49 protein-coding genes and 1 tRNA gene (2 of these 50 running past the window's edge) are annotated in these 57,671 nt (G+C 59.1%); 29 read left to right on the top strand and 21 right to left on the bottom strand.

Annotated features, from left to right (window positions below):
* The 6 genes from AB5Z09_RS09700 to tyrA all read left to right on the top strand — a co-directional run.
* Window positions 1-165, top strand: the final stretch of a protein-coding gene (locus tag AB5Z09_RS09700; protein WP_216961935.1) for a hypothetical protein. It extends 270 nt beyond the left edge of the window; only the last 165 of its 435 coding nucleotides appear in the window; the start codon falls outside the window, past its left edge; the stop codon is at window positions 163-165.
* 158 nt (window positions 166-323) lie between these two features.
* A complete protein-coding gene (gene secD / locus AB5Z09_RS09695) occupies window positions 324-2,126 on the top strand; it encodes a protein translocase subunit SecD (protein WP_368195165.1) in 1,803 nt (600 codons plus the stop codon).
* A 151-nt stretch (window positions 2,127-2,277) separates the two neighbouring features.
* The gene (secF, locus tag AB5Z09_RS09690) at window positions 2,278-3,195 is read left to right on the top strand and encodes a protein translocase subunit SecF (RefSeq protein WP_368195162.1); all 918 of its coding nucleotides are present in this window, start codon (window positions 2,278-2,280) and stop codon (window positions 3,193-3,195) included.
* Between the two features lie 288 nt (window positions 3,196-3,483).
* Window positions 3,484-4,785: a glucose-1-phosphate adenylyltransferase gene (glgC, locus tag AB5Z09_RS09685; RefSeq protein WP_368195160.1), complete on the top strand. Its 1,302-nt coding sequence runs from the start codon at window positions 3,484-3,486 to the stop codon at window positions 4,783-4,785.
* A 408-nt stretch (window positions 4,786-5,193) separates the two neighbouring features.
* Window positions 5,194-6,267, top strand: coding sequence for a 3-deoxy-7-phosphoheptulonate synthase (locus AB5Z09_RS09680; RefSeq protein WP_368195159.1), 1,074 nt, complete (start codon window positions 5,194-5,196; stop codon window positions 6,265-6,267).
* A gap of 135 nt (window positions 6,268-6,402) precedes the next feature.
* Window positions 6,403-7,530 carry a bifunctional chorismate mutase/prephenate dehydrogenase gene (gene tyrA, locus AB5Z09_RS09675; protein WP_368195157.1) on the top strand — a complete coding sequence of 376 codons (1,128 nt, stop codon included), beginning with the start codon at window positions 6,403-6,405 and terminating at the stop codon, window positions 7,528-7,530.
* Window positions 7,531-8,058: 528 nt separating this feature from the next.
* Here tyrA and AB5Z09_RS09670 read toward each other — a convergent pair.
* A complete protein-coding gene (locus tag AB5Z09_RS09670; RefSeq protein WP_115521031.1) occupies window positions 8,059-9,183 on the bottom strand; it encodes a porin in 1,125 nt (374 codons plus the stop codon).
* A gap of 395 nt (window positions 9,184-9,578) precedes the next feature.
* Here AB5Z09_RS09670 and dinG point away from each other — a divergent pair, with 395 nt between their 5' ends.
* From dinG to AB5Z09_RS09655, 3 genes are all read left to right on the top strand, one after another.
* A complete protein-coding gene (dinG, locus tag AB5Z09_RS09665) occupies window positions 9,579-11,651 on the top strand; it encodes an ATP-dependent DNA helicase DinG (RefSeq protein ID WP_139411342.1) in 2,073 nt (690 codons plus the stop codon).
* A gap of 142 nt (window positions 11,652-11,793) precedes the next feature.
* Window positions 11,794-12,453, top strand: coding sequence for a DUF2057 domain-containing protein (locus AB5Z09_RS09660; RefSeq protein ID WP_042053213.1), 660 nt, complete (start codon window positions 11,794-11,796; stop codon window positions 12,451-12,453).
* A gap of 181 nt (window positions 12,454-12,634) precedes the next feature.
* Window positions 12,635-13,531 (top strand): histone deacetylase, encoded by an 897-nt coding sequence (locus tag AB5Z09_RS09655; protein ID WP_368195155.1) that lies wholly within the window; start codon window positions 12,635-12,637, stop codon window positions 13,529-13,531.
* Between the two features lie 157 nt (window positions 13,532-13,688).
* Here the strand turns inward: AB5Z09_RS09655 and ylqF are convergent, their stop codons facing one another.
* Window positions 13,689-14,639: a ribosome biogenesis GTPase YlqF gene (gene ylqF, locus AB5Z09_RS09650; RefSeq protein ID WP_236282252.1), complete on the bottom strand. Its 951-nt coding sequence runs from the start codon at window positions 14,637-14,639 to the stop codon at window positions 13,689-13,691.
* Window positions 14,640-14,962: 323 nt separating this feature from the next.
* On the opposite strand from ylqF, the gene AB5Z09_RS09645 reads away from it, so the two are divergent.
* The 8 genes from AB5Z09_RS09645 (at window position 14,963) to AB5Z09_RS09610 (ending at window position 23,639) form a co-directional block, all read left to right on the top strand.
* Entirely contained in the window at window positions 14,963-16,360 is a 1,398-nt protein-coding gene (locus AB5Z09_RS09645) for an alkaline phosphatase (RefSeq protein WP_069555304.1), read from the top strand.
* A gap of 11 nt (window positions 16,361-16,371) precedes the next feature.
* Window positions 16,372-17,763: an alkaline phosphatase gene (locus tag AB5Z09_RS09640; RefSeq protein ID WP_236293972.1), complete on the top strand. Its 1,392-nt coding sequence runs from the start codon at window positions 16,372-16,374 to the stop codon at window positions 17,761-17,763.
* A 72-nt stretch (window positions 17,764-17,835) separates the two neighbouring features.
* Complete coding sequence (locus AB5Z09_RS09635) at window positions 17,836-18,522, top strand: hypothetical protein (RefSeq protein ID WP_201906334.1); 687 nt, start codon at window positions 17,836-17,838, stop codon at window positions 18,520-18,522.
* Window positions 18,523-18,604: 82 nt separating this feature from the next.
* Window positions 18,605-19,342 (top strand): ABC transporter substrate-binding protein, encoded by a 738-nt coding sequence (locus AB5Z09_RS09630; RefSeq protein ID WP_219264039.1) that lies wholly within the window; start codon window positions 18,605-18,607, stop codon window positions 19,340-19,342.
* 245 nt (window positions 19,343-19,587) lie between these two features.
* On the top strand, window positions 19,588-19,983 hold the full coding sequence (gene rnk, locus AB5Z09_RS09625; RefSeq protein WP_005334070.1) for a nucleoside diphosphate kinase regulator: 396 nt from the start codon (window positions 19,588-19,590) through the stop codon (window positions 19,981-19,983).
* A 192-nt stretch (window positions 19,984-20,175) separates the two neighbouring features.
* Window positions 20,176-20,766 carry a transcriptional regulator UhpA gene (uhpA, locus tag AB5Z09_RS09620; protein ID WP_005334071.1) on the top strand — a complete coding sequence of 197 codons (591 nt, stop codon included), beginning with the start codon at window positions 20,176-20,178 and terminating at the stop codon, window positions 20,764-20,766.
* On the top strand, window positions 20,763-22,283 hold the full coding sequence (gene uhpB, locus AB5Z09_RS09615; RefSeq protein WP_005334072.1) for a signal transduction histidine-protein kinase/phosphatase UhpB: 1,521 nt from the start codon (window positions 20,763-20,765) through the stop codon (window positions 22,281-22,283). The genes uhpA and uhpB overlap by 4 nt, the downstream gene beginning before the upstream one ends.
* A gap of 21 nt (window positions 22,284-22,304) precedes the next feature.
* Entirely contained in the window at window positions 22,305-23,639 is a 1,335-nt protein-coding gene (locus AB5Z09_RS09610) for an MFS transporter (protein ID WP_368195152.1), read from the top strand.
* Between the two features lie 86 nt (window positions 23,640-23,725).
* Here the strand turns inward: AB5Z09_RS09610 and AB5Z09_RS09605 are convergent, their stop codons facing one another.
* Window positions 23,726-24,859, bottom strand: a complete 1,134-nt coding sequence (locus AB5Z09_RS09605) for a GGDEF domain-containing protein (RefSeq protein WP_368195151.1) — start codon at window positions 24,857-24,859, stop codon at window positions 23,726-23,728.
* Window positions 24,860-25,379: 520 nt separating this feature from the next.
* Here AB5Z09_RS09605 and AB5Z09_RS09600 point away from each other — a divergent pair.
* The 3 genes from AB5Z09_RS09600 (at window position 25,380) to AB5Z09_RS09590 (ending at window position 27,966) form a co-directional block, all read left to right on the top strand.
* On the top strand, window positions 25,380-26,180 hold the full coding sequence (locus AB5Z09_RS09600; RefSeq protein ID WP_005334079.1) for a transporter substrate-binding domain-containing protein: 801 nt from the start codon (window positions 25,380-25,382) through the stop codon (window positions 26,178-26,180).
* 99 nt (window positions 26,181-26,279) lie between these two features.
* Complete coding sequence (locus tag AB5Z09_RS09595; protein WP_108539660.1) at window positions 26,280-27,239, top strand: amino acid ABC transporter permease; 960 nt, start codon at window positions 26,280-26,282, stop codon at window positions 27,237-27,239.
* Window positions 27,223-27,966, top strand: coding sequence for an amino acid ABC transporter ATP-binding protein (locus tag AB5Z09_RS09590; protein ID WP_368195149.1), 744 nt, complete (start codon window positions 27,223-27,225; stop codon window positions 27,964-27,966). Before AB5Z09_RS09595 ends, AB5Z09_RS09590 begins: the two co-directional genes overlap by 17 nt.
* A gap of 107 nt (window positions 27,967-28,073) precedes the next feature.
* On the opposite strand, the gene AB5Z09_RS09585 is transcribed toward AB5Z09_RS09590, so the two are convergent.
* Window positions 28,074-28,865 (bottom strand): substrate-binding periplasmic protein, encoded by a 792-nt coding sequence (locus tag AB5Z09_RS09585; protein WP_368195148.1) that lies wholly within the window; start codon window positions 28,863-28,865, stop codon window positions 28,074-28,076.
* A 168-nt stretch (window positions 28,866-29,033) separates the two neighbouring features.
* On the opposite strand from AB5Z09_RS09585, the gene AB5Z09_RS09580 reads away from it, so the two are divergent.
* A complete protein-coding gene (locus AB5Z09_RS09580; RefSeq protein ID WP_019445264.1) occupies window positions 29,034-29,873 on the top strand; it encodes a sterol desaturase family protein in 840 nt (279 codons plus the stop codon).
* Between the two features lie 126 nt (window positions 29,874-29,999).
* Here the strand turns inward: AB5Z09_RS09580 and AB5Z09_RS09575 are convergent, their stop codons facing one another.
* From AB5Z09_RS09575 to tadA, 9 genes are all read right to left on the bottom strand, one after another.
* Entirely contained in the window at window positions 30,000-31,415 is a 1,416-nt protein-coding gene (locus tag AB5Z09_RS09575) for a basic amino acid/polyamine antiporter (protein ID WP_368195146.1), read from the bottom strand.
* A 9-nt stretch (window positions 31,416-31,424) separates the two neighbouring features.
* Window positions 31,425-32,327 carry a homocysteine S-methyltransferase family protein gene (locus AB5Z09_RS09570; RefSeq protein WP_368195145.1) on the bottom strand — a complete coding sequence of 301 codons (903 nt, stop codon included), beginning with the start codon at window positions 32,325-32,327 and terminating at the stop codon, window positions 31,425-31,427.
* Window positions 32,328-32,620: 293 nt separating this feature from the next.
* Window positions 32,621-33,163 carry a hypothetical protein gene (locus AB5Z09_RS09565; RefSeq protein WP_240533589.1) on the bottom strand — a complete coding sequence of 181 codons (543 nt, stop codon included), beginning with the start codon at window positions 33,161-33,163 and terminating at the stop codon, window positions 32,621-32,623.
* Window positions 33,164-33,182: 19 nt separating this feature from the next.
* Window positions 33,183-34,502, bottom strand: a complete 1,320-nt coding sequence (locus AB5Z09_RS09560) for a hemolysin family protein (RefSeq protein WP_005334094.1) — start codon at window positions 34,500-34,502, stop codon at window positions 33,183-33,185.
* Between the two features lie 190 nt (window positions 34,503-34,692).
* Window positions 34,693-35,403 carry a phosphate signaling complex protein PhoU gene (gene phoU / locus AB5Z09_RS09555; protein WP_005334097.1) on the bottom strand — a complete coding sequence of 237 codons (711 nt, stop codon included), beginning with the start codon at window positions 35,401-35,403 and terminating at the stop codon, window positions 34,693-34,695.
* Window positions 35,404-35,488: 85 nt separating this feature from the next.
* Window positions 35,489-36,307, bottom strand: coding sequence for a phosphate ABC transporter ATP-binding protein PstB (gene pstB, locus AB5Z09_RS09550; RefSeq protein WP_005334102.1), 819 nt, complete (start codon window positions 36,305-36,307; stop codon window positions 35,489-35,491).
* A 133-nt stretch (window positions 36,308-36,440) separates the two neighbouring features.
* On the bottom strand, window positions 36,441-38,090 hold the full coding sequence (pstA, locus tag AB5Z09_RS09545; protein ID WP_019446688.1) for a phosphate ABC transporter permease PstA: 1,650 nt from the start codon (window positions 38,088-38,090) through the stop codon (window positions 36,441-36,443).
* A 32-nt stretch (window positions 38,091-38,122) separates the two neighbouring features.
* A complete protein-coding gene (locus AB5Z09_RS09540) occupies window positions 38,123-40,360 on the bottom strand; it encodes a phosphate ABC transporter permease (RefSeq protein WP_368195144.1) in 2,238 nt (745 codons plus the stop codon).
* Window positions 40,361-40,563: 203 nt separating this feature from the next.
* On the bottom strand, window positions 40,564-41,046 hold the full coding sequence (gene tadA / locus AB5Z09_RS09535) for a tRNA adenosine(34) deaminase TadA (protein ID WP_042060399.1): 483 nt from the start codon (window positions 41,044-41,046) through the stop codon (window positions 40,564-40,566).
* Between the two features lie 313 nt (window positions 41,047-41,359).
* Here tadA and AB5Z09_RS09530 point away from each other — a divergent pair.
* The 4 genes from AB5Z09_RS09530 to aceA all read left to right on the top strand — a co-directional run bounded on the left by AB5Z09_RS09530 (window position 41,360) and on the right by aceA (window position 45,483).
* Window positions 41,360-41,436: transfer RNA gene (locus AB5Z09_RS09530), tRNA-Pro, on the top strand.
* A gap of 223 nt (window positions 41,437-41,659) precedes the next feature.
* Window positions 41,660-41,800, top strand: a complete 141-nt coding sequence (locus tag AB5Z09_RS09525) for a hypothetical protein (protein ID WP_005334106.1) — start codon at window positions 41,660-41,662, stop codon at window positions 41,798-41,800.
* Window positions 41,801-42,488: 688 nt separating this feature from the next.
* Window positions 42,489-44,096, top strand: a complete 1,608-nt coding sequence (gene aceB, locus AB5Z09_RS09520; protein WP_118853620.1) for a malate synthase A — start codon at window positions 42,489-42,491, stop codon at window positions 44,094-44,096.
* Between the two features lie 73 nt (window positions 44,097-44,169).
* On the top strand, window positions 44,170-45,483 hold the full coding sequence (gene aceA / locus AB5Z09_RS09515) for an isocitrate lyase (RefSeq protein WP_005334111.1): 1,314 nt from the start codon (window positions 44,170-44,172) through the stop codon (window positions 45,481-45,483).
* 106 nt (window positions 45,484-45,589) lie between these two features.
* Here the strand turns inward: aceA and hda are convergent, their stop codons facing one another.
* The 3 genes from hda to upp all read right to left on the bottom strand — a co-directional run bounded on the left by hda (window position 45,590) and on the right by upp (window position 48,190).
* A complete protein-coding gene (gene hda, locus AB5Z09_RS09510; RefSeq protein ID WP_021231044.1) occupies window positions 45,590-46,291 on the bottom strand; it encodes a DnaA inactivator Hda in 702 nt (233 codons plus the stop codon).
* Between the two features lie 102 nt (window positions 46,292-46,393).
* Window positions 46,394-47,413 (bottom strand): DUF2066 domain-containing protein, encoded by a 1,020-nt coding sequence (locus tag AB5Z09_RS09505; protein ID WP_368195142.1) that lies wholly within the window; start codon window positions 47,411-47,413, stop codon window positions 46,394-46,396.
* 150 nt (window positions 47,414-47,563) lie between these two features.
* Window positions 47,564-48,190 (bottom strand): uracil phosphoribosyltransferase, encoded by a 627-nt coding sequence (upp, locus tag AB5Z09_RS09500; protein ID WP_005334115.1) that lies wholly within the window; start codon window positions 48,188-48,190, stop codon window positions 47,564-47,566.
* A 176-nt stretch (window positions 48,191-48,366) separates the two neighbouring features.
* Here upp and purM point away from each other — a divergent pair, with 176 nt between their 5' ends.
* Window positions 48,367-49,404, top strand: a complete 1,038-nt coding sequence (purM, locus tag AB5Z09_RS09495; protein ID WP_108614386.1) for a phosphoribosylformylglycinamidine cyclo-ligase — start codon at window positions 48,367-48,369, stop codon at window positions 49,402-49,404.
* Window positions 49,401-50,039, top strand: coding sequence for a phosphoribosylglycinamide formyltransferase (purN, locus tag AB5Z09_RS09490; RefSeq protein ID WP_368195141.1), 639 nt, complete (start codon window positions 49,401-49,403; stop codon window positions 50,037-50,039). Before purM ends, purN begins: the two co-directional genes overlap by 4 nt.
* Window positions 50,040-50,278: 239 nt before the next feature.
* On the opposite strand, the gene AB5Z09_RS09485 is transcribed toward purN, so the two are convergent.
* The 5 genes from AB5Z09_RS09485 to AB5Z09_RS09465 all read right to left on the bottom strand — a co-directional run bounded on the left by AB5Z09_RS09485 (window position 50,279) and on the right by AB5Z09_RS09465 (window position 56,231).
* The gene (locus AB5Z09_RS09485; protein WP_021231048.1) at window positions 50,279-51,040 is read right to left on the bottom strand and encodes a Nif3-like dinuclear metal center hexameric protein; all 762 of its coding nucleotides are present in this window, start codon (window positions 51,038-51,040) and stop codon (window positions 50,279-50,281) included.
* Between the two features lie 141 nt (window positions 51,041-51,181).
* Window positions 51,182-52,525, bottom strand: coding sequence for a sigma-54 dependent transcriptional regulator (locus AB5Z09_RS09480; protein WP_124929736.1), 1,344 nt, complete (start codon window positions 52,523-52,525; stop codon window positions 51,182-51,184).
* On the bottom strand, window positions 52,522-53,556 hold the full coding sequence (locus AB5Z09_RS09475) for a PAS domain-containing sensor histidine kinase (protein WP_005334126.1): 1,035 nt from the start codon (window positions 53,554-53,556) through the stop codon (window positions 52,522-52,524). Before AB5Z09_RS09475 ends, AB5Z09_RS09480 begins: the two co-directional genes overlap by 4 nt.
* 106 nt (window positions 53,557-53,662) lie before the next feature.
* A complete protein-coding gene (locus AB5Z09_RS09470) occupies window positions 53,663-55,084 on the bottom strand; it encodes a sigma-54 dependent transcriptional regulator (protein ID WP_201955768.1) in 1,422 nt (473 codons plus the stop codon).
* Between the two features lie 268 nt (window positions 55,085-55,352).
* Window positions 55,353-56,231 carry a DUF2726 domain-containing protein gene (locus tag AB5Z09_RS09465; RefSeq protein ID WP_368195139.1) on the bottom strand — a complete coding sequence of 293 codons (879 nt, stop codon included), beginning with the start codon at window positions 56,229-56,231 and terminating at the stop codon, window positions 55,353-55,355.
* 196 nt (window positions 56,232-56,427) lie between these two features.
* Between AB5Z09_RS09465 and AB5Z09_RS09460 the strand changes: the two genes are divergently transcribed.
* Window positions 56,428-56,943: a glycine cleavage system protein R gene (locus AB5Z09_RS09460; RefSeq protein ID WP_368195137.1), complete on the top strand. Its 516-nt coding sequence runs from the start codon at window positions 56,428-56,430 to the stop codon at window positions 56,941-56,943.
* 74 nt (window positions 56,944-57,017) lie between these two features.
* Window positions 57,018-57,671, top strand: partial view of a polyphosphate kinase 1 gene (gene ppk1, locus AB5Z09_RS09455; RefSeq protein WP_368195135.1) — the start only. Its footprint extends 1,416 nt past the window's final position; 654 of the gene's 2,070 nt are visible here — the first part of the coding sequence; it begins with the start codon at window positions 57,018-57,020; its stop codon lies off the right edge, out of view.

Here is a 57,671-nt window from a genome sequence, read left to right as displayed (position 1 = left end):
TGGTCGGCCCAGGCCATCCTGCTGTTGCTGCTCGGCTGGCTGATGCTGACCCCCGAGCTCTATCACAAACAGAGTTTTCGCGATCGCTTTGGCGCGATCCACCGGCGCCATCTACAGCGCCAACATCTGCAATACCGCTTCACCCAGAGCTATCTGAGCGCCTGACCCCGGAGGGGCTGGCACATCCACTGTTTGCTCATCTCCTCTTCCTGACGGATCCGGCAACTGCCTGATCCGCATCTGATGCATCCCATTTTTTGCGCCTTGCCGAGCCTTGTTGCTATCGGCCCGGGCACCATTCTCCTGACAGAGGCTTGTTTGCCATGAGAAAGAGCAATCGCACCGTTCTCAACCGCATGAGCAAGTGGCAGTACGCACTGCTGCTGTTGATGCTGTTGACCTTTACCTTTTACTCCCTGCCCACCTTTTTTGGTGAGCAGCCCTCCCTCGGCCTGCACGGACAGCAGCGCCTGACCGCTCAGCAGCAGATGTTGCTGAGCGACAAACACCTGACCCCGCTCAAGGTCCTTGAGCAACCTGAGCGGGTCGAGCTGGTCTTTGCCAGCCAGGGCGAACAGCAGCGCGCCAAGCAGTTGCTGGAGCAGCAAGGGGTCGACAGTGCCGCTCTCACCCTGGAGTTTCACTCCAACGCGCCGGCCTGGATCACCCGACTCGGCGCCGACCCCATCAAGCTGGGACTCGATCTGCGTGGCGGCTCCCAGCTGCTGATCGGGGTGGACGTGGACTTTGTCATCGACAATCAGACCAAGAATCTGGTGGATACCCTGCGCACCCGCTTCCGTGAAGCCAATCTGCGCGGCGCCAGCGTCACGCGCAGCGCACAGGGCGCCGTAGCCGTCACCCTGCCGGAGGTCGCCGAACAGGAGAGCTGGCTCGCCATCATCAAGGAGAGTGCCGGTACCCGTCAGGATCAGTGGAAGCTGACCCGCTCCGGCAATGACCTGAAACTGGTGCTGAGCGAGGCGGAGCGTACCCTGCTGGTCAACAACGCCGTGACCCAGAACCTGTCGATCCTGAAAAAACGGATCAACGAACTCGGCATCGTCGAGGCCTCAGTGGTGCGTCAGGGGCAGGATGGCATCCGTATCGAACTGCCCGGGGTGCACAACCCCAAGCAGGCGAAAGAGGTGATCGGGGCCACCGCCTCGCTGGCCTTCTACGAGGCCAAAGCCGACAGCCACTTCTATATCGCCGATCGCAACGGTCAGGCCGTCGGCATGGCACGCAAGCCGGTACTGACCGGCGAGCACATCGTCGATGCCCGCGCCAACATGGGCGAGATGGGCCAGCCCCAGGTTAATATCGTGCTCGACACCCTGGGTGGCAGCAAGATGAACCAGTTCAGCCGCCAGCATGTGGGCAAGCCGATGGCGACCGTCTTCACCGAGTACAAGACCAACGCTCAGGGCAAACTGCGCGCCCAGAGCGAGGTGATCAACGTCGCCACCATCCAGACCGCCCTTGGCAACCAGTTCCGCATCACCGGCATTGGCAGTCTGCCGGAAGCGCAAGAGCTGGCCATGCTGCTGCGTGCCGGCGCCCTCACCGCCCCGCTCAAGATCCTGGAAGAACGCAGTATTGGCCCGACGCTGGGGATGCAGAATATTGAGGCGGGCTTCACCGCACTGGCCTTCGGCATGGCGGGCATGATGCTGTTCATGATGGCTTGGTACCGCAAATTCGGCTGGGTTGCCATCACGGCGCTGGTCGCCAACCTGTTGATGCAGGTCGGCATGCTGGCAGTGCTGCCGGGCGCCGTGCTGACCCTGCCGGGGATCGCCGGTCTGGTGCTGACGGTGGGCATGGCGGTGGATACCCATGTGCTGATCTTCGAGCGGATCAGGGACCGGCTGCGAGAAGGGGGCTCACTGGCCAACGCCATCGACTTTGGCTATCGCTCCGCCTTCCACACCATTTTCGATGCCAACATCACTACGCTCATCTGCGCTGTAGTGCTCTACTCCATCGGCTCCGGTCCGCTGCAGGGCTTCTCCATCACCCTCATCCTGGGTCTGCTCTCCAGCATGATCACCGGGATCTGGGGGACGCGCGCCATCATCAACCCCCTCTGGGGACGCAGCAGCGAGCGCACGCTGAAGGTGTAACGGGATAGCAGTCCCTCTGATGAGCGGCTTTGGCTGCGCCATCGGCCATGGATATGGCCGGAGCGGCCAAAGCAGAACACTATTTTCCCGGCGTGTCACGGCACGTCGTGATGGGCCAACAGCCAGATGCTGGCTGGCCAAGGAGAGAATTATGTTGAAAATGATCGTTGCCATGGGGCTGACCCGTTGGCGTTATATTGGCCTGTGGGCTTCCATCCTGCTGACCGTGGCCAGCGTCGCCATCTTGCTGGTGAACGGCCTGACACTGGGGCTCGATTTTACCGGCGGGATCCTGCTGGAGTTTCATATCCAGACCCTGAAAGAAGCCCATGAGCTCAATGCCATGCTGGTCTCCCCGCTGGCGGGAGCCGTTGAGCTGAGCTCGGCCGGTATTCCCGGCGAGTGGCTGATCAAGCTGCCCCCCCACGAACTGCCCTGGCCTGCGGCAGATCTCGCCACCATGCTGACCCAACAGCTGGGGATGCCGGTCGAGTTGCTGCGCACCACCATCGTCGGCCCTCAGGTGGGTGCCGAACTGTTCCAGCAGGGTATGCTGGCGGTGCTGGTCGCTTCGCTGGCGATGTCAGCCTATCTGGCGTTTCGCTTCGAGTGGCGTCAGGCCATCGGCATCCTGCTCTCGGTGGTCCATGATGCCATCGTGGCGCTGGGGCTGCTGTCACTCTTTCAGATCGAATTCGATCTGAACATCATCGCCGGTTTGATGGCGGTGATCGGCTACTCCCTCAACGACAGCATCGTCATCTCGGACAGGTTGCGGGATCTGCTGAGCTCGCGTACCCAGATGGGCATCCACGAATGCTCCGATGTGGCCATCAAGGCGACCTTCAGTCGCACCATGATCACCTCGGGCACCACCCTGTTTACCGTGGGCGCTCTGTTGCTGTTTGGCGGTGACGCCCTCTACGGCTTCTCCTTCACCCTGTTTGCCGGGATCCTGGTGGGCACCGTCTCCTCCATTACCGTCGCCTCGACCGTGCAGGAGCTGCTTGGGCTCACCCCGCAGGCCTACCAGAAGAAGAACGAGGAGCCACTGGCCAACGCAGCCTGAACCTTGTTAATCAGACCCGGCTCACCGGGTCTCAACAAACCGGGCCCCTGCCAACCATTGGCAGGGGCTTTTTCATCCCTCCTCTCGGTCTCTCGCCGCCCCTTTTGGTACTCGGCTCGCTTCAATTGACAACTGACCATATTGAAAGCAATGACGGATCAACCCGTCATTTTTAATAACAAAAAGGTCATTTTATTACGTCAGAAACCATAAAATGTGACTGAAAGCACTTTCTTTAGGGCTCAAAGGAGGCAACATTGTAGTGATTTATCTACAAAGGGATATGAGATGTTGTTACAACCTGCCAATACAGCAAAATCCAGACAGTTGCTGAACGAGACCATGGCTTTGGTACTCGCAGGAGGGCGGGGTAGTCGCCTCAAACAGTTAACCGACAACCGTGCAAAACCTGCCGTTCATTTCGGCGGCAAATTCCGCATCATCGATTTCGTGCTCTCCAACTGCATCAACTCCGGCATCCGTCGGGTCGGTGTCGTGACCCAGTACAAATCCCACAGCCTGTTGCGCCATCTCCAATCGGGCTGGTCTTTCCTGCGCTACCAGATGAACGAGTTTATCGATCTGCTCCCTGCCCAGCAGCGGGTGGATGAGGTGAACTGGTATCGGGGTACCGCCGATGCGGTCTACCAGAATCTGGATATCATCCGCGATCACGCCCCCAAATATGTGGTGGTGCTGGCAGGCGATCACATCTACAAGATGGATTACGCCGCCATGCTGCTCGACCACGTCAATATGGGCGCCAAAGTGACCGTTGCCTGCATCGAGGTGCCACGCAGTGAAGCAAGCTCCTTCGGGGTAATGGCGGTGGATGATGATCGCAAGATCAATGCCTTCGTCGAAAAGCCTGCCAACCCGCCCGCCATGCCGGGCAAGGCCGACACCGCGCTGGCCTCAATGGGCGTCTATATCTTCGATGCGGAGTATCTCTATCAGCTGCTGGAAGAGGACATTGCCAACGAGCAGTCCCATCACGATTTCGGCATGGACGTGATCCCCCGCGTGGTGAAAGAGGGCACCGCATTCGCTCACCCGTTTGGCATGTCCTGTGTCGGCTGCTGTCCGGATCGCCGCCCCTACTGGCGCGATGTGGGCACCGTGGACTCCTTCTGGGAGGCCAATATGGATCTCGCTTCCGTCACGCCGGAGCTCGATATCTACGATCAGGACTGGCCCATCTGGACCAGTCAGAACATGACTCCTCCCGCCAAGTTCGTGCAGGACCGAAACGGTCAGCACGGCATGACCATCAACTCCATGTTTGCCGGGGGGACCATCGTCAGTGGCTCTTTCATCCTGAGTTCGGTGCTCTTTACCAATGTGCGGGTCGACTCCTTCTGCACTCTGGATCAGGCCGTTATCTTCCCGGGTGTGGAGATTGGTGCCGGTTGCCGACTGCGCCGGGTGGTGATCGACAAGGGGTGCAAACTGCCGGAAGGCACGGTGATCGGTGAAAACGCCGATGAAGATGCACGTCGCTTCCACCGCTCCGAGCAGGGCATAGTGCTGGTCACCCAGGGGATGCTCACTCGCCTGAACAAAGAGCTGCAGGGAAAACAGAAGCGCTGACCCGCAACCAGACGGGATCCCCCTTCCTACCGCAAAGGGAGCCATGATGGCTCCCTCTTTCTATGGCTGACCAGATAGCCACCTCACACCATCATTGCCATCGCGTTGCAGTCTCCCAGAGATACCATTTACTGTGGTTAAACAGCTGGGCAACGAAGCCTTACGCCCTCAAGTCGTAAACTTTAAATTACACAAAAGCCATTAACCCTCCGAAAAACCCTCTGTATTATTCCTGTTCGCGCTATATAGCAGCTCCTTTATCTGACTTTTTAGCGGTAAACCCACTAGTTTCACTTGATTGTTTGTTTTTCCTTGGTAAGGTGATGGCGGTTGCGTAACAAAGCAGGTACCAGTGTAAATATATAGGTACAACCGCTTTTGGCTTAATACAGTAGAGAGAATGAAATCATGCAAAGAGACCCCCTGAACAACATCCATATCCAGTCCGAACAAGTGATGATCACGCCTGCCCAGCTCAAGGAGAAGTTACCCATCTCCGACAAGGCGCTGGCATTCGTGCAAGGGGCCCGTAATACCATCGCCGATATCATTCACCGCCGCGATCACCGGCTGCTGGTGATCTGTGGTCCCTGCTCCATCCACGACATGGACGCCGCCAAAGAGTACGCAACCAGACTCAAAGCGCTGCATGATGCCTATCAGGACGCTCTCTACATTGTCATGCGGGTCTACTTTGAGAAACCGCGCACCACAGTCGGCTGGAAAGGCTTTATCAACGACCCCAATCTGGATGGCACCTTCGATGTGGAGCTGGGGCTGCACCGTGCCCGCGAGCTGCTCTGCTGGTTGGCGGAGCTGGAGTTGCCGCTGGCCACCGAAGCGCTCGACCCCATCAGCCCGCAATACCTGGCCGAGCTCTTCTCCTGGTCAGCTATTGGCGCCCGCACCACCGAATCCCAGACCCACAGGGAGATGGCGTCCGGCCTCTCCATGCCGGTCGGCTTCAAGAACGGCACAGACGGCAACTTGGGGACTGCCATTAATGCGTTGCAGGCGGCCTCCTCCCCTCACGCCTTTATGGGGATCAACCAGCAGGGCCAGGTTGCGCTGCTGCAGACCCAGGGCAACCCGGATGGCCACGTCATCCTGCGCGGCGGCAAACATCCCAACTACGACTCGGTCAACGTGTCGCTGGCGGAAGAGGCGCTGGAGAAAGCGGGCCTGCTGCCGAGCCTTGTGGTGGATTGCAGCCACGGCAACTCCAGCAAGGATCACCGTTTGCAGCCCAAGGTGGCCGACAACGTCATCCACCAGATCCAGGAGGGCAACCGCTCCATCATCGGGGTGATGCTCGAATCCAACCTGTTCGAGGGAAACCAGTCCAGCGAGCAGCCCAAGGAGCAGATGCGCTACGGGGTCTCCATCACAGATGCCTGCATCGACTGGGACACCACCGCTACCCTGCTGGACCGCTGCCACAACCAGCTGGCTGACCCCCTCAAGGGCAGAACTGCACGGTAAGCCGTGGTATCTTGTCGTAACCTATTGAACAATCGAGGTATCACTAGTGGTGGCATCAAACCGCTCACGCCGTGATACCTTGTTGCATCTTGATTTTCAGGGCGCCGCCGCTCGCGGCGCCAGCAGGGACTGGATATGGCTGAAGAGTTGAACGTACTCAGGGACAAGATAGATGCGGTGGACAAGCAGCTGATCGATCTGCTGGCCGCCCGTCTGGCCCTGGTGGGAGAAGTGGGTGAGGTAAAGAGCCGCCACGGCCTGCCCATCTATGCACCGGATCGGGAAGCGAGCATGCTGGCCCGCCGCCGCGCCGAGGCTGAGCAGTTGGGGGTGCCCGGCGATCTCATCGAAGACGTGCTGCGCCGGGTGATGCGTGAATCTTATGCCAGCGAGAAAGATACAGGCTTCAAATGCATAAAGCCGGATCTTGACAAGGTGGTCATCATCGGTGGTCATGGCCAGCTTGGTCGGCTGTTCGGTCATATGTTCAGCCTCTCAGGCTATCGGGTCGAGACGCTGGAACAAGCCGACTGGTCGCGCGCTGACGAGATCCTCGCCGGAGCCGGTCTGGTGATGGTGGCGGTGCCCATCGATATCACCTGCCAGATCATCGACCGCCTCGGCAACCTGCCCGCCCACTGCCTGCTGGTCGATGTCACCAGCGTGAAAGCGGCGCCGCTCGAACATATGCTGGCGGTGCACCAAGGGCCGGTACTGGGACTGCACCCCATGTTCGGGCCGGATGTGGCGAGTCTCGCCAAGCAGGTGATCGTCTGCTGCCAGGGTCGTGACCCCGCCGCCAGCCAATGGCTGCTGGATCAGATGACCATCTGGGGCGCCCGCTTGCAACAGGTGGAAGCCAAGGCCCACGATGAGGCGATGACCCTCATTCAAGCGCTGCGTCACTTCGCCACCTTTGCCTATGGCTGGCACCTCTCCCGGGAGCAGGCCAATCTGGATCGTCTGCTGAGTTTGAGCTCCCCCATCTACCGGCTGGAGCTGGCCATGGTAGGGCGGCTGTTTGCCCAAGATCCCCACCTCTATGCCGACATCATTTTGTCGTCACCGCAGAATCTGGCGATGATCCGCCGCTACTACCAAAACTTCGGCGAAGCGCTGGGGCTGCTGGAGCGGGGGGACAGGGACGGTTTCATAGAGGCCTTCTCGCAAGTCTCCGGTTTCTTCGGCGAACACGCCGACCAGTTCCTGCGTGAAAGCCGCATGCTACTGGCCCAGGCCAACGACCGCCGCCAACACGGCTGATCCTGCAAAAGCAGTCACCGCTCATATCACCAAAAAGGGAAGATACTCAGGCATCTTCCCTTTTTTGTTTATTACCGATTTCAACGCTAACTCAGTCGCGAGCGGCGACACATCAAGTACCTACCGCTGATTGGCCTCACAATCTCCCCCTACTGTACTGCATCACATCCCAAGTATGCCCCCTCAATATCCGCACAATCCACGCAAATAGCACCGCCCCTTGCAAGGGCAGCCAGATACTCACGGTCAAACCAAGCTGCTGCGAGCAATGACTGTATGACGTAAAGGAGAGCAGTGCCCTCCCCATCAAAGAGATAAGCAGGAAGCAGGAAGCAGGAAGCAGGAAGCAGGAAGCAGGAGAGATTAATCGAGACTGATGGTTTGCCAAATATCACTTAACACAGCAATCCGGCGATTCATCATGACGCCAGTACGTAGTCGCCAAAAAAGAAAATGGCCGAGATATTATCTCGGCCATTCGTTGCTTGGTCAAAGACTCAAGCCAGGATATTACTCATGTGCAACTTATTAGAAGTTGTACTGCAGAGCAACAGTCCACTCGTCGTCCAGCTTCTCGATGCTCTGGATTTTGTACTCGGTGTAAGCTTTCAGCTTCGGAGTGAAAGCGTACTGGACACCCAACAGAGTTTCATCAACCAAATCTTTGTACTGTGCACCAGCGGCATTAGAAGCGACTTTGCTTTCTTTGAAGTTGTAGCCAGCCAAGAAGGTCCACGCGTCTACATTGTAGGAAGCTGCCAGCTCGTAGCCACGGCCCTTGTCTTTGTCACCACCGGTGGTGGTGTCATAGCTCAGGTCGCCTTGGGTATAAACACCAGCGAAGTAGAAGCCGTTGATGGCGTAATGTGCACCCAGAGCCCACTCTTTCTTGTCGCCAGTGGTGCTGGTTACAGAATTTTCCAGATCGGAGTAGGCGTAACCTGCGTTGAAGCCCAAGCCGAAGTCGAAGTCGTAGCTGGCAGCAGCAGCATAACCATAGTTACGCTTAACGTTGTCACCATATACGGCTTTCTCTTTGATACCTTGACCTACGTCAGTAACTACAACAGCTTTTTCATCGTTGGTCTGATAAGACAGTTTGCCTTTGAAGCCACCAAAGCTGTTGGAGTAAATGATTTGGCCTTCCTGACGACCGTCGTAGAAGTTACCTGCATCGCCCCATTCGTTGAAGATATCGGTCGGCTCGAGTACGTCGTAGAAAGCGGTATCGGTCTGACCGAAGATGATCTTACCGTACTGAGTGCCGTCGAAACCGACATAGACGTGGCGAGAGTTGAACTTGTTGTCAGAGTTCTCAGCAGAGACTTGCCACTCGGTCTTGGCGATACCAGACCAAGTGTTGTTCAGGGCGATTTTGCCAGACCAACCCAGGCGGGAAGAACCAACCAGTTCACCATCTACGTCTTGGTAGCTAGCAGCGCTGCCCGGCACGAAAACAGTGTTACCAGTTTTAGTATCGAACTTATAGGCGTCATCAGTGGCGCCAACAGCCTTGTTGTGATCTCCGTAGTAGTTAGCCTGTACACGGCCGTATACGTCGAAGGTCACACCGTCTTTGTCATAAACAACGGCAGCGTTGGCTGCGGATGCAAACAGAGCCGGAATAGCAATAGCCAGAATTGTCTTTTTCATAGTTTCCAATGCCTACTGTAATTAAACACTAAGTTGTTGTTATTCCCTGTGTTAGCGATGTTCTTTGCATCACTATGCCGCCGAGACTAGCACCGGATTTTTTGAACCGCAATGAAAAAACTTGGAACTTTTTACGGAAACCATAGTCATGGAGGCAAAAATGTGAGCCAAGTCTCACCTGACTGCAAGGCAAAAGGAAAACGTTTACAATGAATCCTGCTGATTATTTGGACTCAAATAGTCTATTTTGCATGCAAATAACGCCAACTACCTGATAAACAACCAAAGTGGTCTGATCAGCGTAAAACTGCCGTGATAATGGCTGCTGCCTCGACCTCACCAAGGGGTTGCGGGTATCCTTGTCCTTCGATTAACCCTTAACTGGCCTTCTCTTCATGCTCTCTACTCGCCTTAAAGCCACCATTCGTCAAACCTATCGTCAGATTTCGGATGGATTACCCGGTTTTGTGCCGCGCAAAGAGCAGAACTTTCTGGTGGCAGAGATAGCCAAAACCCTGACCGGCGAGTACGACAAACAGCGCCGGATCCTGGTTGCCGAAGCAGGAACCGGTATAGGCAAATCTCTTTCTTATGCGCAAGGTGCCATCCCGGTGGCGCGGCTCACCCAGAAGAAGCTGGTGATCTCTACCGCCACCGTGGCCCTGCAAGAGCAGCTGATCCACAAAGACCTCCCTTTTTACCACCGCCATAGCGAGCTGCCGTTTCGCTTTATGTTGGTCAAGGGGCGTCAGCGCTACTGCTGCGAGCATCTGCTGGAGCAGGCAGCCAGTGGTGCCGAGATGGCTAACTTCGAGCTCGACTTTGGCAGTCTGAGCAAATCCAAACCATCTGACAGCGACAAGGATCGCTACCAGGCCCTGTGGCAGGCCTACACCAATGGCAAATGGGACGGGGATCGGGACAACTGGCCGGAGCCCATTCCCGACACTTGCTGGGATCGCATCGCCGCCGACCGCCACACCTGCAACAAGGCGCTGAGCCATCACCAGCACTGCCCTTTTCATCGCGCCCGCAACGACATGGAGAGCGCCGATGTGCTGGTGGTGAACCATGCGCTGCTGCTCTCCGATCTCACCATGGGCGGCGGCATCATTCTGCCGCCCCCTGATGAGTGCATCTATGTGCTGGATGAGGCCCATCACCTGCCCACTATCGCCCGGGATCACGGCGCTGCGTCGGCCAGCGTCAAAGGCTCCCGCCGCTGGCTGGAGAAGCTGGTACAAAGTGCAGGCAAGCTGGCGCGAACTCTTAATAAGGAGAGCCTGCTCGACCCCCAACTCAAACTGCAGGATGCACTGGCCTCCATCCAGCCCGATCTGAAGGCTGTCGAGCAGTGGCTCAGCGCCAACGATCGGCTGTTTGGCAGTGAACCCCACTACCGCTTCGCCGAAGGGGTATTGCCGGATCCCCTGCCCATGCTGGCGGAGAATCTCAAGGAGTCGAGCAAGAAGGCGCTGCGGGCGCTGGATCGGATGCAAGGGGCCATAGGTGAAGCGCTGAAAGATGGTGAGATCCGCCGCAAGGAGGCCGAACCTCTGCTGGCAGAGAGCGGTTTTCATCTGCAACGGCTGGAGAGTTTCTGCGCCCTCTGGGAGATGCTGGGGCGCCATGTCCCGACCGGTAAAACCCCGCTCGCCCGCTGGATGGCCAAGAGCGATGACGGCGATATCTGGCTGCACGCCTCACCGATTGAAGTGGGGTATCTGCTGGAGGAGTGGCTCTGGTCGAAATGTCTGGGGGCCGTGCTGGTCTCCGCGACCCTCACCGCCCTCTCTTCCTTTAGCTATTTTCGCCATCAGGTGGGGCTCAAGGAGCACGACGGTACCCGCTATCTGCGCCTGCGCTCCCCCTTTGACTATCAGAAAGCCGAGCTCTATCTGCCCAAGATGGAGCACGAACCCAACTCGCCAGCCTTTACCAACGAGCTCATCAGCGTACTGCCACGTATTCTGGCCGGCAAAGAGGCGAGTCTGGTGCTCTTCTCCTCCTACCGCCAGATGAATGAGGTGGCCGTTGGCTTGCGAGCCAAGGGACTGTCACTGCTGGTGCAGGGGGAAGCCTCCCGCAATGCCCTGCTCACCCTGCACAAACAAAAATGCGATGGCGGTCAGGCCAGCATCCTGTTTGGTACCGGCAGCTTCTCGGAGGGGCTGGATCTGCCGGGTCACTACCTTACCAATCTGGTCATCACCAAGCTCCCCTTTGCGGTACCCAACTCACCGGTCGAGGAAGCTACCGCCGAGTGGGTGGAGCAGCGAGGCGGCAACCCGTTTCTGCAACTGACAGTGCCGGAGGCATCGCGCAAACTTATCCAGGCCTGTGGCCGCCTCATCCGCAAAGAGGCTGATCGGGGACGGGTCACCATTCTCGACCGCCGCCTGCTGACCAAACGTTATGGCAAGGGGTTGCTTGATGCCCTCCCCCCGTTTACACGGCGGATCGAATAAATAATCCGGTTATTATTGATAGAAAAACTGACAGCGGAGCGAACGTTGACCACCAGAAAGAGCCATTGCCGCAGTAGACTAAACCTGTAAAAATAAGCCCCTGTTTTCAGTGGGCAATCGCCTGACTGTTCAAGGAGATGAAATGAAACTGACTGTTCTGGTACCGGCACTGGCTGGTCTGTTGTGGGCCGGTAGCGCCCTGGCTGATGCTCAACTGGAAGTGACCAACCCCTATGTCGTCCAGCTGATCGATGGTCAATCCATCAACCCCAAGCTGCTCGACAAAACCAGTATCTTCCCCCTCTCTGCCGGCAAACACCAGTTGGTCGTCGCTTTTGAAGGCAACTACTCCAGCCGCAGCGATATCAAGCTGGTCACCGCCGAGCCGCTGGTGCTGAACTTCACCGCCGCCGACAATCAGCAGCTGGTGCTGGACTATAAAAAGCCCCGCAACGAAGCCGAAGCCAAGCAGTTTGTCAAAGAGCAGAAAGTAGCGCTGAAAGACAAGGTCACAGGCCAGCAAGTGAGCAGCGAACAGTTCGTGATGCCGAAAGTAGAAGGCTTCCAGCTGACCCGTGACTATCAGCAAGAGCTGATCAACATGGGCAAAGCCTTCAACCAGCCCAAAACCGTTGCCGTCTCTACTGCTGCCGTGATGGCTGCCGCTAGCGCACCGGTTCAGGTTGCCCCTAGCAAGGCTCAAAGCAATCCGGAAGCGCTGACCCAGTTGCAAAACTGGTACAACAAGGCCGATGCGGAAACCCGCAAAGCCTTCCAGATCTGGGTTATCCAGCAGCAATAAACCGAGCTGGGATATTGACTGAAAGGGGAGCCAAGCTCCCCTTTTCCATATCCTGCGGTCTCACTCACGACGCGTCTTGATTTATGCGCTGCCACTTCCCCTTTATATAGGGAGTACATATATGGATTCATCTGCTGATTTCATATATAGAAAGCGCCACCTTGCCAGGGAGAATGGCACCATGTCGTTGCGCATTTTCTATCACCCTCTCTACTCCTCCCTGACGCTACCCGAGCGTCATCGCTTCCCGCTGGCAAAGTATCAGGGGTTGTTTGAGCGCCTGCAGGTGCAGGGTTACCCCCTTGGCGAAGCGCCGGCCGCAACCTGGGAGCAAATCTGTCGCATTCACGATGCCGATTATGTCGCGGCGGCCCTGAGCGGCCAGCTTGAAGAGCGCGCCATCCGCAAGATCGGTTTTCCTTGGTCACCCATGCTGATGGAGCGCACCTTGCGTTCGGTTGGTGCCACCGTTGCCGCCAGCCGCCATGCACTTGAGCAGGGCTGCGGCTTGCAGATCTCAGGTGGCTATCACCACGCCCATCGCGATCACGGCAGCGGTTTTTGCCTGTTCAACGATCTGGTGATTGCGGCGCAGGCTTGCCTCGACGAGGGGCACTGTGAACAGGTGCTGATCGTCGATCTCGATGTGCATCAGGGAGATGGCAGTGCGACCCTGTGCGCCGAACGGCGCGATATCATCACCCTCTCCCTCCATGGGGAACACAACTTTCCCCATCACAAAGCCGCCTCTCACCTCGACTTTCCGCTGCCAAGCGGCATGACGGACGATGCCTATCTCACCACACTGCAACAGGCACTCTCGCTGGCACTGCGGCTCTATTCGCCGGATCTCATCCTCTATCAGGCGGGCGTCGATGTGCATCATGCTGACGAGCTTGGCTATCTCTCCCTGAGCGATGAAGGGGTTCGCCTGCGCGATGCCATGGTATTTGACTGTGCAATCCAGCATGGGTTGCCTGTCGCCGCTGTGCCCGGTGGCGGCTATCGCCGCGACTGGCAACAGCTGATCCCGCTTCATATGTCGCTGTTTGAAATAGCGCGCCACCGTTTTAGCTGATGGCATGGCTTGATAGCGCGGACACCCCATCAGAAGTGGGCGGGCACTTCACCAGATAAAACAGAAGAGGCGACCCTGGGGTCGCCTCTTCGTGTTTCGTCATCTGGGTCACACAAGCTCGCTCGTTGTCAGGCAAACTCGGGACGCCTGAGGATAACTATTTCTGACGCTTGCGGGCGTACTTGCGACGGGCGCGGGCCTGACGCTCCTCTTCCCGATCGGCCTTCTCTTTGGCTTTTTGCTCGGCTTCTGCGGCGGCTTCGACAATCTCGACGCTCACCATCTCCGGCGTCTCCAGCGAGATGCGGCCAAGCAAGCCGGAGCGGAACTCGTTAATCAGGATCTCGGACGCCTTGTGCAAGTCGGCCAGCCCCCCTTTGCGCATAAACGCCCGCTGGCGGGCGATCATCTCCAACAGCTCGATCTCGGTCTCGGGCAACTCGTCAATCTGGTAGCGCGCCTTGATCCGCTCCGGATAGGCCTTGATGAAGTAGTCAGCGGCGAACATGGCGATATCGGCATAGTCGAACACAGTGTCTTTAATGGCCGCGGTGATGGCCAGACGATAACCACAGGAGGGCGGGTTGAGCTTGGGCCAGAGGAAACCCGGGGTATCGGTCAGGATAACGTTGTTATCCAGCTTGATCCGCTGCTGGGACTTGGTCACCCCCGCCTCGTTGCCGGTGCGGGCGATGATGCGCCCCGCCAGGGTATTGATCAGAGTGGACTTGCCCACGTTGGGGATCCCCATGATCATCGCCCGCACGCCGCGCAGCTCAAAGTTGCGCTCCGGCAGCATCTCGTGGCAGAGAGTCAGCAGTTGCTTGATCTTCTCCGGCTCTTGTTGCGTCAGCGGCAGCGCCTTGATCCCCTTCTCTTTTTCCATGTGTGCCACCCACAGATCGGTGATCGCCGGATCGGCCAGGTCCGCCTTGTTCAGCACCTTGATCACCGGGGTATCACCACGCAGCTCGGGCACCAGCGGGTTTTCGCTGGAGAAGGGGATGCGGGCATCGAGCATCTCGATGATCACATCGACCTGGGGCATGACCTCGGCAATCTCTTTGCGGGCCTTGTGCATGTGACCGGGGAACCAGTTGATGGACATATCCGTTACTCTCTGTGGGGGCTGCGGGCGCGCGCATGGAACAACAGGCGCTCTGCCGCGGGCATCGAACGAAGGGGGCGCATTTTACCTGCTGCGGGCACATTTTGACAGGTCATTCTAGCCATCACTTCATCAAATCAGCAAACCGCCGAGGCGGAGCAACCTTGCCGGAAGCGACCGGGCCAACTGACTCAATTGACAGATAACACATTGATATAGTGTAACATTTTCATCACTTTTTCACACAACCGTCACCGATAGTCAGTAAAAGTGTCATCTGCCCCCTCTAGGCTGCGCTCAGGTTTTACAAGGAGCGAACCCCAATGAGAAAAATGGCAGGACTTGCAGTGATGATCGGCGCCGCCCTGGCTGCCGGCTGCAAATCAGACAATGACACGGTGGCGACCAAGCCCGCAGCCCAACCCACCAACGTCATCTTCTTCCTCGGTGACGGCATGGGCCTCAACACCCTGACGGCGGCCCGCATCTACGGTGTCGGCGAAGAGGGTGATCTCACCATCGATACCCTGCCAGAGACGGCCTTCATCAAGACCTTCTCCCACGATGCCCAGGTCACTGACTCGGCCCCCTCCATGGCGGCCTACATGACCGGGGTCAAGAGCAACAACGGCGTCATCAGCATGGACGGCGATGCCACCTATGAGAGCGACTGCAGCAAGAGTGCCGGCAAGCCGGTGACTACCCTGCTGGAGCTGGCCAAAGCCGATGGCCGCGGTACCGGTGTGGTAACCAGTACCCGGGTGACCCACGCCACCCCGGCGGCTACCTATGCCCATATCTGCAACCGGGATCTGGAGGCCGATATCGCCGCCCAGCTGGTACCGGGCGGCAAAGGCTACAACAGCGCCCTCAAGGAGGGGCTGGATGTGGTGCTCGGTGGCGGCAGCAGTTTCTTCCTGCCCAAAGCCGACAAGGGCAAGCGGGAGGATGGCCGCAACCTCATCAGCGAAATGCAGGCCAAGGGCTACCAGTTTGCCAGCAATCTGGATGAGCTGAACAAGGCCGATGCGGGCAAGCCGCTGCTGGGACTGTTTGGTTCCAGTCACATGAAATATGACCTGGACCGCCCTGCCAGCGAGCCGTCACTGGCCCAGATGACCCTGGCTGCCATCAAGCAGCTCAAGGGCAAGGAGAAGGGTTACTTCCTGATGGTGGAAGGGGGTCGCATCGACCACGCCCTACACGACACCAACGCCAAGCGGGCGCTGCAGGACACCATCGCCTTCGACAACGCCATCAAGGCCGCCATCGACGAGGTGAAAAAGAGCGACCCCGAGCTGAAAAACACCCTGATCGTGGTCACCGCCGACCACGACCATACGCTCGTGCTCAACGGCTATGCCAAGCGCACCGGCAAGACCACCGCCGACAATCCCGGCGTACTCGGGCTAGTGAAGAACTACGAGACTGGCGAGCCAAGCAAGGATAGCGAGGGCATGCCCTACACCATCATAGGTTTTGGCAACGGCTACAACCGGGTAGATGGCCCGCGCAGCAGCGTCGCCCCGCTCGACGATGCCACCGTCTCCGCCAATGACTACCACCAGGAAGTGGTGGTCAAGGTGGGCGAGATCGGCAACGAGACCCACGGCGGCACCGATGTCTTCCTCGGCGCCATCGGCAAGGGGGCTGACAGCTTCCATGGCTCACTCGATAACACCGCCGTGTTCGGCAAGATCAAGGCTGCGGCCAAGCTGTAAGGAGCACTTTCATGAGCAAACAGATGAACACATCCATCAAGCACACGCTGGTCTGCGCCGCCCTGTTCAGTGCGCTGGGCGCAACCTCCCAGGCACAGGCCGGTGATGCCAAAAACGTCATTCTCTTTATCGGTGATGGCATGGGCCCCACCGTGCTCACCGCCACCCGCCTGTTCAAGGTGGGAGAAGAGGGCAATCTGGAGATGATGAAACTGCCGCGCAGTGCCCGCATCAAGACCTTCTCCAACGATGCCCAGACCACCGACTCGGCCCCCTCCATGGCGGCCTACACCACCGGGGTCAAGATGAACAACGAGGTGATCGCCATGAGCAGCGACACCAAAGCCGTCGCCCCCGGCAAAGACGTCAATGGCAACAAAACCGTCAACAATTGCAGCAGCGATAACGGCAAACCGGAGCCCACCATCCTGGAGCTGGCCAAGGCGGCAGGCAAATCGGTCGGGGCCGTCACCACCACCGAGCTGACCCACGCGACCCCGGCGGCTACCTACGCCCACATCTGCCATCGGGATGCCGCTTATGACATCGCCGCACAAGCTGTTCCGGGAGGAACTGGTTTCAACCAGGCGCTTGGGGATGGGGTCGATGTACTGATGGGCGGTGGTGCCAACCACTGGACCCCCTACAGCGCCAGCAACAAGGGCGGTCGCAATGACAACCGCGACCTGACCGCCGAGATGAAGGCGCAGGGATACAGCTATGTCACCACTCAAAGTGAACTGGCCAAGGTCACCAGCGGCAAGGTGCTCGGCCTGTTCAGCAGCAAATCCCACCTCGACTACGAGCTGGATCGGGTCGCCAAAGGGGCTGCCAATACCCAGCCGTCCCTCTCCGAAATGACCGCCAAGGCGATCGACCTGCTGAGCAAGAACAGTCAGGGTTATTTCCTGATGGTAGAAGGCGGCCGGATCGATCACGCCCTGCACGGCACCAATGCCAAGCGCTCGCTCACCGATGCGGTGGCACTGGATGAGGCGGTCAAGACGGCGCTGGGTAAAGTGGATCTCAGCAATACCCTGATCGTGGTCACCGCCGACCATGACCACACCATGACCATTAACGGCTACTCCGCCAAGGGCAATCCGGTGCTGGATCTGGTTAAAAATGGCGATGGCTCGACCCAGAACGATGTGGATGGCAAGCCCTTCACCACCCTGGTGTTCGGTAACGGCCCCAACCGCCCCGATGTACGCCCGGTCCTCACCAGCGATCAAGTGATGGCCAATGACTACCTGCAGGAGACCGGTGTCAAACTGACATCGGAAACCCACGGCGGCGGCGATGTGATGCTGTTTGCCGATGGCGCCGGCAGCAACCGCTTCAAAGGCACACTGGATAACACCAAGGTGTTTGGCAAACTGCGGGAGGCGCTCGGCCTGTAAGCAGCAGGGGCCTGGGTGCATCTGAGCAATTGACTCAGCGGCCCGGGCCCCGGCTCTTTCGAGCGACAGATGATGATGCGACTTTTGCTTTCGTTATGGCTGCTTGGCAGCACCCTCGCCTTCCCTCTGCATGCTGACGACACCCCCCCGGATCTCGCCGCCCGGATCAGCTATCACGACCGGAACACCGGCAGCGATGGCATCGCCAGAGAGAGTGTCTGGCAAGAGAAGTGGCTGCGCGTGGGCAATCAGGTGTGGAGCCAGCGGCTCATTCCCCTACCCCTTGCCCGCGCCTATCACGCCACTCACGACGCCACCCCCGGCCACAAGCACTTTACCCACCAGATGGCAGCCCGCTGGGTCAGCCGCAGTGATGAGGGTGAACTTCAGCTGCGTTATGCCGACAGCTGGCACAACCAGCTGGTTGAGGTGCCGGTGGAAGAGTATGGCCAGGTGGCCTTCAAGCCCGACTGGCTGCGGATCCGCCATCTCGTCAACCCGGCACTGATCGAGGGGATGACCCCGCTGGATGAGGCCGCCCCCGAGCAGGCCCGCTGGTATGAAAAGCGCGAAGGGCAGCAACGAACCCGCATTCTCTGGTCGAGTCAGTGGCAGATCCCGCTGGTGGTCGAATCGGCCAGTCTCGACGGCTATCGCAGCTACCGGATGGAGGTGACACTGCGCAAGCTGCCTGCTCAGCTCCCCTGGCAGCAACTCGCTGATTACGAAGTGCGCGATCTGCGGGATTTCTTCGACTGAGATCCCAACCCATCTGCAGGTGCAACGACAACGCAGGCAGGAATGTTACACTCTGCATATTCGACTCTGGCTTACGACCTTGATGCGCGCTCTCTGCCTGCCCTTTTTTGCCCTGCTGTTGTTGCTGGTGAACACCGGTGCCCAGGCTATTGTGCTGGTGGCGGCCGAGCTGCCCCCTTACGTCATTCAGTCCTCCCATGGTAAACCCAGCGGGGTGGGTATCGAGATCATGGAGGAAGCAGCCCGCCGTCTAGGCGAGCCGCTTACCATCGAGCTGATGCCACTTCCACGTGCACTGACCCAGACAATTCACCGCCCCGATGTCTTGATGATACCGCCCGTGCGAAGCAGTCAGCGAGAGCACCTCTATCAGTGGGTAACGCCCATCCTCGATGAGCAATTTTTGATCGTCAGCGATCGCCGATTTCACCCAAAAGCACTGAAAAGCAGCGATTTGAAGAACCTTGATGTGGGCGTGCTGCGCTACTCGTTTGGTCAACACCTACTCAAGCAACGCATCGGGATCCGGGGAGAGACAGTGGCAGATGAGCAACTAAACGCTCATAAACTCCATCGCGGTCGCATTGATGCCTGGGTCGCCGCATGGAATGTCATCCTGTATGCCCAACAACAAGACAAACGCTCATCACAACAGCTAGTTCGTGGGGAAGTGTTGATGAACACCCAACTGTTCCTGGCCGCTCACAAGAATTTCCCCTTCAAACAGGCGCAGCGCTGGCAAGCCGTAATCGACGAGATGCGCCATGATGGCACATTGGCGCGGATCATCCGTCAGTACAACTATCAGGCTCCTGAGTAGTCACTCAATCACGGTTGCCAAGGCCGGCCAGAATGGTTATGGTAGCCCCATGAAAATACTCGCTATTTCCTCGCATTTGCTCACACCCTGCTGAGCCCCCGCCTCGCTCCTTCGGCCGCGAGTCGCTTGGGGGCATGGCATTTTCAATCGCTTAAACCTGTTGAATCCATTTTTGTAACACCCAGTGTGATGGCCAACCTGCACCCGCCGGTATGGGCCTATCCGCTATTGATAAGGAATATCTTATGAAACAACCTCATCTGGTTATCTCCAGCCTTGATCTGGACCGTATCGAACAACTGCTTGGTAACCACCCGCAGCATCTGGCCCTGCAAGAGGAGCTGGACCGCGCCGAGATCCGCGAACCAGCCGACATGCCGCCGGACGTGGTCACTATGAACAGCAAGGTACGCTTCAAGATGCAGAGCAGCGGCAACGAGTTCTGCCTCACCCTGGTCTACCCGCGCGATGCCAAGGGCGACGAGAGCAACATCTCGGTACTGGCGCCGGTGGGTAGCGCCCTGCTCGGTCTGAAAGTGGGCGACAGCATCGCCTGGCCGGGCCCGGCCGGTCGCACCATCGAGGTCGAAATTCTGGAAGTGGTCTATCAGCCGGAGCGCGCCGGCGAGCTGCACCGCTGAGTCCCCCGGGCTGGTCATCCCCTGTTGATCAGCCCGCTTGCTCGCCCTTGCCAGCTGATCCCGATCAAGCTTTGCGCACCTTGCCCCCCGGTTTTTAGCCCCTTTTCCTGCTGCTGCTTGAGCCTGACTCGGGGGGCAGGTATCTTGTTGGCCGCGTCATGGTCATGACGCACCGAATTTCAGGCTGACATCATGATAAAAATTGCCCTCATCGACGATCACCAGATCGTCCGATCCGGTTTTGCCCAACTGCTCAATCTGGAGCCCGATCTGCAGGTGGTTGCCGAATTCGGCTCCGCCAGCGACGCCCTTGCCGGTCTGCCCGGCAGCGGGGCGAGGGTCTGCGTCTGCGACATCTCGATGCCCGACCAGTCGGGGCTGGATCTGCTCAAGCAGCTCCCCTCCGGTCTGGCTGTAGTGATGCTCTCGGTTCACGACAGCCCCGCCCTCATCGAGCAGGCGCTGCAAACCGGCGCCAAGGGATTTCTCTCCAAGCGGTGCAGTCCGGACGAGCTGATCGCCGCTGTGCGTACCGCCGCTCAGGGGGGGTGTTATCTGACACCGGACATCGCCCAGAAGCTGGCCAGCAGCAGCCGGGATCCCCTCACCAATCGGGAGCGGGAAATTGCCCAGTTGCTGGCACAGGGGCTGGAGGTGAAGGCCATCGCCGAGCAGCTTGGACTCTCCCCCAAGACGGTTCACGTCCATCGCGCCAACCTGATGGACAAGCTCAAGGTCAGCAACAACGTCGAGCTGGCCCACCGCATGCTGGATAGCTGGTGATCTCCCGTTTTGCCAGCTATGTCGCCATCGCGCTGGCGGCCTGCTTCATCTTTGCCGCCGGCTGGTTTTGCCTCTGGAGCATCAGCCTGCATCTGGCGGGCGGCCCGGCGCTGGCGGTGCTGCTGTTCCCCTTCGGCCTGCGCCTCGGCTTGCTGCTGCAAAGTCCCGGCCACTACTGGCCGCCGCTGTTGCTGTGCGAAGGGCTACTGCTCTACTGGCTCAATCTGGAAGTGGGGCTGCCCCACTGGCCGTGGCTGGTCGCGGGCAGTCTGCTGACCCTGCTACCGCTGCTGATTGCCCGTCGCCAGCAGGTGCGCAACGACTGGCAACAACTGTTGCTGCTGCTCGCCACCGTCACGGCGGCGGCGCTGCTGCAAGCCCTGCTCTGGCATCTGGCGGGGGAAGATGGTCTTTCGGCCCTGCTGCTCAGCCTGACAGGCGGTCTGACGCTGACCTCCACCTGCATGCTGATCTGGCACTACCTCACTCGCGCCACCTGGGTGCCGCTCGGCCCTGCGCTGGTGGATCAACCGGTGGAGTGGCGCTTTCGCCATCTGGTCTGGTATCTGCTGCTGTTCGTATTGAGTCTCTGGCTGCAACTGGGATTGCCCAATTCGCTGGTGCGCTTCACCCCGTTTTGTCTGGCCATCCCCATCATCGCCATGGCGTGGCGCTACGGCTGGCAGGGGGCGCTGCTTGCCACCCTGATGAACACCATCGCCCTGCTGGCCAGTCAGGCCTGGCACGATCACCCCCTCGACCTGCTGCTCTCATTGCTGGCCCAGAGCCTCACCGGCCTGCTGCTCGGCGCCGGGATCCAGCGCCAGCGCGAACTCAATCAGGCGCTGACCCGCCAGCTCGCCCACAATCGCCAACTCACCGAGCGGCTGCTGGAGACCGAGGAGAGCATCCGCAAGGAGGTGGCGCGCGAGCTGCACGACGACATCGGCCAGACCATCACAGCCATTCGTACCCAGGCAGGGATCGTGCGCCGCCTCGCCCCCGATAATGCCGGGGTGGGCCAGAGCAGCGCCCTGATCGACACACTGTCGCTCGGGATCTACGACGCGGTGCGCGGTCTGCTCGGGCGGCTGCGCCCGCGTCAGCTCGACGACATGACTCTGGAACAGGCGGTACGGGCACTGCTGCGGGAGCTGGAGCTGGAGCGTCACGGCATCGTCACCCGGCTGGAGTGGCAGCTGGCGGATGGGGATCTCTCGGATGCCCAGCGGGTCACCCTGTTTCGGGTCTGTCAGGAGGGGCTCAACAACGTGGTCAAACATGCCAACGCCCACTCGGTCACCATTCGCGCCCGGACCAGCGGCGAGCAGTTGCAACTGGTGCTGGAAGATGATGGCCGCGGTCTGCCGGAAAGCCGCCCGCAACAGGGCTATGGCCTGCTCGGCATTCGCGAACGGGTACAGGCGCTCGGGGGCAGTTTGCAACTCTCCTGCATCCACGGCACCCAGCTGACGGTCAACCTGCCCAGTCGCAGACGGGAAGAGAGTCATGGCTAATCACCACCAGAGGGCCTGCCTGTGCTGAGTTTTATGAGAAGCGCGCCGCCCCGGCCCCTTATCCGGGATCAGGCCGAGATCGATGCCACCTATCGCCACTGGCGGCTGCACCTGCTGCTGACCATGTATCTGGGCTACGCGGTCTTCTACTTCACCCGCAAGAGCTTCAACTTCGCCATGCCGGACATGCTGGCGAGCGGCATGCTGGACAAGTCCGACATCGGCATGCTCTGGACCCTGTTCTACATCACCTACGGCTGCTCCAAGTTCTTCTCCGGCATCATCAGTGATCGCGCCAACCCGCGCTACTTCATGGGTGTCGGACTGATGGCCACCGGCGTTATCAATATCCTGTTCGGCCTCTCGTCGGCACTCTGGATGTTTGCCGCCCTCTGGGTCGCCAACGCCTTCTTCCAGGGCTGGGGCTGGCCCCCCTGCTCCAAGCTGCTTACCAGCTGGTATTCGCGCACCGAGCGCGGCGTCTGGTGGTCGGCCTGGAACACTGCCCACAACGTCGGCGGCGCGCTCATCCCCCTTATCGTCAGCACCATCGCCCTGCAACATGGCTGGCGCTACGGCATGATAGTGCCCGGCCTTATCGCCATCATCGCGGGGTTGTTCCTCTGCTGGCGGCTGCAGGATACCCCGAGCGCCATGGGACTGCCAACGGTGGGCGAGTGGCGCAAGGATGCCATGGAGCTGGCCCAGCAGACTCAGGATGCGGGGCTCTCCCATCGCCAGATCCTGCGCAAATATGTGCTGGGCAACCCCTATATCTGGCTGCTCGCCTGCTGTTACGTACTGGTCTATGTGGTGCGCACCGCCATCAATGACTGGGGCAATCTCTACATGACCGAGCAGCGCGGCTTCAATCTGATGAGCGCCAACTCGGCCATCTCCATGTTCGAGGTGGGAGGCTTTATCGGTGCGCTGGTGGCGGGCTGGGGATCGGACAAGCTGTTCAACGGCAACCGTGGCCCGATGAACCTCATCTTTGCTGTGGGGATCCTGCTGGCGGTGGGATCGCTGTGGCTGATGCCCTTCTTCAGCTATGTGATGCAGGCGGCCTGCTTCTTCACCATCGGCTTCTTCGTGTTTGGCCCCCAGATGCTGATCGGCATGGCGGCGGCGGAGTGCTCCCACAAAAACTCGGCGGGGGCGGCCACCGGCTTTGTCGGGCTGTTCGCCTACATGGGGGCCGCGCTGTCGGGCTATCCGCTGGCCAAGGTGATGGAGATCTGGCACTGGAACGGCTTCTTCGTGGTGATCTCGGTGGCGGCGGGCGTCTCGGCCCTGCTGCTGCTCCCCTTCCTCAAGGCGCAGGCACCGAGAACCGCTCAAGCGAATGCAGAGTAGCGGGTGGCATCTGACAAGTCATAGCCGGCAAACAGACAGGGCGCGGATCACCGCGCCCTGATTTTATTCCTGAACCTATTCCTGCATCAGGCAGCCTGACAGACCCGGTTCTTCCCTTCCCGCTTGGCCCGATAGAGAGCGTCATCCGCACGGCTGAACAGGCTGTCAAAGTGCCACTCTCCCTGCCAGTGAGCAATACCCATGCTGACGGTGATATGGATCCCCTCTACCTCGCTGGCCGCAAGCTGAACCCGCAGTGACTGGCACCGAGCGATCGCCTCCTCTGCGGTAGCATGGCGAAACAGCAGCACAAACTCCTCGCCCCCAAAGCGACTGGCCAATACTCCTTCCAGCTCGCGCAGTACCAACCCGACCCGCTCCAGCACCCGATCCCCCACCTCATGACCATGCCGATCGTTGATCTGCTTGAAGTCATCCAGATCGAGTACCACCAGCGCCCCCTGCTGTGCAGGGCGTCCCCGGGCCAGACGCTCCATAAAACCACGGCGATTGAGTAACCCGGTCAGCGGGTCATGACTGGCCTGATAGCGCAGCTCCAGCGCCCGGTGCTGGTTGCAGAGCAGCAGCACCCCGAAGGTGAGCATGGAGCTACCCACCAGCATGGAGACATAGGGCAACACGTTGAACAACTGACGCTGGAACGGGCTTTCGATCACCTCGCCCCACACGGTAAATATCCGCATCAGGGTCATGGCAATCAGCACCAGATTGAGGCCAATCAGCACCCATACCGCCACCTGATAATCGGGTCGACCGTGACGCCAGAGCTGCCAGATGATGAGCGTACTGAGCATGAGGAAGGTGGCGCTGCTGATCATCACCCGCACCGCAATCCGGCCATCGATGGCGACCGACCAGGTCATGACGGCGGCAAACAGCAAGATGAATCCCCAGCAGACAGGCCAGCCCGGCGATTGCCGGAAGAAACAGCGTTGGGCGACTAGCAGCAACGACACATGAAAAATCAGGAAGACATTGCCAACCCAGGAGCCATAGGGGGTGGGTGTCAGCAGCAGACTGGCAAATCCCGCCTGACCCAGCATGGCAAACAGACTGGACCACCACCAGACTCCGACGCCGGGAATATCGTTGTGGGTAACGCGGATGATGGTGAGAGTGAGGAAACCGAGACAATAGCCACACAAGGCCATGATCATCAAGGTAAAAATATCCAGCTTAAGCAGTAGTGAGGCGTCCATACCAAAGCCATGCAGAGAGGGTAACTGAGTATATGAGAAGCGTTTGCCAAGACCCAGTGCGACTTGATGGTTTTCACAATAAAGCCCGTTCGTTTGCTGACAAACAGAGCAATGCGTGTGATATCCCGCCAATGTGTATTCGTATCAACCCCATGAAAAGCCTCTTACGGAGCCCAGAAACTCAATAAGAGCCGCAAGCGGCGCCCTGACTTTGTAACAAAATGTCTTGGGGATAATTTGGGCTTGAACCCACTCAATTAGATAGATATGTTGTTTTCGTGTGATTTTATGAATGAAGCCATGAGCAATAAATGTCTCTAACCTGTTGAGTCTTCTGACACAATCTGTTTTTGGTACATTTTTCACTCAACCACTATTCATAGCATCTCATATGGGGCTTTTGTCCCGCTCAAGACATTCATCCTGTCTTGCCTGTTGCCGGATGCAGCAGTCTCTTGTGCCACGGAGTCGCACGGGATCAGGTTCAAGGCCGAACACACCACCGACAGAGACGTCACTTATGATCAAAAAACTGATTCTTTCTACCCTGCTGTTTTGCGGGATCGCCACGGCGGCCCCGACCCCTGCCCCCACCTCCACCCTGGATGCCGTGCTCGAACGCGGCGTGCTGCGAGTCGGCTTCGACGCCGGCTATCAACCCTTCGAGATGACCAACAAGCAGGGCCAGTACATCGGCTTTGACGTGGATCTCGCCAAGATGGTCGCCAAAGAGATGGGCGTGAAGGTCGAGTTCGTCAACACCGCCTGGGATGGCATCATTCCGGCGCTGCTGACCAACAAGTTCGACGTCATCATGGGCGGCATGACCGTCACTCCCCAGCGCAATCTGCGGGTGAACTTCGCCGATCCTTACATCGTGGTCGGCCAGACCATAGTCCTGCGCAAAGAGAAAGCGGGCGAAATCAAATCCTTCACCGACCTCAACGACCCGAAATACAAGATCGCGGTCAAGCTCGGCACCACCGGCGAGCAGGCAGTCAAGCGCCTGATCCCCAAAGCCACCCTGCTGCAGTTTGAAACCCAGGATGACGCCAAGCTGGAGGTGATCAACGGCAAGGTCGATGCGTTCGTCTATGACCTGCCCTACAACGCTATTTTCGCCTCCCAGAATCAGGGCGCCGTGGTGCACCTCGACAAGCCGTTCACCTTCGAACCGCTGGCCTGGGCCATCCGCAAAGGGGATCAGGACACCCTCAACTGGTTCAACAACTACCTGCGCCAGATCAAGGGCGATGGCAGCTACGACCGTCTCTACAAGAAGTGGTTCGAATCCAACGCCTGGCTGAATCAGCTCAAATAACCTCCTGGGGGCGGCACATGCCGCCCCTGCACCACGCAGCTCCCCACACAATAACGAGAAGAGGTTGTGACTGTGCACACACCCAAACCGACAAGACAGATGGAAAAACAGCCCAATCAGCTACTCTGGCATGGGGTTTTCCTGCTGATGCTGCTGGTTGCCGTATTCGGCATCTACAAGGCTGTCCAGTCAGTGGATTACACCTGGCGCTGGGAACGCATTCCCCAATACATCGCCTATCAGGCGGAGCAGAAGAATCTCGCCGAATTTGACGGCACCGTGATGGCGGGCACCAGCGAGGCCGAGAAGGGCAAGCTGTTCCTGCAAGACGATCTCGACCCCAATGTGCGGCAAGCCATCGCCAGCACCGGCGTACAAGTCGCCGAAGGGGATACCGTTTTTCGTGGCGATACCCTCGACACCCAACTGAGCTGGACCGCAGGCCCCATCGCCTGGGGCGTCTGGGTCACCGTCAAGCTCTCGCTGGTGGCGGGCATCTTCGCCATCCTGCTCGGCACCCTGGCCGGGCTGGCGCGTCTCTCCCCCAATCCCGCCCTGCGCAATCTGGCCATCACCTACGTTGAGCTCATCCGCGGCACGCCGCTGCTGGTGCAGATCTTCATCGTCTACTTCTTTATCGGCACCGTGCTGAACCTCGACCGCTTCACCGCCGGGGTCGCCGCGCTGGCGGTCTTTACCGGCGCCTATGTGGCGGAAATCGTCCGCGCCGGTATCAGCTCCATCCACAAGGGGCAGATGGAGGCGGGCCGCAGCCTGGGAATGACCTCGGCCCAGACCATGCGCTATGTCATTCTGCCGCAGGCGTTCAAGCGGGTACTGCCACCGCTGGCGGGCCAGTTCATCAACCTGATCAAGGACTCCTCGCTGGTCTCGGTCATCTCCATCACCGATCTGACCAAGGCGGGGCGCGAGGTGGTGAGCTCCACCTTCAGCCCGTTCGAGGTGTGGTTTACCGTGGCCCTGCTCTATCTGGTGCTCACCGGCACCCTCTCCTTCCTGGTACGCCGTCTCGAGGTGAAATATGCGAAAAGCAACTGATCCCATCATCAAAGCGGCCGGCGTTGAGAAGTTCTACGGCAGCGAAGTGCATGCCCTGAAAAATGTCAGCACCCAGGTGGCCGAAGGGGAAGTGGTGGTGATCGTCGGCCCCAGTGGCTCCGGCAAATCCACCTTCCTGCGCACCCTCAACCAGCTGGAGACCATCAACGACGGCAATATCGTGGTCGATGGCATCTGCCTCACCCAGCCGGGCGATGTCAACAAGCTGCGGGAAGAGGTGGGCATGGTGTTCCAGTCCTTCAACCTCTTCCCCCACCTGACGGTGCTGGATAACATCTGCCTCGCCCCGCAGAAGGTGCGTGGCCTGTCGCGCCGTGAGGCCGAAGACAGAGCCAAGGCGCTGCTGCTGAAAGTGGGGCTGTCGGTGAAAGCGGCCAGCTATCCCTCCCAACTCTCCGGCGGTCAGCAACAGCGGGTAGCCATCGCCCGGGCGCTCGCCATGCAGCCACGCATCATGCTGTTTGACGAGCCCACCAGTGCGCTCGACCCCGAAATGGTGGGGGAAGTGCTGGATGTGATGAAGGGGCTGGCTCGCGAGGGGATGACCATGGTGGTGGTGACCCACGAGATGGGCTTTGCCCGCGAGGTGGCGGATCGGGTGCTCTTTATGGAGAGTGGCGAACTGCTGGTGGATGAAAAACCGGCCGATTTCTTCGACAATCCCCCCTCCCCGCGTCTGCGCCAGTTCCTGAGTCAGGTGCTGTAGCCAACATGCTCTGCTGGATAAACGAAGAGGGACCGCAAGGTCCCTCTTCTTGTGTGTCACGCTGAGCAGACTTAACCCAGCTGAACCCGAGTGCCCCTCTCATCGGCTCAGCGCGGGGACTTTCCCAGATAGCGCTCCACGATCACTTTCACCCCATCACGTTTTTTGAGCTGATAGAGCTCCTTGTCAAACTGGTCGATAAAGGCCTGTTTGTAGGGGGACTCCCCCTTGCGGCTGTAGCCGAGAAACCCCTGCTCCTTGCTGAGCACCGGCCCCTGTTTGAGCAGGGACATATCGGCCACCGCCAGCTGATCGGCCTTTATCATGTTGAGCAACTCATAGAGCAGGGAGAGGCGATCATTGATGGTGCAATCGACCCGGCCGCGGACAATCTTGAGCAGGTTCTCCCGATTGCTTTTCACCTCCTCCACGTCGATCTGCTTCTCTTTTACCGCCTGCCAAAAGGCATCGCCGCCGACGGCAAAACCGGCGTTCATGCCAAAGCGTAAACCATGATAGTCGAGCGGAAACCTGGCCTGCGGGGTATTGGCCGCCACACTGGCGCCGCACATCACCACCAGCTCTTCATCCAGCATCGGCTGGGAGTAGGGCCACATATAAGGGCGGGTATCGGGCATGTAGTAAGGTGGAAAGATGGCGAAGGCGGTCCCCTGTTCCACCATGCTCAGACCGCGCCGCCACGGCATAGGCTTGAGCACCACCTCATAGTCAGGCATGGCAGAGGTCACCTCGCGGATGATGTCGGCATAGATCCCCCTGACCTCCTCCCCCTCCTGCCAGGAGTAGGGGGGATAGGCGGCATCCGCCAGGATCTCGACCCGGGTCTTGGCGTGCGCCATCATGCACAACCCCAACAACAAGCAACACCAGACGCGCATAAGCCAGCACCTCCTGAAAAAGCCTGCATCAAGCATAGCCATCTGCCGCGCCTTCCTCTGCTGGCGCGCCATATTTCATGCCATCTATTCGTTGGCAGAAAAATGTTAATGAAATATTAAAGCCATCCTTTATGCTGGAGAGCAATTGCTCTGAATGGATGGCCGCATATGGATGTGCAACTGCTTTTGCTCTACCTCTCCCCGGTTTTTCTGGCCTTTGTCGGCTGGGAGATGCTCTACCTGCGCAAACATGGCGCGGCCTTTCCCACCGCCACCTACCAGTGGCGGGATCTGTTCGCCAACGCCGCCCTGGCCCTGATGCATCAGGGGGGCGATGCGCTGGCGGCCATCGCCATTGCTTATCTGTATGACACCCTCTGGGGCTGGCGACTGTTCGATATCGAGCTGAATCTCTGGAGTGTGCTACTGCTGTTCCTGTTGCAGGATCTCTGTTACTGGCTGTTCCACTTCACCAGCCACCATGTTCGCTGGCTGTGGGCCTCCCACGTGGTGCACCACAGCTCGGAGCGGCTCAACCTCTCCACCGCTTTTCGCCAGAGCCTGATGTACCCGATCTCCGGCATGTGGCTGTTCTGGATCCCGATGATCGTTATCGGCTTCCCGCCCGAGGCGGTGGTCGCCACCGTGCTGCTGAGTCTGGGCTTCCAGTTCTTCGTCCACACCCAGGTGGTGGGCAAACTCGGCTGGCTTGAGTGGATCTTCAACACCCCCTCCCACCACAGGGTGCACCACGCCAGCAACGCCAAGTACATAGACCGCAACTTTGCCGGGGTGCTGATCATCTGGGATCGGCTGTTCGGAACCTTTGTCGAAGAAGATCCGGCCGAGCCATGCCGCTTCGGCATCACCAAGCCGATCCACAGCTTCAATCCCCTCACTCTCACCTTCCACGAGTGGCGCGACATGCTGCGCGACGCCCGTGGTCTACCCTGGCGACAAAAGCTCGCAGTGCTGTTTGGCAAACCGGCTGGGCCTGCCAGCCGCTGAGCCTTCGCACCGAATCGCAACTCCCGGATAGCAAGTCCCTGATAACCCATCCCTGATAACCAATCCCTGATAACAAAAAGAGCGCCATGGTGGCGCTCTCTTTTATGGTCAGTCACTTCTTAGGTGTCAAAGATGGGCGAACGACCAGACGGCGGGGATCAGGCTCAGCAAGGTCACTCCGGCCAATAGCCGTTCGCGGCCGCTCAGACAAAGATCTGTGCCCAGCTGACGACGGCTGTAGAGAAACAGCAGCAGACCCGGCCCGTAGAGCAGCAAGGAGAGAAGCAGATACTCCACCCCGGCGGCATAGAGCAGCCAGAAGCCGTAACCGCTCGACACCAGTGCCACCGCCCGCATCAGACCGCGGCCCTGACCGCCCTCACCCTTCTTGCTGAACGAGAGGTTGAGCAAGAACAGGCCGATCAGCAGGTAGGGCACCAAAATCATCGAGGTCGATATAAGCAGCAGACTGGTGTAGCCCTTGCCGAGCAGCCACACCAGCAGCAGGCAAGTCTGCACCGTCAAGCTGGTGAGCCAGAGCGATGCGATAGGCGTCCCGTTGCGGTTCTGGCGCCGGAAGATGGCGGGAAACGCACCGTGGCGGGCTGCGCTGAACGGCACCTCGGCCGAGAAGAGGGTCCAGCTCACGTAGGAGGCAAGCACCGAGACGATAAGGCCGACGCTGATGAGCAGCTTGCCCCAGGAGCCGGTCATCTGGGCCATCAGCCCTGCCATGGAGGGGTTGGGCAGCGCCGCCAGCTCGGGCCGACTCAATATTCCGAGCGCCAGCACCGAGATAAGCACATAGAGCAGCAGTGCCAACACGACCCCCAGTACGGTGGCGGTGCCCACATCCCGCCGGTTTCTGGCGCGGGCCGACAACACCGCGGCCCCCTCGATACCGGTGAAGACCCAGAGGGTGATGAGCATGGTGTTGCGCACCTGCTCGGAAACCGGCACCGCCAGGCTACTGCCCTGCTGATCCGCCGCGAAGGTGACCGGATCGAACCAGTAACAGGCAAACAGGATAAACAGCAGCAGCGGCAGGCTCTTGGCCAGAGTCGCCACCAGATTGAACAGCGCCGCCTGCTGCACGCCACGGGCCACCAGCAGGTGCACCGTCCAGAGGATGCAAGACTCGCCGACAAACGCTGCCAGAGTGTTGCCCTCACCAAACCAGGTCTGCTCGGGGGTGTCGACAAAGCTGCCCAGCGCCGCAAAGGCGATGACCAGATAACCCACCACGCCGATGGTGGCGCAGAGCCAGTAGCCCCAGGCGGAGAAGAAGCCCACCAGATCGCCAAAACCGGCGCGGGCGTAGCTGTAGATACCGCCGTCGAGATCGGGCCTTAACCGCGACAGATAGAGAAAACTCATGGCGAGCGCCAGGATGCCTACCCCCGTCACGCCCCAGCCGATCAGCACGGCGCGCGCACCCGCTACCTCGGCCATGTTCTGGGGCAGGCTGAAAATTCCCGCCCCCACCATGGAGCTGAACACCAGCGCGGTGAGTGACCAAAGCCCAATCTTGTTCTCTTTCATGGGTGCTCCTTAGCGCAACCGGCGGCTCAGCGCCTGAATATGCTCGGGGCCGATACCACAGCAACCGCCGATCAAGTTCGCACCGGCCCCGCGCCAGCGCTCGGCCCAGCCGAGATAATCCAGCGGCCCCAGATCGGTGCGGATCTCGTCCAGTCCGTCGTTGGCGGTGGCCTCTTTGGGCTGCGGCGGGAAAGCGTTGGCATAGGCGCCGAGCCGGATGTCGCTGCGACCCTTTGCCTGCAACGCGGCACTTGCCACCTTGAGCGCCCCCTCGATCACCTCGGGCTGACAGCAGTTGAACAGGATGGCATCGACCCCAGCCGCCACTAACGTGGTCACCGCATCAGCCACCTGCTCGCCGGAACGTAGTCGCGGTTCGTTGCCAGGCGCCTCATCTTCCAGCGTGAAGGAGACCCAAAACGGCTTGCCATCATCAGGCAACAGCGCTTTCAGGGCCAGTGGCTCGGCAATCAGGCTCATGGTCTCGGCCAACCAGATATCCACATAAGGGGATAGCGCCCGGATAAGCGGCGTCGCCAGCTCGCTCACCCTGTCCGCCTTGAACAAATCGGCACGGTAGGAGCCAAACAACGGTGGCAGAGAACCCGCCACCTGCACGGCCCCCTTCTGCTCGTCAGCCACTTCGCGGGCCAGTTGACCAGCCAGCGCTGCCAGCCCCTCCCCGTCGGCAAAGAAACGCTCATCGCCGATATGAAACGGCACCAGCGCATAGCTGTTGGTAGTAATGACCCTGGCACCGCTCGCCACATAGGTCTGATGCACGTCGCGCACCGTCTCTGGCGCCTCCATCAAGGCCAGCGCCGACCACTCGGGTTGACGAAACGGTGCCCCCCGCCGTGCCAACTCGCGCCCCATGCCCCCATCCAGCACCCACAATTCCCTGGTTTTCATCTGTCGTGTCTCTTTGTTATATGCGTTGTTTATTTGCGTATTTATCTGTTTGTTTTGTTGATCTGCGGTTTCGCATCGAATCGCTGCAGATCGTCCCGCTTCATCCTAGGAAGCCCTTTTATTATGCAGCCATAAAAACATTTAGATGTTTAGACGGCCAAAGCAAGATAAAACAAAGTGCCACGGGCGGCAATCAGTATCAGCAGAAATCAGCGTGCAAACGGCGAGGCAAACGCAGAAATGCAAGAGGCCACCCGAAGGTGGCCTCATCACTATCTTGATCCGCTGGCGACTTAACGCCCGGCCAGTACGCGCTTGATCTGTTTGACCCAGTCGGAGACCCGACCCTGCTGCGGCAGGCCACGCCAGATCTGCTCCCACTGGACAGGGCTGAGCGGACGACCGAGGCGACGCTGTACGCCGGCATAGAGGTAATCATGGGCCGTGGTGGCCGCATGCTCGGAGGTGAGGAATTTGGAGACCGGATCGGTCAACCGCACATCCCGCATGCCGAGCAGCGGATAGTCATTGTGCACCGCCGCCAGCATGGTCTCGCGCATGGCGGACTCGATGTAGCCACGAGCAAACAGGGCGGTCACCGACTCCAGTGACCCCTGATCCGGGCCATGATACTGCTCATCAAAGACCGGGCTCGGCTCTGCCATGCCGCTTTGTACCACCGCATCGGGATCCGGCTGCGGCACGACCACGGCAGGCTTGGGGGTTACCGGCTTGGCTGCCACTGTGGCTTTGCGCGGCGCGCTCTGACTACAGGCACCCAGTGCCAGGGCGAGCGCGACACAGGCCAGCGCACGGGAATGAGACTGCATCTTCATGACTCTTATGTCGCTCCTTTTACGATTCCTGAGCTGGCTTCTCGGCCACAGCCGGTTCGACCCGGGTAACCAGCAGCTGATCAATCTTGTAACTGTCGATATCCACCACTTCGAACTTGTAACCGGCGTATTTGACCGAGTCAGTGCGCTTGGGGATCTTGCGCAGCATATACATGATAAAGCCGGCGATGGTCTCGTAGTTCTGGTTCTCGGGGAACTCTTCGATATCGAAGGCGCGCATCACGTCGGAGATGGGGGTGACCCCGTCCACCAGCCAGGAGTTCTCGTCGCGCTGGACGATCTGCTCTTCCACCACGTGGGTCGCCCACTCGCCCATGACGGTGCTCATCAGGTCGTTCATGGTGACAATCCCCACCACCAGCGCGTACTCGTTCATCACCACGGCAAAGTCACCACGATGATTCTTGAAGTACTCCATCGCCTCATAGAGGTTCAGGGTATCGGGGATGATGATGACGTTCTGCACCAGGTTGCCACCGATAAGGTCGATGCTCTGGCCACCGATAACGCGGATCAGCAGCTCTTTGGCATCGACAAAGCCCTTGATGCTGTCGAGGTTGTGGTCACAGACCAGAAACTTGTTATGGGGATGCTCGGCGATCTTCGCCTTGATGCTCTCTTCACTCTCTTGCAGGGTGAAGTAGATAAGGCTCTCGCGGGCCGTCATGGCAGAGGTGACACCAAGGGACTGCAACTCGAACACGTTCTCGATGAGCTGATGCTCCTCGCGCTGGATAACCCCCGCCTCGGCACCGGCATCCATCACCGCATAGATATCGTCGGAGGTGATCTCGTCGTTGCGCACCGTGGAGACACGCATCAGACGGAACAGGGAGTTCGCCAATCCGTTGAAGACCCACACCAGCGGCATCAACACGGTGACGAAGAAGAGCATGGGGCGCACCACCACCACGGCAATCTGCTCGGGCATGGTCATGGCCAGACGCTTGGGCATCAGGTCGGCGATCAGGATAAACATGCCGGTGACGAACACGAAGGAGGCACCGGAGCTGATCTCGCCAAGCCAGGGGCCCTGGTAGAACTGGGAGACAATCCCCTTGATGGCGGGGTTGAGGGCAGACTCACCCAGGATACCACCCAGAATGGCGACGGTATTGAGGCCAATCTGCACCACGGTGAAAAAGTTGCCCGGCTGGGCCTGCAGGGCCAGTACCTTTTCGGCCTGGCGATTACCTTCATCCGCCATCACCTGCAATTTGATTTTGCGAGACGCGGCGAGAGAGATCTCGGAGAGGGAGAAGAACACACTGCCGCCAACCAGCAGCATTAAAAAGAACAAACTATCGGCAAAACTCATGATTAACCTATTGCTACACCCGCCTTAGCACAAGACGGCAAACTGGGCCCGGGAGACCGGACCGTGAGCCCATCCGGGACTCACACAGGTGAAGTATTCTATCAGAAAACAGCCAGTTGGGGGCTTTATCTTACTCCGACCAGTTATGCAACAAAAAAGGCGCTTCACGCGCCTTTTTATTCACTTCCGGTTAGCCCTTGCCCAGCAAGGTGCCCAGATCGTCCGCCTTGGTGTGGCGTACATCCTTGCCTTTCACGTAGTAGACGATGTACTCGCAGATGTGCTGGCAGCGATCGCCGACCCGCTCGATGGCCCGCGCCGCCCACAGGACGTTGAGGACCTGGGGGATGGTGCGGGGATCTTCCATCATGTAGGTCATCAGCTCGCGGATGATGGACTCGTACTCGCGGTCTACCTTGTCATCTTCTTTGTAGACCGCCAGCGCCGCATCCAGATCCATGCGGGCGAAGGCGTCGAGCACATCGTGCAGCATCTTGATGGTGCGACGGCCCATGTTCTCCAGCGACACCAGCGGCGGCTGCGGCTTGTTGGCGTTGTCGGTCAGCATGCGGGCGATCTTGTCGGCCACGTCGCCAATGCGCTCCAGATCGGTGATGGTCTTGATAATGGCCATTACCAGTCGCAGGTCGGAGGCAGTCGGCTGACGCTTGGCGATGATGCGGGTGCACTCCTCGTCAATCGCCACTTCCATCGCGTTGACCTTGTGGTCGTTGGCCACGATTTTCCGCGCTGCATCGAGATCCTGATCGTGGATCGCCGCGATGGCGTCGGTGAGCTGCTGCTCCACCAGACCGCCCATCACCAGCACCTGGTTGCGCACGCTCTCTAGCTCGGCATTGAACTGACCGGAGATGTGTTTATTGAGGTTCATATTGTCCATACAAATAATCCTTGATTGCTCCGATTATGCCTTAGCCGTTGAACCGACTGCCAATCTGTTTGCTGAGATTCATCCTCTCCTCTCCTTAGCCGTAACGACCGGTAATGTAATCTTCGGTCTTTTTCTTGGCCGGAGTGGTGAAAATGGTATTGGTATCCGAGTACTCGATAAGCTCGCCCATATACATGAAGGCGGTCTGATCCGACACGCGCGCAGCCTGTTGCATGTTGTGGGTCACGATCACCACGGTGAACTGGCTCTTGAGCTCGTTGATCAGCTCCTCGATGGTGAGGGTGGAGATAGGGTCGAGCGCCGAGGTCGGCTCATCGAGCAGCAACACTTCCGGCTCGATGGCGATGGCACGGGCAATCACCAGACGCTGCTGCTGACCACCGGAGAGACCGAAGGCGTTGTCGTGCAGACGATCCTTCACCTCGTCCCACAGGGCCGCACCGCGCAGGGAGCGCTCGGCCGCTTCATCCAGAGTGCGACGATCGTTGATCCCCTGCAGGCGCAGACCATAGACCACGTTCTCGTAGATGGACTTGGGGAACGGGTTCGGGCGCTGGAACACCATGCCCACCTGACGGCGCAGGGCGGAAACATCGACGCTCTTGTCATAGATGTTATGGCCGTGCAGTTGGATTTCTCCCTCGATACGGCAGATCTCCACCAGATCGTTCATCCGGTTGATGCAGCGCAGCAGGGTCGATTTACCACAGCCTGACGGGCCGATAAAGGCGGTCACCTGCCCTTTGGGGATCTTCATGTTGACGTTGAACAACGCCTGCTTGCTGCCGTAGTACAGGTTGAGATCCTTCACCTCCAGCGCGGTCTGCTCCGGGGTCAGGTTGAGCAGGTCCAGCGCGGTGTGCTGGGTAGACGTGGTCGTTACGTTGATCATCTGTTACCTCAAAATCTATCTGGAGTGGCCGGACAGCTGCCGGCGCCCCTCACGTATTGGTGCAGAGAGATGGCGGCTCGCGCTCGGCCGCCCCTCTGTTATCTCACTCTTGTATCACTCAAGAGGCGCCGGATTAATGCTCCAGCGACCGGAATTTCTCGCGCAAGTGGTTACGAATACCGATAGCGGTCAGGTTCAGACCCACGATCACTGTCACCAGCAGGAAGGAGGTGGCGTAGACCAGCGGGCGGGCCGCTTCGACGTTGGGGCTCTGGAAGCCGACGTCATAGATGTGGAAGCCCAGGTGCATGAACTTGCGCTCCACATGCAGATACGGGAAGTTGCCATCCATCGGCAGGGTCGGCGCCAGTTTCACCACCCCCACCAGCATCAGCGGCGCCACTTCACCGGCTGCACGGGCAATCGCCAGAATAAGGCCGGTCATGATGGCCGGGCTCGCCATCGGCAGCACGATGCGCCACAGGGTCTCGGCCTGGGTGGCACCCAGTGCCAGCGAGCCCTGACGGATGGTGCTCGGGATCCGCGCCAGCCCCTCTTCGGTGGAGACAATCACCACCGGCAGGGTCAGGATAGCCAGGGTCAGCGCCGACCAGATCACGCCGGGTGAGCCAAAGGTCGGGCTCGGCAGCGCTTCCGGGTAGAACAGCTGATCCAGCGAGCCACCGAGCGTGTAGACGAAGAAGCCCAGACCAAACACGCCGTAGACGATGGAGGGCACGCCCGCCAGGTTGATCACCGCGATGCGGATGATCTTGGTCAGGCTGTTCTTGCCCGCGTATTCGTGCAGGTAGACTGCCGCCACCACCCCCAGCGGGGTCACGATGATCGCCATCAGGAACACCATGAACACGGTGCCGAAGATGGCCGGGAACACCCCGCCCTCGGTGTTGGCTTCACGGGGATCGTCAGAGACGAACTTGCCGATCTGGTGGAACCAGTGACCCACCTTGGCCAGCAGGCTCATGTCGTTGGGCCATACCACATCCAGTACCTTGGACATCGGCATGGTCACCAGCTCGCCACGCATATCCTTGACGGTGATGGCATCGCGATCGGCCTGACTGCGCAGGGAGAAGAGCTCTTTTTCCAGCACCTGATAACGATCGTTGAGGGCCTGACGCTCGCTGGCCAGCTCGGCTTTGAGCTGATCGGTCAGCTTGTCATCCAGCTCGGCCTTGCGCTCTTTCAGGCGCAGCCGCTCCAGTTGATAGTTGATGCTGCCGATGTCCCCTTTTTGCAGATCGTTGGCCTGTTCTGAAAGGGCATTGGCTCGCGCCAGCACCCGCTGCAGGGCAGGATGCAGATCAGAGGTGAGCTCGCGACCATCCTCTTTCACCCCGACGATATAGCCATAGAAGTTGCCGTTGGTGGCACGCTCAACCATGGCCAGCTCGGCTGGCTGGCTCTGGGACTTGATGTCCGTCTCCAGCACCCAGCGAAAATCGAGGTCAACGAACTCGCGGTTGCCGGTCTTGACCAGATAGCGGGTCAGCAGCTCGCGCTCTTCCCCTTCCAGTGGCAGACCTGCAGCGCGCAGTCGCTCCACCGGTACCTGCTCGCGATCGTTGATCTCGCCGATCAGTACGCTCTTGTTGCCGCTGGCATCTTCCAGCTGCCACTCATATATGGGGTGGGGCCAGAAGTAGACCAGACCACGCCAGCCGATCAGCAGCAGCAGACCCAGTACCGCCACCAGACTCAGGCTGACGGCACCGCCGGTCATCCAGATCCAGGGGGCCCCTGATTTAAACCACTTACCCATTGTCGATTCCTTGTCCATTACAGAGTCGCCCCTTACATCGAGCTGTATTTTTCACGCAACCGCTGACGGACAAACTCGGCCAGGGTGTTGAACAAAAAGGTGAACACAAACAGGACGAAGGCCGCGAGGAACAGTACCCGATAGTGGGAGCTGCCCACTTCCGATTCCGGCATCTCCACCGCGATGTTGGCGGCGAGGGTGCGCAGCCCCTGGAACATGGAGAAGTCCATGATGGGGGTGTTGCCGGTGGCCATCAGCACGATCATGGTCTCGCCCACGGCGCGGCCAAGACCCATCATCACCGCAGAGAAGATGCCCGGGCTGGCAGTGAGGATCACCACCCGGCTCAGGGTCTGCCACGGGGTGGCCCCCAGTGCCAGCGAGCCTTGGGTCAGATGCTTGGGCACCGAGAAAACCGCATCTTCAGCAATGGAGAAGATGGTGGGGATAACCGCAAAGCCCATGGCGATACCGACCACCAGCGAGTTGCGCTGGTCAAACTTGATACCCATTTCGTGGGTCAGCCAGATGCGCGAATCGCCGTGCATAAAGGCATTCTCGATGAGCGGGCTCAGGGCGAAGGCCCCCCAGCCAATCAGCAGCAGCACCGGGATCAGCAGGATGGCGTGCCACCCCTCCGGCAGCCAGGACTTGCCGCGCTCCGGCAGATAGTTCCAGAGCAATGCAGTCAGCAACATCCCCATCGGCAGCAATATCAGCAGCAGGATCACCCCGGGCAACGCACCCTCGATGATCGGCGCCAGCCACAGACCCGCCAGGAAGCCCAAGATAACGGTCGGCAGCGCCGCCATGATCTCGACCGTCGGCTTGACGTATTTGCGCAGCCCCGCCGACATGAAGTAGGCGGTATAGATGGCACCGGCCACGCCGAGCGGCACAGCAAACACCATGGCGTAGAAAGAGGCTTTCAGCGTACCGAATACCAGCGGCACCAAACTCAGCTTGGCTTCAAAGTCGTTGCTGGCGGAGGTGGATTGCCACACATACTGGGGCTCCGGATATCCTTCGTACCACACCTGTTGCCAGAGGGCAGACCAGGTCACTTCGGGGTGTTCGTTCTCCACCGAGAAGAGCTTGAAGCTGTTCCCTTGCTGCATCAGCAACAGGTTGTGACGGGGGGAGATGGCCAGGGCAGAGAGTTCACCCCCTTCCACCGTCTCGGTCAGCAGCTTGGTCTCGCCGGTGGCGTGGAAGAAGCTGATGATGCCGTCCTTGTCGGCACTGATGAAGCCTTTGCGAAAGTGCTCGGGAGTCAACAGATCTACCGCGCCATCGCCCTTGAAGTCACGAATTTGGGTGAACTGGCGTTTGCCATCCTTCGCCACTTCGAACCACTGGGAAATCACGCCGTTGTCATTACCCACCAGCAGTGAAGAGGCGCCGGAGAGCAGCTGAACCCGGGTCACATTGGCGTTGGGGGCATTGATCTCCAGCACGTTGCGCAGGGAGATTTCGCTCAGGTTATGAATGTCATAGACGGAGAGGCGATTGCCCTCGCGCACGAACAGGATCCGCAGATTGGGGGTCAGCAACATCTGATCCACATGGCGCGGCAGGGAGGGAATCGTGTAGTTTTCACTGCTCCACTCAATCTCCCCGGAGATGAAGTTCTCCTCACCGCTCATCACCGTCATCACACCACGACCATCTTCGGTCACGGCGGCGGTCGCCATCTTGTCCTTGGTGGCTTCGAACACCATCAGTTGCAGTACCTTCCCTTGCGGGTCGATCACCACCGGCTCTTCGCCGAAGGGATATTGCAGGCTGGGTTCAATCACCCGCACATCGTTGGGATAGGAGACCTTGAACGCTGGCTGGACGACCTGCGCCTTGCCATCGGCAAAGCCGTAGGCGATCAGCCGCTGACCAGGAGCAGGGGTCGCTACCGTGGTGATGTCACCAGCAACCTGGGCATGACCCAGTGACTGGCCGACCTTGATCTTGTCATCTCCCTGCACCGCAAAGAAGTTGACCTGCCCTTTATCGCTGAAGCGATAGCCGATCTCGTTCTGCTCTTCCACGCCGAGCCAGGCGGTCTTCCCTGCGGCAGGCAGGGTAAACGAGGCGGTCGGCTCCATGGAGGCGCCATTGAAGATGGGTTTCACCACATAGAGCAGATAAAAGAAGATAAGCAGCAGCGCCACCAGTACCAGGGCTCCGCCTGTGGTGACGCCATATTTGGCCAATTTATCCTTGATCCGGCGTTTTCTACTGCCCGCCATGACCAGGTTTAACGATTCCGATGACATGCAAGACCTCAATGTAAGCTAGGCTTCGCGGCATTATATGGCGGTTACATGACAGTTTTGTTACATCGAGAGAGCTTTAACAGAGGTTGTTAGCGGAAAAATGAGCGGGGCTCCCTTCGAAGGCGAGCGAGCGTAATATATTGTTTATAAAGGTATATTTATGAAGGCAATCAGCAGGGCAGCCTGCGCTGCCCCCGAATGATTCAGGAAAGGGTATCGTTTGATTGTTGCAGCGCCAGTTTGGCCGCCTTTTTCTCGGCGCGACGGCGCTTGAAGAAGGCCGACAACTGGGCCGAGCAGGCATCGGCCAGCACACCGCCGGTCAGCTCGACGCTGTGATTGTGGCGCGGGTCCTGCAAGATCTCGAACACCGACCCCGCGGCACCGGTCTTGAGATCTCGGGCGCCGTAAACCACCCGCTTGACCCGGCTATGGATCAGCGCACCGGCACACATACAGCAGGGCTCCAGCGTTACATAAAGAGTGGTGTCGAGCAGCCGGTAGTTCGCCAGCTGCTTGCCCGCCGCCCGGATTGCCATCACCTCGGCATGGGCACAGGCATCGTGTTCACTGATGGAGCGGTTCCACCCCTCGCCCACCACCTGACCATCCAGCACCAGTACGGCACCGACCGGGATCTCGCCAATCCCTTCGGCCCGGGCGGCCAATGCCATGGCATGGCGCATCCACTGTTCGTCCTGCTTGGTCTGACTCGGTCTCTCTGGGACCTCTGATGGTTTCACGCCCATCCCCTCTTTAATATTGTTCAATTGTGCTGTTTGCATTCCAGCTATCCACATCTGTCAGATAATTCCATAGATAGCAGGCATGATAGCTCGCGGTGACAGGGCGGCGATTATGCCAAATCTGCACGTCAGACCCAAGCCACATCCCGACTGAGCAATAAAGAAGCAATCGGCATCTCTATGATAAAAAAGGAGTTGCACCCGTTTGGCCATGCTATTAGACTTCCTCCCCGTCAGCCGAGTCTGACTCCGTCGGTGTGTAGCGCAGCCAGGTAGCGCATCTGCATGGGGTGTAGAGGGTCGGAGGTTCGAATCCTCTCACACCGACCATTTTCCCCGAGAATAGCCCAGTCAAACGACTGGGCTATTTTTTTGCCTTCGATTTATCCTCCTGACGATGTCTACCTATCAAGCACAAAAAACACTCAGAACCACTTGAATCTTTTTGCCGGAGTCATTAAGATGCGCAACTTTCCGCCGGTAGACAACACAGGGAGGTGGAAACACGAGTGAAGGGATCACTGTCCGGCTTGCGTGCAACACAGGACCAGGCATGAACCAGAACACCGATTTCGCACCCGCCATTACGCTTTATTCCGTTCCTCACGACACCCCTTGCCACACCGAAAGCGAAAATGAACAGGTCATCCAGCTGGATGTGATCGATCTTGCCGAACCGGATGATGACTATTGAGCCCGGCCAGATGGCCGCTCAATCACTGGGGCATCGCCTGTTCAACACACTCAGTTTCACACCCTTGGCGAGAAATCTGCAAAAAACGACAAACTGCTAATTATATCAAGGATGGCAGTATTATTGACTGATGCGTCTCCCTCTTCCCTCCCCGGCATCCCCCCCGACAATTGATACAAACCTACGTTATTGCGCTTCACTTTCCATCGTTGCAACCGCTGGTGCCAACAGAGCCTGCGTCACCACATCAAGTTTAAAACGCACGTTCACCAAATAGGTCTAGCAATAGCAAAACATTCATTGCCACATTCAAACGCAATTTATACGGCTGTTTTGGCAAAGCCTGGAGTTAGGTCGGGATTTGTTTTTGCATTTGTAATTTTATTACGTAATAAGTTACAAAATGAGAGGCAGGGTAACGGCCCAAATTAGCCGTTGTCAGATGGGAAAAAGTAGGAGCATAACCATCTGCGTAGAGCTTTTATACCAACCCAATAAAGCAATAAAAAACATCAACTTAACCATATCCAAAAAACAAGTGTTTAAAAAAAACTGTTGACGTACTCAACAATATTTCGCACCTTATCAATCGTGTTATCCCGTTGTTGCGGGAACGTTTCAGGAACAGGGATTCGACTTTAGTCGTAGTTAGTAAGTTCAAAATGTAATTCTCAAAGGAGTGAACCTTATGTCGGCACCGGCTCAGACCCACTGCAGCGCCCGCCTTCGCATCCAGGGCGAGATGCTGCCCGAATACGCGCAAATTCTGACGCCGGACGCGGTGGCTCTGGTCTCCGAACTGGTGGAACGTTTTGCTCCCCAAAGAGGGGAATTGCTGAAACAACGTGTGGCACGCCAGGCCCGTATCGATGGCGGCGAGCTGCCGGACTTCCTGCCGGAAACCGCCCACATCCGTGAAGGTGACTGGACCATTCGCGGCATTCCCGCCGACCTGCAAGACCGCCGTGTGGAGATCACCGGCCCGGTCGAGCGCAAGATGGTGATCAACGCCCTCAACGCCAACGTCAAGGTGTTCATGGCGGATTTCGAGGATTCACTGGCTCCCGCCTGGAATAAGGTGATCGAGGGCCAAATCAACCTGCGAGATGCGGTCAACGGCACCATCTCTTACACCAGTCCGGAAGGAAAGGCCTACACCCTGACCCCCAATCCGGCGGTGCTCATCTGCCGGGTGCGCGGTCTGCACCTGCCGGAAAAACATGTCACCTTCGATGGCGAGCCCATCCCCGGCGGTCTGTTCGATTTTGCCCTCTACTTCCTGCACAACTATCAGGCGCTGCTGGCCAAAGGCTCGGGCCCCTACTTCTACGTGCCCAAGTTGCAGAGCCATCTGGAAGGGCGCTGGTGGAGCGAAGTATTCGCCTGGACCGAGGACAAGTTCGGCCTGCCCCGCGGCACCATCAAGGCCACCGTGCTTATTGAAACCCTGCCGGCCGTGTTCGAGATGGATGAGCTGCTCTATCAGATGAAAGATCACATCGTTGCGCTGAACTGCGGCCGCTGGGACTACATCTTCAGCTATATCAAAACCTTGAAGAACCATCCGGATCGGGTACTGCCTGATCGTCAGGTGGTGACCATGGACAAGCCGTTCCTTTCCGCCTACTCGCGGCTGCTGATCAAGACCTGCCACAAGCGCGGTGCGCTGGCGATGGGCGGTATGGCTGCCTTTATTCCGGCCAAGGACGCGGCCGTCAACGAGCAGGTCTTCGCCAAGGTCAAGGCCGACAAGGAGCGCGAAGCCAATAACGGCCACGACGGTACCTGGGTCGCCCACCCTGGCCTTGCCGACACCGCCATGGCGGTGTTCAACGCCACCATTGCGGCTGGTGCCAAGAACCAGATCGGCGTGCTGCGCGAGCAAGATGCCCCCATCACCGCCGCCGACCTGCTGGCACCCTGTGAGGGCGAGCGCACCGAGGCGGGGATGCGCACCAATATCCGGGTCGCCCTGCAATATCTGGAGGCCTGGATCAACGGCAACGGCTGCGTCCCCATCTACGGTCTGATGGAAGATGCCGCCACCGCCGAGATCTCCCGTACCTCCATCTGGCAGTGGATCCGCCACGGCAAGAGCCTGTCGAACGGCAAGGTGGTGACCAAAGAGCTGTTCCGCCAGATGCTGGCCGAGGAGTTGGAGGTAGTCAAAGCCGAGGTGGGCACAGCACGCTGGCAGGCAGGACGCTTTGCCGAGGCAGGCGAACTGATGGAAGAGATCACCTGCGCCGACACCCTGATCGATTTTCTGACGCTGCCCGGTTACGAGCGGCTCTGAATCACGGGCCCCCAGCGGGGCTCGCCAATAACAAGTCAATGGAAACGTGAAATCAATGAAAGAGGGAACTGATATGGCACTGACCCGTGAGCAACAGATCCAGGCTATCGAGAAAGACTGGGCGGAAAACCCCCGCTGGAAAGGGATCAAGCGCGGCTACAGCGCCGAAGATGTGGTGAACCTGCGCGGCAGCTTGCAGCCGGTGCACACTCTGGCCCAACGTGGTGCCGACAAGCTGTGGGGTCTGATCCACGGCGACGCCAAGAAAGGCTATGTCAACTGCCTCGGCGCCCTGACCGGTGGTCAGGCAGTACAGCAAGCCAAGGCGGGGATCGAGGCGATCTACCTCTCCGGCTGGCAGGTGGCGGCGGACAACAACTTGTCCTCCACCATGTATCCGGATCAGTCCCTCTACCCGGCCAACTCCGTACCGTCCGTGGTGGAGCGCATCAACAACTCCTTCGCCCGTGCCGACCAGATCCAGTGGGCCAACAAGGTAGGACCTCAGGATGAGGGCTTTATCGACTACTTCCTGCCGATCGTGGCCGATGCTGAAGCCGGTTTCGGCGGCGTGCTGAACGCCTTCGAACTTATGAAGGGGATGATTGAAGCGGGCGCCGCCGGCGTGCACTTCGAAGATCAGCTGGCATCAGTCAAGAAGTGCGGTCATATGGGCGGCAAGGTGCTGGTACCGACTCAGGAAGCGGTGCAGAAGCTGGTTGCTGCCCGTCTGGCAGCCGATGTGTGCGGCACCACCACTCTGGTGATCGCCCGTACCGACGCCAACGCCGCTGACCTGCTGACCACTGACGCTGACTCGTACGATGCAGACTTCCTGACTGGCGAGCGCACTGCCGAAGGGTTCTACAAGGTGCGTGCCGGTATCGATCAGGCCATCGCTCGCGGTCTGGCTTACGCCCCCTACGCCGACATGGTGTGGTGTGAAACCGCCAAGCCGGATCTGGACGAAGCACGTAAATTTGCCGAAGCGATCAAGGCCAAGTTCCCGGACCGCATCCTGGCCTACAACTGCTCCCCGAGCTTCAACTGGAAGAAGAATCTGGACGATGCCACCATCGCCCGCTTCCAGCAGGAGCTCTCCGACATGGGCTACAAGTACCAGTTCATCACCCTCGCGGGTATCCACAATATGTGGTTCCACATGTACGAACTGGCCTACCAGTACGCCCGTGGCGAAGGGATGAAGCACTATGTCGAGATGGTGCAGGAGCCGGAATTTGCCGCCGCCAGCCGTGGCTACACTTTCGTGGCCCACCAGCAGGAGGTTGGTACCGGTTACTTCGACAAGGTGACCACCGTCATTCAGGGTGGCCAATCCTCGGTGACCGCACTGACCGGCTCTACCGAAGAAGATCAGTTCCACTGATAGACAGAGCCCCCTTGAGATAGCAAAACCCCGGCCTGATGCCGGGGTTTCTTTTTATCTACCATTCAAACGAAAGTCAGGCCACAACCGCACACCGCAGAGAGGATCAGAGCTCGAGGATCTCTTTGACAAAGGGGATGGTCAGCTTGCGCTTGGCGCGAAATGAGGCGTTGTCGAGCTGATTGAGGGTGGTAAGCAGAGTGCGCATATCGCGGGAGAGTCGGTTGAGCAGGAAGCGGCCCACATCGATGGGCAATTTGAAGCCCCGCAGCTCGGCACGCAGCTGCAGGGCACTGAGCTTGCCTTCGTCATCCAGCTCTTCGAGATGGAAACTCACCCCCCAATCGAGGCGCGAAGCGAGATCCGGCAGTTGCAGCCCCAGTTTGCGCGGTGCGCTGCAGCCAGTGACCACCAGCGTCCCCTCGCCCTTCTCCTGCCAGCGGTTGTAGAAATCAAACAGCGCCCGCTCCCACACGGCATTGCCGGCGATCGCCTCAAGGCTGTCTAGACAGACCAGCGGCAAGCTTTCGAGGGCATCGAGCATGCTGGGATCGAGCTGTTCAAATTGATCGAGGGAGAGATAGGCCGCCGCCGCATCGCGGGCGTTGACCTCGGCACAGGTGGCGTGGAGCAGATGAGAGCGTCCGGATCCCTTGGCCCCCCAGAAATAGAGGAAAGGTGATCCCTGACCGATGGCCGCGTTTTTGAGGGCGGTGATCAGATGAGCATTGGTGCCGGGATAAAAACTGACGAAGGTTTCATCATCCGGTAGTTGTACGGCTAAAGACAGTTGGGCCGGTTGCTTCACTCGTTGGGCTTTGACTGTGACATTTGTGGCTAAGTGTACCATCGCAATGGCAGATAGAGAACCGCCCGGACAAGCCGGGCGGTCTACAAAAGCCTTATAAAATCAGGGCTGCGACCATTGGTAACGCAAACCGCTGCCATTATCGTCAACCTTGCGCAAACGACTCTCAAGCTGCAGTGCCCGCACCAGTTCGGCCTGATCCCCTTGCAGGGTAAAGTTGAAGGTGACCTGGTCCCCCTCCAGCTTGCCGATCGCCACCTTGCTGACGTTGGCCATCCCCTGCAGCATCTTCTGCACGGCGATCATGCTGTCCACTTCGGAGAGGCCATCTACCACCAGGGTCTGGCTGGTTGCTGGACCAGAAATGCGGGCACCGTAGTTTTTCACCAGCAAGGCCGCCAGGGTATCGGCAAACCCTTGCGCCACTTCGGCCTGAGTGCCGGTGCTATTACCACGGGTCAACTCGGTCACTTCACCGGCCGCTTTGGGGCCGTAGAGTCCCCAATCGATGCTCCACTTGTCACCTTCCGGTGTCAGCTTGCCCAACACCACCATCTCGGCGCCATAGCGCTGGCTTGCCTGCAAAATCGGGTCGGCAAAGCGTCCCCAGACGTCGGTGGCACTGACCGCCATGTTGTCATCGAGATCCATCAGCGGAATGCTGATGGGCAGCCCCAGCGTCTGGGCCTGCTCGCGCAAGGCTTGCGCCCAACCATCGCTGGATTGATCCGCCAGCAGGCGGCGCTCACCCTGCTCCACCACCAGCCAGATCGCCATTTGGGGACGAGCTGGGCCAAGCAGGGCAAACTGGCTCTCGGAGACCAGGCTGTTGACCTTGTCACTCTTGAACTCGGCTTTCAGATACTTGACGGAGTTCTGATCCTGATAGCCATAGCTTTTGACATAGTCGCCCGGAGCCGCCAGCGCCTTGACCACCACCGGCTGGGTGAGGATGTCGCGCTTGCCGGTGACCTTGATCAGCACCTGGCCCAGTGCCTGCCCTTGAGCGGCCACCATGTCGCCACTGGTCGGGGCCTTGCCCTGATAGAGGTCGGTCACCTGAGCGGCCGAGGCCATAAATGACAAGCCGCAGCAGAGGGCGGTCACAACACGTTTGAACATGAACAGAGTCTCGAAATGGGAGAGTGTGCTTATGGTAGCGGCAAGGCGCGTCCTGCGGCAAGGCTGGCACAAGCGGCCACAAACAGCAGAGCCGGCGATGCGCCGGCTCCGATCACCCCTTCCACATGGGAAGCAGGTCAAGGCATAAACTTATTTGGTACCGAAGATCTTGTCGCCTGCATCGCCCAGACCCGGCACGATGTAGCCTTTCTCGTTCAGCCCCTGGTCGACAGAAGCGCAGTAGAGCTCTACGTCAGGGTGTGCGGCTTCCAGCGCCTTGATCCCTTCCGGCGCGGCAACCAGTACCAGCACCTTGATGGATTGGCAGCCTTTCTTCTTCAGCAGATCGATGGTGGCGATCATGGAGCCGCCGGTGGCCAGCATCGGGTCGATGACCAGCGCCAGACGCTCTTCGATGTTGCTGACGATCTTCTCGAAATAGGGAACCGGTTGCAGGGTCTCTTCATCGCGGTAGATACCGACCACGCTGACACGGGCACTCGGCATGTGCTCCAGCACGCCATCCATCATGCCAAGGCCGGCACGCAGGATAGGTACGACGGTTACCTTCTTGCCTTTGATCTGGTCAACTTCTACTGGCCCATTCCAGCCATCGATGATAACCTTCTCGGTTTCGAAGTCAGAGGTCGCTTCATAGGTCAACAAACTGCCCACTTCTTTGGCCAGTTCACGGAAACGCTTGGTGCTGATATCGCCTTCACGCATCAGACCGATCTTGTGTTTGACCAGGGGGTGTTTGACTTCAACGACTTTCATTATTATCTCCTCTAACCTGCCGCAAAAAAATCGCGGAATCATACAACAAAAGCCACCGCTTGTAGAGCATTTCCGCGCAAAAACGCGCAAACGATTTCCTTTCTGGTTTTTCACCGCCACTGTTAGAATACGCCCCGAATTTTACCCTCCACTTCTTTACATGACGGGGAATACTCGTGACTGACAAAACCTCACTGAGCTACAAGGATGCTGGCGTAGATATCGATGCCGGCAATGCACTGGTTGAACGTATCAAGGGCGTGTCAAAGCGCACTCGTCGTCCTGAAGTCCTTGGTGGTCTTGGCGGCTTTGGGGCCTTGTGTCAAATCCCTGCGGGCTACAAGGAGCCGGTACTGGTCTCCGGTACCGATGGTGTGGGCACCAAGCTGCGGCTGGCCATCGACCTGAAGAAGCACGACACCGTGGGCATCGATCTGGTGGCCATGTGCGTCAATGACCTGATCGTACAGGGCGCCGAGCCGCTGTTCTTCCTCGACTACTATGCGACCGGCAAGCTGGACGTGGACACCGCAGCCGCGGTAGTCACCGGGATCGGTGCCGGTTGCGAGCAATCAGGCTGTGCCCTGGTGGGCGGCGAGACCGCCGAGATGCCGGGTATGTATGAAGGGGAAGACTACGACATCGCCGGTTTCTGCGTCGGTGTGGTGGAGAAGAGCGAAATCATCGACGGCAGCAAGGTCGGTGAAGGGGATGCCCTGATCGCCCTGGCTGCCAGCGGCCCTCACTCCAACGGCTTCTCCCTGATCCGTAAAATTCTGGAAGTCTCCAAAGCCGACGTGCATCAGCCGCTGGGTGACACCACTCTGGCCAACGCCCTGCTGGAGCCGACCCGCATCTATGTGAAACCTGTGCTCAAGCTCATCAAGGAGTGCGAGATCCACGCCCTCTCCCACATCACCGGCGGTGGCTTCTGGGAGAACATCCCCCGTGTCCTGCCCGCCAACACCCAAGCGGTGATCGATGAGCAGAGCTGGCAGTGGCCGGCGGTGTTCAGCTGGCTGCAGCAGGCTGGCAACGTCACCCGTCACGAGATGTATCGCACCTTCAACTGCGGCGTCGGCATGATCATCGCCCTGCCCGCCAACCAGCTGGAGAAGGCGCTGACCCTGCTCAAGGCAGAAGGCGAGAACGCATGGCACATCGGTCATATCGCCAAGACAGCAGACGGTGAGGAGCAGGTCGTCATCAAATGATGCGGATCCTCGTCCTAATCTCTGGCAGCGGCAGCAACCTGCAGGCGCTCCTCGACCACTGCGCCAGCGGCAAGATTGCCGGTGAAGTGGTCGGCGTTATCAGCAACAAGGCCGATGCCTATGGTCTGGTTCGCGCCAAAGAAGCGGGGGTGGCGACCTCCATTCTGGCCCAGCAGCAGTTTGCCAGCCGGGAGGAGTATGACGCCGCCCTGCTGGCGCTGATGGCAGACTATCAGCCGGATCTGGTGGTGCTGGCCGGGTTTATGCGGATATTGAGCGGCGATCTGGTGCGCCATTTCGCCGGCAGAATGATCAATATCCACCCCTCCCTGCTGCCCAAGTATCAGGGCCTGCACACCCACCAGCGCGCTATCGATGCCGGTGATAGTGAGCATGGCGCCAGCGTCCACTTCGTCACCGAAGAGCTGGATGGTGGCCCGGTTATCCTGCAGGCCCGCGTGCCCATCTTTGAAGGGGACACTGCGGACGAGGTAGCAGCACGGGTGCAGGCGCAGGAGCACAGCATCTACCCGCTGGTGGTGCGCTGGTTCTGCGAAGGCAGGCTGCAGATGATAGATGGCGCCGTGCAACTGGATGGCGCCCTGCTGGGCCCCGCGGGTTACGCCTGCGAGTAAGCAGACGTCTTGTCGAAATGTGAAAAAGGAGGCTGATGGCCTCCTTTTTATTTCCTGAATTTTCCCACCACAGGCACAGGCTTAAACCTGTTCACGACCTGCAGCGAGAAACCGTCAACAAGGTTACAAGCTGCCCAGGAACCGGAGCGTATGGACATACGTGAGCACTCTTTGCTGTATACATAAGCGAGCAGCACATGAGCCTTGATCACGGTTTCGTAGCCAGATCGTGGACAGGTTTAGACCGGATTGTCGATATCGATAAAGGTCACATCCAGCCCATGCACAGTCGCCAGCCACTCCCCCAGCGCCTTGACGCCGTAACGCTCGGTGGCGTGATGGCCAGCGGCGTAGAAGTGCATCCCCATCTCGCGGGCGGTGTGAATGGTCTGCTCTGAGGCTTCACCGGAGATAAAGGCATCGATGCCCTGCTCCGCCGCCAGATTGATGTAGCTCTGACCGCCACCGGTGCACCAGGCCACGGAACGGATAAGCTCGGGGCCTGTATCGCCACAATAGAGGGGTTCGCGGCCAAGGCGCTCGGCAATCAATTTGGCAAAGTCGGCGCCGCTCATCGGCTCTTCCAGCTTGCCCACCATGGCGACGCTCTTGCTGTTCCACGGCTCCAGACCGCGGCGTACCTTGATGTCGAGCAGCTTGGCTAGCTGGGCGTTGTTACCCACCTCGGGATGGACATCCAGCGGCAAATGGTAGGCAAACAGGTTGATATCGTGGGTCAGCAGGGTCTTGAGCCGACGCTGCTTCATGCCGGTGATCTGGGCCGGTTCACCGCTCCAGAAGTAGCCGTGATGGACCAGAATGGCATCGGCTTCGGCAGCCACCGCCGCGTCGATAAGCGCCTGACTGGCGGTGACACCGGTCACCACCTTGCGAATGCGCTCGCGCCCCTCCACTTGCAAGCCGTTGGGGCAGTAATCCTTGATGGCGTGCGGTTCGAGCAGATGGTTCAGTACGGTTTCGAGTTTTCGATGAGAGATCATAGGGGTCCCTTATTAAGGCTCGGTCCCCTGCTTTACCAATAAAAACAGGGCCCAGGCTCAAAGCGCCAAGGGCCCCATGATAATCGAGCCGGGCCGTCAAGACCATGACAGCCCCCACACAGTGCGGTTTCCCTCCCGGCCTCAGGCTGGCAGGTCGATCCCCGCCTCCCGCATCTGGGCCAGCTTGTAGCGCAGGGTGCGCGGGCTGATGCCGAGCCGATCGGCCACCGCCTTGCGGCTGCCGTTACAATCTTGCAGGGTGTCGAGGATGATCTGGTGCTCCTGCTGCTTGAGCTCGCTGCCGAGGCGATCGCCGCCATAGCTGCGCTCCACGCTGACAAACTCCATCTCCTGCTCGTCCAGCTCTTCCAGAATGAGGTGGTCACAATCAATGACCCCGTCGGGGCTGAGGATCAAGGCGCGCTGAACCACGTTATCCAGCTCCCGCACGTTGCCGGGCCAGGGGTGAGCCAGCAGCCGTTCCCGCGAGGCATCCGTCAACTGTGGTGTCGGCAGCCCCTGCTGACTGGCATGAAGTGCCAGCAGGTGCTCCGCCAGCGGCAGAATATCCCCGGGCCGCTCACTCAGGGCAGACCAGCGCAGCGGGAAGACGTTGAGGCGATAGTAGAGATCTTCGCGAAACAGGCCATCCTGCACCGCTTTTTTCAAATCCCGGTTGCTGGTGGCGATGACCCGCACATCCAGCGGGATCATCTTGCGACTGCCGAGCCGCTCCACCTCTTTCTCCTGCAGTACCCGCAGCAATTTGGCTTGCAGCCCCTGATCCATCTCGGTGATCTCGTCGAGCAGCAGGGTACCCCCCTGCGCCTGCTCGAACTTGCCGGGGCACCCCTGCACCGCACCGGTGAAGGCCCCCTTCTCGTAGCCAAACAGGGTCGCCTCCAGCATGTTTTCCGGAATGGCGGCGCAGTTGATGGCGACGAAAGGCTGCTCGGCGCGGCTGGAGTTATCGTGAATGTAACGGGCCAGCACCTCTTTACCCGTTCCGCTCGGGCCGGTCACCATCACGGTCGCTTCACTTCTGGCCACCCGGGTCGCCAGCTGGAACAGCTCGGCAGTTTTGGGATCCCCATAGACCACGGCGCGCTTCTCCACCTTCTGGGCGGGCACATAGCGGCTAACCTGATTAAGCAGCACCTCCGGCGAAAATGGCTTGGCCAGATAGTCGATGGCCCCTTCGCGCATGGCGCGCACCGCGCCATCGATGTTGGCGTAGGCGGTCATCAGCAGCACAGGGATCTGCGGATATTGCTGGCGGATGGTGGCCAGCAAGGTGAGACCGTCCATCCCCCCCATCTGGATATCGGAGATCACCATGTCAAACGGCTGACGGGAGAGGGCCAGCAGAGCCCGCTCGCCGCTGTCCGCTTCACGGCACTCATAACCCCCCAGTAACAGGGTGTCCACCAGCGCTTCGCGCAGGCCATTGTCATCTTCAACTACCAGGATCCTGGCCTGTGTCATGCTACACCTCCAAGCTGCACCGGTTGCTGATGCAGGGGGAACGACAGAGTAAAGCAGGTGCCTTCACCGGGAACCGAGGCCACACCGACCTCCCCCTGATGGGCACGCACTACAGATTGCACCACCGCCAGTCCGAGACCAGTGCCTTGGGAGCGAGTGGTAAAGAAGGGTTCGAATACCTGACCGAGCTGATGGGAAGGGATCCCCTTGCCATTATCGATGACCCGCATCTCCACCCGGGCACCGCTGCGCACCGCGCTGACCAAGAGTGACGTGGCCCCCGCCTGCTGGGCATTGGCAATCAGATTGTTGATGGCTCCCGCCAACGCGCTGCTGTTGGCCAGCAGACAGAGATCGGGCTCTGGCGCCTCCATGTGCAGCTCGCAGCCCTGTTGCTGACAGAAGGCCTCGGCACCGGCCTGCACTTCGGCCAGCAGCCCTTGTACCGAGATGGGGGTGACCACCTGATTGTCGCCATTGCGGGCGAACAGCAGGATGTCGTTGATCTGCTTCTCCAGATCCTGCAAACGGGCCATCAGCTTTTGCTGAAACTGAGTGCGAGATTCCGGCTTGAGGGTGCGGTTGGCCAGATTGGCGGCATAAAGCATGGCCGCGGAGAGCGGCGTGCGAATCTGGTGGGCGAGCGAGGCCGCCATATTGCCCAGCGCCGACAGCCGCTTCATGTGGTTGATGCGGTCTTGCAGTTTGCGGGTTTCGGTCAGGTCGTTGATAAAGACCAGCTGGCCGGGCTGATCCGGCAGCGGTTGGGTCGAGAGCTGGACCCGGCGCCCGTCGCGCAGGGAGATCTCGTGACCATCATCCTCCCGCGGCTCGAAGCAGCGGGCAATGATGTGACGCCAGAGCTCCCCTTCCAGCGGCTCCCCCAGCAGGGAGATGGCCGCCGGGTTCGCGCGGGTGACCACCCCTGCCCCGTCAAGCAGCAACACCCCGGTGGGGAGCGCCTTGAAGATGGCATAGAGCTGGCTCACTTCGTGGGACTGGAGTGGCATGTCCTGCTGCTGGATTGTCATAAACCTGACCTCAAACTGGCTATTGGGTCAGGTTATTCAATTTCCATGCCACTAAATTATATTAACTAAAACAATGGATTGCGTATTGGCGTCAAGGCTTTGACCCTTAGACGTCCTTGCTCATCCCGTACTTTTTCATCTTCTCCACTAGGGTAGTACGCCGCATGCCAAGCAGATCGGCGGCGCGGGCCACGACCCCGTCCTGAGACTCCAGCGCCTGACGGATCAGCTCCACTTCAAGGTCGGCCAGCATCTCTTTGAGGTTGACCCCCTCCTCCGGCAGCTGCATGGTGCGGGCCGAGGCGAGGGAGTGATCCAGCTCGGGCGGCTCCTGGAACACCGCCGCCAGCGCATCCCGTTCATCCATCTCGGTCAGCCGCTCATCCCGCGGCTCGCTCGGCAGCAGGCGATAACGGCTCGGCAGATCGGCCACATCGACGATCTGGTGCGGGTAGAGGATCAGCAGCCGCTCCAGCAGGTTGGATAGCTCGCGCACGTTACCGGGCCAGGGGTACTGCATCAGCGACTCCAGCGCACGCTGGGTCAACCGGATAAAGCCATGGTGCTGCTCGGCATGGCGATTGAGCAGCTCCTGCAGCAGCAGCGGAATGTCGTCGATACGATCCCGCAGCGGCGGCGTCTCTATGGGGAAAACGTTGAGGCGGTAGTAGAGATCTTCGCGGAAACCCTGAGTGCGGATCATCGCCTCCAGATCCCGGTGGGTCGCCGCGATGATGCGCACATCGGCCTGAATGGGCTTGCCGCCACCAACCCTGTCGAACAACCGCTCCTGCAACACCCGCAGCAGTTTGACCTGCATCGGCATCGGCATGTCGCCGATCTCGTCGAGAAACAGGGTGCCCCCCTGCGCCAGCTCGAAGCGACCACGACGGGCCGCGATGGCGCCGGTAAAGGCTCCCTTCTCGTGGCCGAACAGTTCGCTCTCCAGCAGCTCGGCGGGAATGGCTCCGCAGTTGATGGGCACGAAGGGGCCTTGGCTTCGGGAAGAGAGTTCGTGGATGGCGCGCGCCACCACCTCTTTACCAGTGCCAGACTCCCCGAGGATCAGCACGTTGGCATCGGTCTCGGCCACCTGGCTGATGAGCCGGCGTACCTCCTGGATCCCCTTCCCTTTGCCCACCAGCAAGCGCAGCAGGGCCTGACCCTTGTCATGGGTCTGCTGACGAGGATGCAAGGAGACGAACGCCTGACAGAAGTGCAGATGACGGGTAAGGGATTCATAGGTAAAGGGCGAGAGCGCGACCCCGATAAAGTTGCTGTTGGGCAGATCGGCCTCAACCAGCGAGAGGAAGGGGGTACGGGGGAAGGCAGCCAGCAGCTCTGACAAGGGACGGTCGGTCAGCTCACCTACCAGTACCCCTTGCAGCGGACCGGAGGATTCGATGGCCACATCCAGATCGCTTTGTGCCACCTCCTGCCACGGGATCCCCATAAACGAGAGCACGGTTCCCAACTGTTGGCGCCGCTGCGCATCGGCATCAACAATCAACACGCCCATCTCCACCATATCCATTCCTCGCGATGTCCTGAACTAACTTATTGTTTTATTTGATGATAAAACAGCTACCGACTGTCTTTTTGCTGGCACACAAAGTGCCAAAATTCCGACACATTGTCAAAAATTGTCGTATTCAGGCTAAGTGTATCGACAGAAACGGGAGATTAGATAAATTTTGCCGAGGAATTTTCTGCATTGGCGCCGTTAACAAACGCCGCCAATAGCGGAAAGAAAACTGCCCTCGTCAGAGGGCAGCATGGGACACGGTGAAGCGCATTCAGTGGCGATTATGGTGGTGCGGCGCCGCGTAACGACACTCGGGAAAACGGCTGCAAGCCAGAAAGAGTCGACCGGCGTGGGGGCCTTTTTTCGCCTCCCGCTCCACCAGCGGCGCATCACAGCGGGGGCAGTGGTGTACTTCATGCTCCTCGTCATCCTCTACATCGGCGAACAGGCTATCGACCAGCTCACCCTCACTCTGTGGCGCCTCCACCATCCCCTTGGCCTGGATGGCGGGCTCGTGGAGCGACGCAGGCGAGATCGCCTCGGCATGGGCATTGCGGCCACGCATCCCGGCACCGACATCCACGCCGTCCAGCAGCAGAGGATTGAACGTCGGCTCGCGGCGCGCCCCGTGCGGCAAATCGTCGATCACCGGTTCGCTGGTTTTGACCAGCAGCGGCAGGATCTGTTCGCGCAGCTCTTCCACCAGATAGCTGGCACTTGCCGGGATCTGCAGCAACGGCAGACCGGCGCTGTCGCAGGCGGTTTTCAGAAAGAGATCCCGCGCCTTGCGCTTCTGATGGCGGTGGGAGCTGTCATCGAGTTCGATGGCGCAGATAAAGGAGAGATCCGCGGGGTGGCAAAGCAGATAGTCGAAATGCTTGGCGCTGATCTTGTTGAAGTACTGCTGCCATTTGCTTTTGCCGATCCCGGCCTGCGGCGTCAGCACATCGGCCACCCGCACCTTGGCAAAGACCCGGGCCTTGTCACCCACCGCCAGATCCAGCACCCCAAGGAACGATCGTTCGGCGGGACTGAACAGGGTCTCCTGCATATCATAGGGCAGGCGCTTTTGCTGTCTGCCTCTGCTCCAGAAGATCGCCAGCACAAGCAGCGCCAGCAACAACAATCCCGATAGGACAAGGGTATTCATGAGAGCACGATCCAGTTCACGACACGAAAGGGGAAATACTTTACCACAGCCGCCACGGAGCAAGGCAGCAGACCCGTGTATAGAAAGTGAAAAGTCCCGTCTTTTTATCTATTTGTCAGCAGGCGGGGGTTCATATGACCAGTCCCAGCAGGCACAATAGGGATAGAGCAAGAAATCCCATTTCAAGGAGAGCAGGATGCAAAAGCAATTGGTGGTCACCGTGATCGGTGCAGACAAACCCGGTATCGTCGAGAGTCTGGCTGCAGTCATCAGCCGCGAGCAGGGCAACTGGCTGGGCAGCGCCATGAGCGAACTGGCGGGCCAGTTTGCCGGTATCCTTCATGTCTCTGTCCCCGATGAGCACTATCGCAGCCTGTGCGAAGCACTGGCCCTGCTACCGGGTCTGACCATCAGCTTTGCCGAAGGGACACCTACCGCCGAGCCAGCCCATCAAGTCATGATGACAGTGACCGGCAACGACCGCCCCGGCATCGTCCATGAAGTAGCCAGCATCCTGCGCCAGCTCGAGATCAACGTGGCCGATCTCACCACCGGCTGTGAACCGGCTCCCCACTCCAGCGCCCCGCTCTTCTATGCCCATGCGCTGGTTGCCCTGCCCGACGGGCTCGCGATGGATACCCTCATCACCGCGCTGGAATCCCTCTCCGACGATCTGGTGGTCGACATCGACGAAGCGTTCAGCGAGCAGTAACAAGACTGTCATTTATTTGTCATATATTAACGCCATAACTGCCGCGCAGACGCGACCTGAAACAGAGGCACAAGATGAGCACCGACAAGCAGTATGAAGAGAAAGAGCTGAGCTGGCTCTCATTCAATGAACGGGTGTTGCAAGAGGCAATGGACAAGACGGTGCCCCTCATCGAGCGGGTTCGTTTTCTGGGGATCTTCTCCTCCAACCAGGATGAATTCTTCAAGGTACGGGTATCGGACGTCAAGCGTCGCATCCTCATCAATGAAGTACATGGTGGCGACGATGAAGCGAAAGTGCTGCTGCGCGCCATCCAGCAAAAAGTGATGGCGCTCGGTGAAGCGTTCGACAACACCTATAAAGAGCTGTTGATTGCGCTGGCCCGCCACAACATCTTTCTGGTCAACGAGAACCAGCTCTCCGATGCCATTCAGAAGTGGCTGCGGGTCTTCTTCAAGGAGAAGGTGCTGCGTCACATCATCCCGATCCTGCTCAACAAGGAGGTCAATCCGGTCAAATTCCTCAAGGATGAGTATACCTATCTGGCCATCGAGATGAAGAAGAACGGTCAGGTGATCCAGTACGCCCTGGTGGAAGTGCCGACCGACGACCTGCCCCGCTTCTTCCAGCTGCCGCCGGAAGGGACCCGCCGCAAGAAGCAGATCATCATTCTGGATAACGTCATCCGCTTCTGCCTCGACGAGATCTTCAAGGGCTTCTTCGACTAC

It is taken from the genome of Aeromonas sp. R2-2 (genome assembly GCF_040908355.1).
Classification (GTDB): Bacteria; Pseudomonadota; Gammaproteobacteria; order Enterobacterales; family Aeromonadaceae; genus Aeromonas; species Aeromonas veronii.
Note: the sequence above shows the minus strand (reverse complement) of the source record. Positions and strands in the feature narration are given on the sequence as shown.

Coding starts and splice junctions, on each gene's coding strand:
- tyrA (WP_368195157.1), top strand. CDS start 6,403: ATGGCTGAAGAGTTGAACGTACTCAGGGACAAGATAGATGCGGTGGAC.
- AB5Z09_RS09480 (WP_124929736.1), bottom strand. CDS start 52,525: ATGACACAGGCCAGGATCCTGGTAGTTGAAGATGACAATGGCCTGCGC.
- AB5Z09_RS09600 (WP_005334079.1), top strand. CDS start 25,380: ATGATCAAAAAACTGATTCTTTCTACCCTGCTGTTTTGCGGGATCGCC.
- AB5Z09_RS09645 (WP_069555304.1), top strand. CDS start 14,963: ATGAGAAAAATGGCAGGACTTGCAGTGATGATCGGCGCCGCCCTGGCT.
- AB5Z09_RS09460 (WP_368195137.1), top strand. CDS start 56,428: ATGCAAAAGCAATTGGTGGTCACCGTGATCGGTGCAGACAAACCCGGT.
- uhpA (WP_005334071.1), top strand. CDS start 20,176: ATGATAAAAATTGCCCTCATCGACGATCACCAGATCGTCCGATCCGGT.
- ylqF (WP_236282252.1), bottom strand. CDS start 14,639: ATGTCCATCAACTGGTTCCCCGGTCACATGCACAAGGCCCGCAAAGAG.
- AB5Z09_RS09565 (WP_240533589.1), bottom strand. CDS start 33,163: ATGAAGATGCAGTCTCATTCCCGTGCGCTGGCCTGTGTCGCGCTCGCC.
- AB5Z09_RS09680 (WP_368195159.1), top strand. CDS start 5,194: ATGCAAAGAGACCCCCTGAACAACATCCATATCCAGTCCGAACAAGTG.
- AB5Z09_RS09655 (WP_368195155.1), top strand. CDS start 12,635: ATGTCGTTGCGCATTTTCTATCACCCTCTCTACTCCTCCCTGACGCTA.
- AB5Z09_RS09670 (WP_115521031.1), bottom strand. CDS start 9,183: ATGAAAAAGACAATTCTGGCTATTGCTATTCCGGCTCTGTTTGCATCC.
- AB5Z09_RS09465 (WP_368195139.1), bottom strand. CDS start 56,231: ATGAATACCCTTGTCCTATCGGGATTGTTGTTGCTGGCGCTGCTTGTG.
- upp (WP_005334115.1), bottom strand. CDS start 48,190: ATGAAAGTCGTTGAAGTCAAACACCCCCTGGTCAAACACAAGATCGGT.
- AB5Z09_RS09485 (WP_021231048.1), bottom strand. CDS start 51,040: ATGATCTCTCATCGAAAACTCGAAACCGTACTGAACCATCTGCTCGAA.
- AB5Z09_RS09660 (WP_042053213.1), top strand. CDS start 11,794: ATGAAACTGACTGTTCTGGTACCGGCACTGGCTGGTCTGTTGTGGGCC.
- AB5Z09_RS09475 (WP_005334126.1), bottom strand. CDS start 53,556: ATGACAATCCAGCAGCAGGACATGCCACTCCAGTCCCACGAAGTGAGC.
- AB5Z09_RS09525 (WP_005334106.1), top strand. CDS start 41,660: ATGAACCAGAACACCGATTTCGCACCCGCCATTACGCTTTATTCCGTT.
- rnk (WP_005334070.1), top strand. CDS start 19,588: ATGAAACAACCTCATCTGGTTATCTCCAGCCTTGATCTGGACCGTATC.
- pstA (WP_019446688.1), bottom strand. CDS start 38,090: ATGGGTAAGTGGTTTAAATCAGGGGCCCCCTGGATCTGGATGACCGGC.
- secD (WP_368195165.1), top strand. CDS start 324: ATGAGAAAGAGCAATCGCACCGTTCTCAACCGCATGAGCAAGTGGCAG.
- phoU (WP_005334097.1), bottom strand. CDS start 35,403: ATGGACAATATGAACCTCAATAAACACATCTCCGGTCAGTTCAATGCC.
- AB5Z09_RS09585 (WP_368195148.1), bottom strand. CDS start 28,865: ATGCGCGTCTGGTGTTGCTTGTTGTTGGGGTTGTGCATGATGGCGCAC.
- purN (WP_368195141.1), top strand. CDS start 49,401: ATGATGCGGATCCTCGTCCTAATCTCTGGCAGCGGCAGCAACCTGCAG.
- AB5Z09_RS09540 (WP_368195144.1), bottom strand. CDS start 40,360: ATGTCATCGGAATCGTTAAACCTGGTCATGGCGGGCAGTAGAAAACGC.
- AB5Z09_RS09590 (WP_368195149.1), top strand. CDS start 27,223: ATGCGAAAAGCAACTGATCCCATCATCAAAGCGGCCGGCGTTGAGAAG.
- tadA (WP_042060399.1), bottom strand. CDS start 41,046: ATGCGCCATGCCATGGCATTGGCCGCCCGGGCCGAAGGGATTGGCGAG.
- aceA (WP_005334111.1), top strand. CDS start 44,170: ATGGCACTGACCCGTGAGCAACAGATCCAGGCTATCGAGAAAGACTGG.
- AB5Z09_RS09605 (WP_368195151.1), bottom strand. CDS start 24,859: ATGGACGCCTCACTACTGCTTAAGCTGGATATTTTTACCTTGATGATC.
- AB5Z09_RS09630 (WP_219264039.1), top strand. CDS start 18,605: ATGCGCGCTCTCTGCCTGCCCTTTTTTGCCCTGCTGTTGTTGCTGGTG.
- aceB (WP_118853620.1), top strand. CDS start 42,489: ATGTCGGCACCGGCTCAGACCCACTGCAGCGCCCGCCTTCGCATCCAG.
- AB5Z09_RS09575 (WP_368195146.1), bottom strand. CDS start 31,415: ATGAAAGAGAACAAGATTGGGCTTTGGTCACTCACCGCGCTGGTGTTC.
- AB5Z09_RS09505 (WP_368195142.1), bottom strand. CDS start 47,413: ATGTTCAAACGTGTTGTGACCGCCCTCTGCTGCGGCTTGTCATTTATG.
- dinG (WP_139411342.1), top strand. CDS start 9,579: ATGCTCTCTACTCGCCTTAAAGCCACCATTCGTCAAACCTATCGTCAG.
- AB5Z09_RS09570 (WP_368195145.1), bottom strand. CDS start 32,327: ATGAAAACCAGGGAATTGTGGGTGCTGGATGGGGGCATGGGGCGCGAG.
- pstB (WP_005334102.1), bottom strand. CDS start 36,307: ATGATCAACGTAACGACCACGTCTACCCAGCACACCGCGCTGGACCTG.
- glgC (WP_368195160.1), top strand. CDS start 3,484: ATGTTGTTACAACCTGCCAATACAGCAAAATCCAGACAGTTGCTGAAC.
- AB5Z09_RS09635 (WP_201906334.1), top strand. CDS start 17,836: ATGATGCGACTTTTGCTTTCGTTATGGCTGCTTGGCAGCACCCTCGCC.
- secF (WP_368195162.1), top strand. CDS start 2,278: ATGTTGAAAATGATCGTTGCCATGGGGCTGACCCGTTGGCGTTATATT.
- AB5Z09_RS09640 (WP_236293972.1), top strand. CDS start 16,372: ATGAGCAAACAGATGAACACATCCATCAAGCACACGCTGGTCTGCGCC.
- AB5Z09_RS09470 (WP_201955768.1), bottom strand. CDS start 55,084: ATGGTGGAGATGGGCGTGTTGATTGTTGATGCCGATGCGCAGCGGCGC.
- AB5Z09_RS09595 (WP_108539660.1), top strand. CDS start 26,280: ATGGAAAAACAGCCCAATCAGCTACTCTGGCATGGGGTTTTCCTGCTG.
- AB5Z09_RS09580 (WP_019445264.1), top strand. CDS start 29,034: ATGGATGTGCAACTGCTTTTGCTCTACCTCTCCCCGGTTTTTCTGGCC.
- AB5Z09_RS09560 (WP_005334094.1), bottom strand. CDS start 34,502: ATGAGTTTTGCCGATAGTTTGTTCTTTTTAATGCTGCTGGTTGGCGGC.